This is a genomic window from Pelomonas baiyunensis (assembly GCF_043555935.1).
Lineage (GTDB): Bacteria > Pseudomonadota > Gammaproteobacteria > Burkholderiales > Burkholderiaceae_C > Pelomonas > Pelomonas baiyunensis.
In genome coordinates this window covers 279,251-331,825 of sequence record NZ_JBIGIB010000005.1, presented here as the reverse complement: position 1 = coordinate 331,825, position 52,575 = coordinate 279,251, and the positions used below count along the sequence as shown (strand labels likewise).

The window sequence follows — 52,575 nt, the reverse complement described above, 5'->3', positions numbered from 1 at the left end:
GCTTCATGACCGCCGAAGTCGACCGCTACTACGCCCAACCCGGCCAGGCGCTGAGCTACATGATGGGCAAGCTCAAGATGCTGGAGCTGCGCAGCCGCGCCGAAGCCGCTCTCGGCCCGCGCTTCGACCTGCGCCGCTTCCACAACGCGCTGCTGGACCAAGGCGCCATGCCGCTGCCCCTGCTGGACCAACGCATGCAAGCCTGGATCACCCAAGAGAAAGCCCGCCCATGAGCCTGCCCATGACGCCCACGCCCTTCTACCCTGTCGGCACGCCCGGCACCCCCTGGAACGAGGCCGACATACAGGCCTGGCGCGCCCGCCTGCCCCGGCAGCGCAGCCATGCCGACGACGTGGTGGCCGCGCTGGAGCCGCTGCGCGCCCGGTACGACATCCACCGCTACGGCGAAGTCGTGTACGACGGCCACGCCTACCCCTTGCTCGCCGTGCGCAGCCGCGACTGGCGTGACGACCAGCCGGTGCTTGTCGTCACCGGCGGCGTGCACGGCTACGAAACCAGCGGCGTGCACGGCGCGCTGGAGTTCCTGCGCGACCCCGGCGTGGCGCTGGACGGGACCAACCTGCTGGTGGTGCCCTGCGTCAGCCCCTGGGCCTACGAGCACATCCAGCGCTGGAACTTCCATGCCCTGGATCCGAACCGCAACTTCCGCGCTGACAGTGCGGCGGCCGAGTCCGCCGCGCTGGTGGCCCTGCTCGCGCCCTTGCGCGGCCACGTGCTGATGCACATCGACCTGCACGAAACCACCGACACCGACGAATCCGAGTTCCGCCCCGCGCTGGCCGCGCGTGACGGCAAGCCGTTCGAGCCGGGCGAGATCCAGGACGGTTTCTACCTCGTGGACGACATCGACCACCCGCAGCCGGCCTTCCAGCGGGCCGTCATCGACGCCGTCGCCCGCGTGACCCACATCGCGGAGCCCGACGCCCAGGGCCGCATCATCGGCGAGCCCCTGCAGTCGCCCGGCGTCATCGAGTTCCCGGTGAGCCGCTGGAACCTGTGCGCCGCCATCACCGGGGCACGCTTTGCCACCACCACCGAGGTCTACCCCGACAGCCCGCGCACCACGCCCGCGCAATGCAACGCGGCCCAGGTGGCCGCCATTCGCGCGGCCATCAACGAAGCGATGAAGCACAGGCTCACGCCTTGAGCCACACGCGAACGAGCATGACCCCTCCACTTCTCAGGAGATGCCATGTCCGATTCGCCCACGCTGCTGGTCACCGAAGCGCCCAACAACCTGCCCAGCGCCCCGACCCGCGCCGCCTGGCAGGCCCTGCCCGGCGCCGCCCCGAGGCCTTCGATGCCCCGCCGGTGCTCCATCGTCCTCCAGCCCTACTTTGACCGCCGCGCCATCCAGCAACTGCGCGATGCAGACCTGCCTCTGGCGCATGTCAACCTCGGGCCCGCCAAGCGGTGTCGCCGCGGCTTCCAACCGGGGTTGATGCAAGTGCAGCTGTTGCTGGAGCGCGGCATGTCGCAACCCGATCGGCAAGACCTGTTTCCGTACCTGGGTCCGGGCGCCGAGATCGAGGCCCGGGTCGAGGGCCTGCGCATGACGCCGGACCGGCTGCAGGCGGAGCTTGAACTCGACGTGCACGGCACGCGATTGACCGCGTTCGACGCCTACTTCACGCAGGCCCGGTCGGTGTATCGACGCGGTGAGAACTACCGGTTCGAACTCACCGCCCTGGCGCTCGAATTGGCCCCGACCGACGCCCGCGAGCAGGATCGCCTGCAACCCGCCCGCCGTGCCATCACCCGGCTGACGGCAGCAGTCCGCCAAGCCAAGCCAGGCGCCACGCAATTGCTCGGCCAGGCGCTCACCCGGCTGAAGTTGCGAACCCAGCTGGGCTCGCAAACGCTGGACCTGCCCACCTGGGCCCACCCCAGTCGGCTCGCCAGCACGGGGACGCCGCAGGCCGGTGACACCGTGGCCGGCCGCGTCTGGCTTCAAGCCCAGCTGATTGGTCCCGCCTGAGGCGGTGCGCGGCGCGCGGCTCAGGCCGGGTTCGGAATGTCGATGAACTGCCAGGTCAGGCCCAGGTCTTGCGCGACCTGGGCGCCCACGCCCTGCACGCCGTAGCGCTCGGTGGCGTGGTGGCCGGCGGCGATGAAGGCCACGCCGGTTTCGCGGGCGTAGTGGGCCTGGGGTTCGGAGATCTCGCCCGTCACGAACACATCGGCACCGGCGGCAATCGCCGCTTCGAAGTAGCCCTGCGCGCCGCCGGTGCACCAAGCCACCCGACGCACGACTCGGCCATCGCCCGGCACCACGGTCACGGTGCGCCCCAGGGTGGCCTGCAGTTGCTGGGACACCATGGAGAGATCGGTGGGGTCGACGGATGCGAGGCTGCCCAGGTTCTGCTCGCCGAACTGGCTTTCGGCGGCCCACCCCAGCTGGCGGCCGAGTTGCGCGTTGTTGCCCAATTGGGGGTGAGCATCCAGCGGCAGGTGGTAAGCCCAGAGGTTGATGTCGTGCTGCAGCAGGCGCGCCAGGCGCTGCTTCATCCAGCCGGTGACACGACCGTCTTGCCCGCGCCAAAACAGGCCGTGGTGCACGAGGATGGCGTCGGCTTTGGCCTCGATGGCCGCATCAATCAACGCCAGGCTGGCGGTGACCCCACACACCAGATGGCGCACCTCAGCGCGCCCCTCCACCTGCAAACCGTTCGGCCCATAATCTTTGAAACGCGCGGGTTCCAGCAGCCGGTTGAGGTGCAGGTCCAGCGTGTCGCGGTCGGTCATGGCGTGAAAAGGATGTGGGAGTGCTGAAGAGGCTGTGGCTGATTTTCGCGCAGGCCGTCACGGTGGTCCTGGCCGCGCTGTTCGTGGTGACAACGCTGAAGCCGCACTGGCTGGCCCGCTCTACGCCGGCGCGCGGCACCGTCGCCCAGACCGAACAGCAGATCGCCCTGCCGCCGCCCTCGCCCGCGGCGTCGGTCGTGCGCGCCGGCTTCGCCCAGGCGGCTCGCATCGCCTCCCCCGCGGTGGTCAGCATCACAGCCAGCAAGGCGCTGGAACGCGCCGACGGGCGTGACGACCCGCACTCCGGCATTCCCGGCTTCCCGTGGGCAGCCCGCAAGCCGCAGGCCGGTCTGGGCTCGGGCGTCATCATCTCGGCCGACGGCGTGCTGCTGACGAACAACCACGTGGTGGATGGCGCGTCCGACATTGAAGTCCGCCTCAGCGACGGCCGGCAGGCCCAGGCCACGCTGGTGGGCACCGACCCCGAAACGGACGTGGCCGTGCTCAAGATCTCACTGCCCCAACTGCCGGTCATTCCGCTGGGCGATGCGGCCAGCCTCGCCGTGGGCGACGCGGTGCTGGCCATCGGCAACCCGTTCAACGTGGGGCAGACGGTCACGTCCGGCATCGTGTCGGCGCTGGGGCGCAGCCAGCTGGGCATCAACACCTTCGAGAACTTCATCCAGACCGACGCGGCCATCAACCCCGGCAACTCCGGTGGCGCGCTGGTGGATGCCGACGGCCGGCTGGTGGGCCTGAACACGGCCATCTTTTCGCGCAGCGGCGGGTCGCTGGGCATCGGCTTCGCGATTCCGGTGGACGTCGCCCGTCAGGTGGCCACGGCGCTGCTCAAAGATGGTGTGGTGGCGCGCGGCTGGATCGGGGTGCAGACCCGCGAGCTCACACCGGAAATCGCCGAGGCGCTGAAGCTGGGTGACGCCAAGGGCGTGCTGGTGGGCGGCGTGGTGGCCGAGGCGCCGGCAGCCCTGGCCGGCCTGAAGCCAGGCGATGTGCTGACCCGCGTTGGCGCGCATCCGGTGGCCTCCCCCACCGAGCTGCTGGCGCGCGTGGCGGCGCTGGCGCCGCAGTCACAGGTCGAAGTGGCCGTGCAGCGCGCAGGCAAGGCGCTGACGTTTGCGGTCACGGTGGCGCAGCGCCCCCGCCCGCCGCGCCGTCAAGACGACTGACTCGGCGGCTCGGTGCCGGCGTCGTCGGGTGCGCGGGTGCTGCGCACGAAGTAGGTGGCCGCCAGCAAACCCAGCTCGTACAGCAGGCACATCGGGATCGCCAGCGCGAGCTGCGACACGATGTCCGGCGGCGTGATGACGGCAGCAATGATGAACGCCACCACGATGAAGTAGCCGCGCCATTCGCGCAGCTTCTCGACCGACACCACGCCGATGCGTGCCAGCACCACCACGATCACCGGCACCTCAAACGCCGCGCCGAAGGCGATGAACATGTTCATGACGAAGCCGAGGTAGGCCTCGATGTCGGGCGCGGCATTGATGCTCTTGGGTGCAAAGCCCTGGATGAACTTGAACACCTGGCCGAACACGAAGAAGTAGCAAAACGCCACGCCGGCGAAGAACAGCAGCGTGCTGCTCACCACCAGCGGCAGCACCAAGCGCTTCTCATGCGAGTACAGGCCCGGCGCCACAAAGGCCCAGGCCTGGTACAGCACCACGGGCAGAGCCAGCAGGAAGCCGGCCAGCATCGTGATCTTGAGCGGCACGAAGAACGGTGCGATGACGTTCGTCGCGATCATCTTGGTGCCCTCAGGCAGGCTGGCCACCAGCGGCGCGGCGAGCAGGTCGTAGAGCTGACCCGGACCGGGGTACAGGCACAGCGCACCAAAGCACACGGCCACCGCAATGATGGCGCGCAACAAGCGGTCGCGCAGTTCCATCAGGTGGGACACGAATGGCTGCTCGGTGCCGGCCAGCTCGTCAGGGTTGGGGTTCTGGAAGGAGCTCATGTCGAAATCACCTCGGGCTCCTGGCACCTCGGACGCGGCGTGGGCGGCCGCAGGCAGCACCGCACCCTTGTGCGCCCGCACCGGGCACCCGCCCCACGGGGCCTTGAACGCGGGCCATCAATATTTGGGCCGAAAGCGCGCCACGCGGGCCGCGCCGGACTGGGTGTGGCGGCGCACGCCGGCCTTTTGCTTGAACCACAGCGGCGTGGCGCCGCGCTTCAAGCGCCAGTTCTTCTTCGGATGCCGGTAGGCCGGCGGCGGCGCGATGTAGCTGGACGCCCCGCCCTCGTAGGCGCCGGCGTCGCGGGTCACATCGCTCCAGGTCTGGTTCAAGGCCTGGGTGGCCGAGTCGACCTCCTGGCGCACGCTTTGTTCCACGTCGCGTGCGGCCGTCTCGAACTGGGTCTTCATCTTCTGAAGCTCTTCCAGCTCGATGGAGCGGTTGACCTCGGCTTTCACATCCGCCACGTAGCGCTGCGCCTTGCCCAGCAAGGTGCCCACCGTGCGGGCCACGCGCGGCAGTTTCTCGGGGCCGATGACGATCAGCGCCACCGCACCGATCAGGGCGATCTTGTCGAAGCCGAAATCAAGCACTGAAGGACTTACGACTTGGTCTTGGCGTCAACGTCGACCGTGTTCGGGTCGTGGGCCTTGCTGGCCGTGACTTGCTGGGTCGGGGCGGCAGGCGCGTCGGCCGAGCCGTCTTTCATGCCGTCCTTGAAGCCCTTGACCGCAGCGCCGAGGTCGGAACCCACGTTGCGCAGCTTCTTGGTGCCAAAAATGGCGATGACGACGACCAGCACGATCAGCCAGTGCCAGATGCTGAATGAACCCATTGCTTGCTCCTTGAGGACTGGCTCAAATTCTAGGTGAGGGGCCGCGTGGCCGCTGCCATCAGGCCGTCACACGCCGGCGCTAGGTGGGGCCGCCGCTCAGCCTTTCAACCACGGGCGCGGACCGCCCATGACATGCAGATGCAAGTGATACACCTCCTGGCCGCCATCCGGGCCGGTGTTGATCACATGGCGAAACCCGTTGGTCACGCCCAGGTCCTTCATCAGCTTCGGGCCCAGCGCCACCATCTTGCCGAGCAAGGCCGCCTCGGCGTCGGTCACATCCGCCATCGAGGCAATGTGGCGCTTCGGGATGACGAGCAGGTGCACGGGCGCCCAAGGGTTGATGTCGTGGAAGGCCAGGACGTCTTCGTCCTCGAACACCTTTTTGCTCGGGATCTGCCCGGCGACGATCTTGCAGAAGATGCAGTTCGGGTCGTGTGACATGTTCGTTCTCCGTCAGACCGGCATGCGCCGGCCGTCATTCCAGTTCAGGAAACCGCGCACCAGGCGGTAGACCAGCCAGCACCAGTTCAGGCCCAGGATGACGAAGCCCACCCCGATCCAGACGGTCAGGAAGCCTAGAACGGCCCACACGAGGCTCCACCAGAAACTGCGCATCTGCCAGCGGAAGTGGCTGGCATAGAGCGTCTGCGCCGTGTCACCGTACTTCACGTGATTGACGATCACGGCAATCAGCGCCGGGAGGCCCGTGAACATGCCGACGCCATAGAGCAGGTACAGCACCAGTGTGAGCTGGCGCAGGCTCTGCAGGCGCTGGACCTCAGGCGGCATGGCATGGAATCCAGCTTCTTGCATGGCTTCCCCTCAAGCCTTGGGCCGCGCGGCGAACTCAACAAGGCCGGACAACCCTTCCCGGCGGGCCAGCTCGTTCAGCACGTCCTGCGGCGTGAGGCCGAAATGCGCCAGGGCGACCATGCTGTGGAACCACAGGTCGGCCACTTCGTAGACCACCTTTTGCGGGTCGCCATCCTTGGCGGCCATCACGGTTTCGGTGGCCTCTTCGCCCACCTTCTTCAGGATGCTGTCCAGGCCTTTGTCGAACAGTTTGGCGACGTAGCTGGTGCTCGGGTCGGCGCCCTTGCGGCTGTCGATGACCGCGCCCACGCGGCGGAGGATGTCGTCACTCATAAATCTTCTTGGGGTCTTTCAGCACCGGCTCGGCGGGGCTCCAGGCGCCGTTTTCGAGCTTCTGGAAGAAGCAGCTGTGCCGACCGGTGTGGCAGGCGATGCCAGGGTCATGGCCCAGCTGGGTGATGGTCAGCAGCACGACGTCGTTGTCGCAGTCCATGCGGATGCTGTGCACCTGCTGGAAATGGCCGCTCTCTTCGCCCTTGTGCCACAGCTTGTTCCGCGAGCGGCTGAAATACACCGCCTGGCCGCGCTCGGCCGTCAGCGCCAGGGCCTCGCGGTTCATCCACGCAAACATCAGCACGTCACCCGTGCCCTGCTCCTGGGCGATCACGGGCACCAGGCCCTTGTCGTCCCACTTCACTTCGTCCAACCAACTGCTCATGGGATTCAGTCTAGGTGAGTCGGGCCGGTGTGGCCGCGTTCGGCCGCAAACCACTGCAGCACGGGGATGGTGCCGGGCAGCACCGGCTGCACCTGAACCGGCAAATCGGACCAGGCCATCTGCTGGCCTTCCAGCATCTGGAACTCGCCGGTCCAGTCGTACACCTTGCAGAAGTTCAGCCGCACGCGGGCGTGGGGGTAGTCCATCACCAGCACCTGCCACGGGTGGGCGGCGCCGATCTCGATGCCCAACTCTTCGCGCAACTCGCGCGCGAGCGCCTGCGCCACGGTTTCACCGGGCTCCACCTTGCCGCCGGGGTATTCCCAGTAGCCGGCATACACCTTGTCAGCGGGGCGAGAGGTCAGCAGAAAACGCCCTTCCCGCCCGGCCGCGTCACACTCCACCAGCACGCCCACAGCCACTTCCACCGGCACGCGTTCGGCGTCAGACATGGTCCAGCCCCTCCGGCGCGTCATCGCCAATGCGCAGCGCGGGCGCCGACGCCTCCGGGGCAGCACGACCGGCGCGGTCGCGTGCGAACTGGAACGCCACCCGGCCCGAGCGCGAGCCGCGCTCCAGCGCCCACACCAGCGCCTCCTGGCGGTTGGCCTCGATGGCCGCCTCGCTCAGCCCGAAGTGCCGCAGCCACTGGGCCACGATGGTCAGGTATTCGTCCTGGCTGAAGGGGTAGAAGCTGATCCACAACCCGAAGCGCTCGGACAGCGAGATCTTTTCCTCGACCGCCTCCCCGGGATGGATTTCGCCGTGCTCGCCGCGCTTGCCGCTCAGGTTGTCGGCCATCTTCTCGGGCAGCAGGTGGCGGCGGTTGCTGGTGGCGTAGATCAGCACGTTCTCGCTGGCTGCAGCCACCGAGCCGTCCAGGATGCTCTTGAGCGCCTTGTAGCTGGCCTCGCCTTCGTCAAAGCTCAGGTCGTCGCAGAAAACCACGAAGCGCTCCGGGCGGCCGTGCACCTGCTCGATCAGGTCCGGCAGGTCCACCAGATCGGCCTTGTCCACTTCAATCAGCCGCAGGCCCTGGCCTGCAAACTCGTTGAGCACCGCCTTGATCAGCGAACTCTTGCCCGTGCCCTTGGCGCCCGTCAGCAGCACGTTGTTGGCCGGGCGGCCAGCCACGAACTGGGCGGTGTTGCGCAGCAGCTTGGCCTTTTGCGGCTCCACTTCCTTCAGGTCCGCCAGGGCGATGCGGCTCACCGCCCGCACTGGCTCCAGGCACAACGCACCATGACGGCGGCGCGCCCGAAACGCCACGGAGGCGGTCCAATCCGGCGCCGCCGGCGGGGCGGGCAATACCGCCTCCAGGCGGCTCAACAAGCCCTCGGCTCGGGCGATCAGGGATTCAAGCGCAGCAGACATCGCCGCAGTTTAGGCGGCGCGACCTCAGCCAATGCTGCGCAGCGACGCCTCCAACTGCTCGGTCGGCAGCCGCTTGAAGCCCGAGCGCGCGTAGCGCTGCAGCCGGCCCATGATGAAGCTGACCCACACCGAGGCCTGCACCTGGGCCTGCACGGTGGGCGTGAGCGCCCCCTGCGCCTCGGCGGCCGCGCGCAGCACCTGGCGCAGCGACGACTCGATGCGGTCGAAGAACTGGTTGATGCGGGCGGTGAGCCGCTCGTGCTCGTACACCAGCGCGTCGCCCACCATCACACGGGTCAGGCCCGGGTTCTTCTCGCCGAACTGCAGCACCACGCTGGCAATGCGGCCCGCCTTGCCCGGTGGGGGCAGCGGGTGTGGCGTGTCGACGATGCCGTTGACCAGCCCGAACACGCTGCTTTCGATGAACTCGATCAGCGCCTCGAACATCTGCGCCTTGCTGGCGAAGTGGCGGTACAGCGCCGCCTCGCTCAGGTCCAGCCGGGCGGCCAAGGCGGCGGTGGTGATGCGCTCGGCACCGGGCTCCTGCAGCATGGCGGCCAGCACCTGCAGGATCTGCGCGCGCCGCTCGCCGGGCTTCAGGCGCTTGCGGGGCGCCGGGGCTGCAGCGTCTGCGGAGGGCGTTGCCGAGTCCATGCGCCGCGCGGGTGAAGACTCAGTCGCGCAGCCAGCCGAGGCGGCGGGCCTCGTAGATGGCTTCGACCTTGGAGCGCACATGCAGCTTGCGGTACACGCGCTTCACATAGGTCATGACGGTGTGGGGCGAGACCTGCATGAACTGCGCGATCTCGTCGAAGGTGAAGCCCTTGGCCGCCAGGTGCAGCACGCGCGACTCCTGCTCGGACAAGGCCACCACTTCCTCGTCGGCCATCGCCGCGGCCATGGCTTCCGGCGACGGGCCGGTGCTGCTTTGCGCGCCCGGGGCCAGGCGCACCAGCAGGCGCCGGGCGATGACGGGGCTGATGGGGCTGCCGCCGGCGCGCAGCGAGCGCAACTGGCCGGGCAGGTCCAGCGCCAGGCTGTCTTTGAGCAGGTAGCCGGTGGCGCCGGCTTCGATGCTGGCCACCACGTGCTGCTCGTCGCCGAACACGGAAATCACCATCACCTCGCACTGCGGCCGCGTCTGGGCGGCGTGGCGGATGAGCTCGATGCCGCTGCCCCCGGGCAGGTCCAGGTCCACCAGCAGCACGTCAGGCAGGAACTGGTCGAACATGCGGCGCCCCTGGGGCAGGTCGGGCGCGATGCCCAGCAGTTCGATGTCGGGCAGGCTGCCCAGCGCGTGGGTGAATGCCTCCCGGAAACGGGCTTGGTCTTCGACGATCAGGACCGAGAACGGGGTCATGGGTGTGGCAGGCGGTTCAAGCGGCGGACTGCGTATTGTCTGCCAGCCCTGAGAACCTCAGCCCCGCCCACCTCCTTCAGAAATGGGGAGACCTCACCAGTTCAGCCAGCGACGCGACGCGGCGACTCACGTAGGCGGGGCGGCGCGCCAGCCGATCGCGGCCCGCACGGCGCAGCCATCGCTGCATCCACACGGTCTTCATCCCCAGGCCGTGTGCGGTTTTCTGGTGGATGAGCGTGTCTTCCACCAGCACACAGCGGGTGGGCGAGACCTTCAGCCGCGCCAGCACCATGCGGAACATGCGCGCATCGGGCTTGGGGCGTGACTGGCCGAAGCAGGCCATGTCTTCGATGCAGATCAGCCCCTCGAACACGCTCGACAGGCCAATCGCGGCCAGCACACGCTCGGCGTAGGCCAGCGGCGCGTTGGTCATCAGGAACTTGCGGCCCGGCAGCTGACGCAGCGCAGCCAGGTCGTGCGGGTGGCCGTGCAGGTGCGCGTCCAACCCCGGCAGCCGGTGGGTTTCGTGCAGGAAATGTGCGGGCTTGATGCCGTGGTGGCGCTGCAGGCCGGTCAGCGTGGCGCCGTAGCGCAACCAGTAGCGGTGGCGCAGCGCCACGGCGGCCTCGGTGGAGAGGCCCAGGTGCGTTTCGATGTAGGCCGTCATGCTCGCGTTCAGCGCTGCAAACGCCTGGTGCGAGGCGTTGTGCAGCGTGTCGTCGAGGTCAAACAGCCAAACCCGGTCGCGGCGATTCACTCGCATGCAGCCCCTTCGGCCGGCGCTGCCGCGCGCATCACCGGCCTCATCGAGACGAAATCATCGTTCCGTACGCCTGGTCGCTCAGCACCTCCAGCAACATGGCGTGGGGTACGCGGCCGTCGATGATGTGCACGGCGTTCACGCCGCTCTTGGCCGCGTCGATAGCGCCGGCGATCTTGGGGATCATGCCGCCGCTGATGGTTCCGTCGGCCACCAACTCGTCGATGCGGCGGGGCGTCAGCTCGGTCAGCAGTTCGCCCTGCTTGTCCAGCACGCCGCGAATGTTGGTCAGCATCAGCAGCTTCTCGGCTTGCAGCACGGTGGCCAGCTTGGCGGCCACCACGTCGGCGTTGATGTTGTAGCTCTCGTTCTTCTCGCCGAAGCCGATGGGGCTGACGACCGGAATGAACTGGTCGTCCTGCAGGGCCTTCACCACGCTGGGGTCGATGGAGACGATGTCGCCGACCTGGCCGATGTCGTGTTCCTTGGCGGGGTCGTCCTTGTCGACCATGCGCAGCTGCTTGGCGCGGATCATGCCGCCGTCACGGCCGGTCAGGCCCACGGCCTTGCCGCCAGCGGCGTTGATCAGGCCGACGATGTCTTGCTGCACCTCACCGGCCAGCACCCATTCGACGACGCTCATGGTCTCGGCGTCGGTCACGCGCATGCCCTGGATGAAGTGGCCCTTCTTGCCCAGCTTGTTCAGCGCGTCTTCGATCTGCGGGCCGCCGCCGTGCACCACCACCGGGTTCAGGCCCACCAGCTTGAGCAGCACCACGTCTTCGGCGAAGGCCTGCTGCAGCTCGGGGTCGGTCATGGCGTTGCCGCCGTACTTGATGACGATGGTCTTGCCGTGGAACTTGCGGATGTACGGCAGGGCTTGCGACAGGATCTCCGCCTTCTCGCGCGGGGCGATGTGGGCGACGTCGGTGGTGTGGGTGGTCATGCGTGGGCTCCGGAGATGGCCGGCATTCTAGGAACACCCCGCTTGGCGACAATCGCGCCATGCAAGCCAGCGCCTATCTCAAACTCTCGGTGGCCACCGCCATCGTGACCATCGTCCTCAAGACCGGTGCCTGGTGGTGGACCGGCTCCGTCAGCCTGGCGGCCGATGCCCTGGAATCGCTGGTCAACCTGGCCGGCGCGGTGTTCGCATTGGCGATGGTGACACTCGCCGCCCAGCCGCCGGACGCCGAACACCCCTACGGCCACCACAAGGCGGAGTACTTCTCCAGCGGCTTCGAGGGCATCCTGATCATTGCCGCGGCGCTCGGCATCCTGTGGGGCGCGGCGGACCGCTGGCGCCACCCCGAGCCCTTGCACGACGTGGGCCTGGGCGTGGCGCTGGCCATCGTCAGCTCGGCCATCAACGGCGGGCTGGCCTGGGCCATGCTGCGCAAAGCGCGCGAGGTGCGGTCCGTCGCCCTCGAAGGCGACGCCCGGCACCTGATCACCGACGTCTGGACGTCCGCCGGCGTGGTGCTGGGCCTGCTGGGCGTGCTGGCCACCGGCTGGGACTGGCTGGACCCGCTGCTCGCCGTGGTGGTGGCGCTGAACATCCTGCGCGAGGGTGTGCACCTGATGCGTGAATCCACCAGCGGCCTCATGGACGAAGCGCTGGACGCCGAATCGTTGGCGCAGGTGCACGCCGTGCTGGACGACTTCCGCCACCCCACCGCCGTGCGCTTTGATCACGTGACCAGCCGGGTCGCCGGCCAGCGCCGCTTCGTGGACATGCACATGCACATGCCGGCCAGCTGGACGCTGGGCCGTGCCGCCGCGCTGCGCACCTCGGTCGAACAGGCCTTGATGAGCGCCGTGCCCGGCCTGCGCGCCAGCATCCAGTTGCTGCCCATGGATGTGGAAGCCCATTTCGACGATCCGAAGGACCTGCTGTGATCGCCGTACTGCAGCGCGTGAAACAAGCCCGCGTGGAGGTGGGTGGAGCCGTCGTGGGCGACGTGGGCGCCGGCTTTCTGATGCTGGTGTGCGCGGAGCCCACCGACACCGAAGCGGTGGCCGAAAAGCTGATTGCCAAAGTGCTCAAGCTGCGCGTGTTCAGCGACGACGCCGGCAAGATGAACCGCAGCCTGCAGGACGTGGGCGGCGGGCTGCTCATCGTCAGCCAGTTCACGCTGGCGGCCGACACCTCGGGCGGCAACCGGCCCAGCTTCACCGGCGCAGCCCCGGCCGAGCTGGGGCGTCGGCTTTATGAACACACGCTGGCGGTGGCCCGCCGCCAGCACCCGGTGGTGGCCTGTGGCGAGTTCGGGGCCGACATGCAGGTGCATCTCATCAACGACGGCCCCGTCACCATTCCGATGCGGATGAACGCATGACGCCGAAGATCGTCCTCATCGATTCGACCGACGGCCTCGCGCCTGTGCATGACCAGCCCCGCGAGGACCGCCGCATCAGCGGCGCCCCGCAGCGCAAGACCTGGACGCTGCACGAGGCCGGCCCCATGAGCGCCGGCATCTGGGCCTGCGAGGTGGGCCGCTGGCGCATCGTGTTTCCGCCCGGCCGGCAGGAGTACTTCCATGTGCTGGAAGGCCGGGTGCGGCTGCACGGGCCGGCCGGCGCGGTGGACATCGGCCCGGGCCAGGGCGGGGTCATCCCGCCGGGCTTCGAGGGCGAGTTCGAGGTGCTGGCGCCGGTGCGCAAGCACTTCGTGTTCGTGGACGTGGGCTGAGCGGCTCAGGGCAACGGCGCACGCCCTCCCCGCTCGAACTCAAACCGTCAAACCGCGCGACGGTCTTCGATGACCCGACCATCGTTGGGCAGGCTGCCGCGCGGCACCAGGCTCACTTCGCCGCGCAGCTTGGTGATGTCGCGCAGCGTGGCGGCCACCGCCGCGGCGAGGCCTTCGGGGGCACCGTCCGCCTCCACCTGCAAGGTCATGCGGTCGTCGGCCATTTCGCCTTCCACCACCAGCCGCGCGCGGCCCAGCTCGGGGTGGCGCTTCAACACCTCGGCCACCTGGCCAGCATGCACGAACATGCCACGCACCTTGGCGGACTGATCCGCCCGGCCGAGCCAGCCCCGCAGGCGTTGGTTGGTGCGCCCGGTCGCACAGGCGCCGGGCAGCACGGCGGACAGGTCGCCCGTGGCAAAGCGAATCAGCGGATAGCCTGGGCTCAGCGTCGTGACGACGACCTCACCCACCTCGCCGTCGGGCACGGGGTCGCCCGTGCCCGGGCGCACGATCTCGACGATCACGCCTTCGTCCAGCACCAGGCCTTCACGGGCCGACGTTTGGTAGGCAATGAGGCCCAGGTCCGCCGTGGCGTAGCACTGGAACACCTCCACGCCCTGCTCCGCGAACCAAGCGACGAGCGCCGGCGGGCAGGCCTCGCCACTGACCAGGGCATGGCGCAGGCCCAGCGCATGCCCGCCCTCGGCCGCCTTCTCCAGCAGGATGCGCAGCAGGCTGGGCGTGCCGGCATAGGCTTCGGATTGCAGGTCCAGCAGGGCCTGCAGTTGCAGTTCGGTGTTGCCCACGCCGCCGGGAAAGCTGGCGGCCCCGAGTGCCCGCAGGCCGCCTTCCATCATGGCGCCGGCGGGGGTCAGGTGGTAGCTGAAGCCCACATGCGCCAACTCACCGGCGCGGATGCCCGCGGCATGCAGCGCGCGGGCCACGCGCCAGGGGTCGTCGCCCTGCGCAGCGGGCTCGGGCTCGTAGAGCGGGCCCGGCGACTGAAAGACGCGCCGCGGTGCGCCCGAGGCAAAGCCACCGAAGCGCAGCGCCCGTTGGGCGGCTTGCGCGGCGGCGAGGCTACTTTTGCGCGTGAGCGGCAGCGCGGCCAGCGCCGCCCGGGAGGTGACGGCTGCGGCGTCGATGCCCATCAACAACGCCGCATACGCCGGGCACGTGGCCTGCGCATGCGCCACTTGCTGCGGCAGCGCGGCCATCAGTGCGGCCTCGCGGGCAGCGGGGTCGCGGGTTTCCAGTGCGTCGTAGAAGTCATGCATACCGGTTCGCCTTCCAGACAGTCACAGGGCGCCGTGCAAGTGGCTGTGCTTCACCACGGCGAGGCCCCAGCAGCGCCGCGCGCCTTGAAGGCCCTGCCCCATCACTCGTCGTCCTTCCACCGCGTCAGGCGGCGCTTGATTTCGTCCTGCAGCTTGCGCACCTCGGTGGCGGACTTCAGCGTGAACGTGTCCCACTCAGGCGTGCGCGCCGGCCGCTTGGCGAGTTGCAGCTTCACGGTCGCGCCGTCCACCGCCAGCTTGAGCACCACATCGGCACCCAGCATCCAGCCCTCGCCCCGCTCGGTCAGCACGCGCTGATCCCGCACAAAGCGCTTCATCGTCTGCAGCGCCGCATCGGCGTTGAAGGGCGGTGGGGCGATGTCCCAGCTGTCGTCGCTCATGTCGGGTCCTCCTACCCTCTCACGCCAGCCAGCGCTTGCGGCGCTTGTAGCTCTTCACGTCCTTGAAGCTGCGCCGGCCTTCGCCGCCCACGCCGAGGTAGAACTCCTTGACGTCCTCGTTCTCGCGCAAGTCAGCCGCCTTGCCGTCCATGACGACCCGGCCGTTCTCCAGGATGTAGCCGTAGTCGGCGTAGCGCAGCGCCATGCTGGTGTTTTGCTCGGCCAGCAGGAAGGTGGTTCGCTCCTTGGTGTTGAGGTCGCGCACGATCTCGAACACCTCTTCCACGATCTGCGGCGCCAGGCCCATGGAAGGCTCGTCCAGCAGCACCATCTTGGGGTTGGCCATCAGCGCGCGGCCGATGGCGCACATCTGCTGCTCGCCGCCCGAGGTGTAGGCGGCCTGGCTGGTGCGGCGGGTCTTGAGGCGCGGGAAGTAGGCGTAGACCTTCTCAAGCGTCTGCGCCACGGCCGCGCGCCCGTCCTTGCGTGTGTAGGCGCCGGTCATCAGGTTCTCTTCGATGGTGAGGTGCGCGAAGCAGTGGCGCCCTTCCATCACCTGCACCACGCCGCGCTCCACCATGGCCGCAGTGGAGAGCTTTTCGATGCGCTCGCCGCGCAGCTCGATGCTGCCTTTGGTGACCTCACCCCGCTCGCCTTCGAGCAAGTTGGACACCGCGCGCAGCGTGGTGGTCTTGCCCGCACCGTTGCCGCCCAGCAGGGCCACAACGCTGCCTTCCTGCACCTGCAGGGACACGCCTTTGAGCACGAGGATCACGTGGTTGTAGATGACCTCGATGCCGTTGACGTTGAGGAGGGGTGTGCTCATTGGATGGCCTTTGGATCGTCGGCTTGCTGCCCATGCCCGTGCCGGGATTTGCCTTCGGCGAAACCTTCGGTTTTCGCCCCGGCGGGCGACCTACTTTTTGGGCCGCCAAAAAGTAGGCAAAAAGCTCGCCCCGACCGCACCGCCCGCAGCACAGCTGCGGGTTCCCTGCGGTACTCAGGCCTTGAAGCCCCGCGCAAAACTCCCTTCGCTACGCTCCGGTCAAACAGTTGCGCGGAGTCAGTTCTTGAAGTGCGCTGCGCGCACGGCTTCAAGCCGTTCCGTTCCTCGGCGGTGCTACAGGGGCCATACCGAACAGCCGGCGCCAGCCTGCTGGCGGGTTTGGCTGTTGGCTGTTGGGGTTGGCTGTCTCTGGGTTCCCCTTCAAAACCGCTGAGAAGCGCAGGAACCCGGGGCGTGCGCGGAGCGCACTTCAAGGACTGACTCGCGGCGCCTGTTTGAGCAGAGCGTAGCGGCGCGAGTTCGCCGCGGCCCTGGGTTCCGAGCATCGCAAGGCAGCCCGAAGGGCCGGTTTTGCAGGGGCGGCTTCTTTGCCTACTTTCTTGTCCGCACAAGAAAGTAGGTCGCCCGCCGGGGCGAACTCCCGGCATGGGCCTGGGCCACAACCCAAGACAGCGCACAGCCATCGCAATCAGCTCTGGCACTCAGCCGGCGTCCGCCGCGTCAGCTTCTTCTCGCCCGCGTACTTGTCCGCCGCCGCCTTCACCATCGGCTTCAGGATCATCTCGTCCGCCTGGTACCAGTCACTGCTGAAGTTCCACTGCTTGCCATCCCAGGTGTGCACCCGCACCGAGGTGGAGCCCTGGTGGTCGGTGCAGCTGGTGCTGATGGGGCGGATCACGCCGGTCAGGCCCAGAGCGGCGAGCTTCTTGTCGTCCAGGGCCAGGTTCTCCAGGCCCCAGCGCACCTGCTCGCCGGTCATGACCTTGCCCTTGCCATAACGCTCTTGTGCGCGGCGCACGGCCTCCACCGCCAGTGCCTGGATGACCAGCCCGCGGGTGTACAGCACCGAGCCGACTTCGTCCTTCGGGCCTGTGCCCTGGCCCTTCTCGTGCACGAGCTTCAGGATGTCCTGGATCACCTTCGGCGACTGGCCCGAGGTGTTGAGGTTCAGCGCGTTGTAGCCCTTGGCGCCCTCGCCCACGTCCTTCACATCCGGCTCAGCGCCCGACCACCACACGCCGTACATTTTCTCGCGCGGGTAGCCGGTGGCTTGGGCCTCCTTCAACGCGGTGGAGTTCATCACGCCCCAGCCCCACAGCAGCACGTAGTCGGGCCGCTGCTTGCGCACTTCCAGCCAAGCGCTCTTTTGCTCCACGCCCGGCGCGGTGACGGGGATCTTGATCAGCTCGAAGCCGTGCATCTTCTGGCGCTCGTCCAGCAGCGGGATGGGCTCTTTGCCGAAGGGGCTGTCGTGGTAGACCAGCGCGATCTTTTTGCCCTTGAGCTTGTCCAGGCCGCCCTCCTTCTTGCCCAGGTGCTGGATGAGCACATCGGCCGCCGTCCAGTAGCTGCCCATCAGCGGGAAGTTCCAGGCGAACACGCCGCCATCGGCCGAGGCCGAGAGGCCGTAGCCCAGCGTGATGAGCGGGATCTTGTCGTTGGGCACCTTGTCGGTCAGCGCAAAGGTGATGCCGGTGGCCTGCGGGTCGAAGACGCTGGCGCCCTTGCCCTTCAGGCGCTCGTAGCACTCCACGCCCTTGTCGGTGGCGTAGCCGGTCTCGCACTCCTCGAAGGTGAGCTTGACGCCGTTGACGCCGCCGTCACGGGCGTTGATGAGCTTGATGTAGTCCTGCTTGCCGTTGGCCCAGGGCGTGCCGTTGGGCGAGTAGGGGCCGGTGCGGTAGACCAGCAGCGGGAAGAACTGCTCCTTGGCCGAAGCCGGCGCCGCCGGTGCGGCGGACGCAGAACCCCACACGGTGAGGGCGGCCAGGGTGAGGGCGAGTGCCTTGATCTTCATGGGTTGTCTCCTGTCGTCGTTGTGCTCAGTGCGGGAAAGGCCAGAGGCGCAGCTTTTCTTTCAACGTCGCCCACAGCCGCGCCAGGCCGTGGGGCTCCTTGATGAGGAAGAACACGATGAGGGCGCCAAAGATCATCAACGCCAGGTGTGAGGCGGTGGCGGTGTCCATGGGCAGGCCGGTCCAGTAGGGCAGCTTGTCCAGCAGGATGGGCAGCACCACGATGAAGGCCGCGCCGAAGAACGCCCCCGAGATCGAGCCCAGGCCGCCGATGATGACCATGAAGAGCAGGTCGAACGAGCGGTTGATGCCGAAGGCCGCCGGCTCCCACGAACCCAGGTGCACGAAGCCCCACAGCGCCCCGGCCACGCCGATGATGAAGCTGCTGACGGCAAACGCGCTGAGCTTGGCCTGCATGGGCCGGATGCCGATGACGCTGGCGGCCACGTCCATGTCGCGCATCGCCATCCAGCTGCGGCCGATGTGGCCGCGCACCAGGTTCTTGGTGGCCAGCGCGAAGACGACCACGAAGCTCAAGCACAGCAGGTAGCGCGCCGCGGGCGACTCGACACTGAGGCCGAAGAGGTTGAGGTCCGCCACGCCGACCGAGCCCGAGGACGAGTCGTTGGTAACCCACTTCAGCCGCAAGCAGGCCCAGTCCACAAAGAACTGCGCCGCCAGCGTGGCCACGGCCAGGTACAGCCCCTTGATGCGCAGCGACGGCAGGCCGAAGGCCACACCCAGCACCGTGGCGCCCAGCCCGCCGGCCAGCAGCGACACGATCAGCGGCATGCCCTCGACGCGGGCCTGGCAGTTGTAGGCCACGTAGGCCCCCACGGCCATGAAGGCGCCGGAGCCCAGCGAGATCTGCCCGCAGTAGCCCACCAGCACGTTCAGGCCCAGCGCCGCCAGGCTGAGGATGAGGAAGGGAATGAAGATGGCGCGCAACAGGTACTCGCTGGACACCATCGGCACAACCACGAAAGCCGCCGCCAGCAGCAGCGCCATGCCGATGCGGTCCTGCCGGATGGGCAGGATCTGGCTGTCCGCCGGGTAGGAGGTCTTGAACTGACCGTTCTCGCGATAGAGCATGTCTCAGACCCGATCAATGATCTTCTGCCAGTCGCCGGCCCGATGGCCGCCGACTGTCGGCGATCCGCGTCTCGCGCCAGCGCGATCCGCCGACCTTCGATTCCGGTGCGCTTCGCTTGTCTTGCTTCGCAATCCAACCTCCATCGAATCTCGGATTGATCGCGTCAAACGCGATCAATGATCTTTTCGCCGAAGAGGCCCTGGGGCCTGACCAGCAACACCACCAGCACGAGCACATAGCCGAACCAGTATTCGATCCCGCCGCCCATCAAGCTGCCCAGGTAGGCCTCCGACAGCTTCTCGCCCACGCCAATCAGCAGCCCGCCCACGATGGCTCCGGGCACGCTGGTCAGCCCACCCAGGATGACCACCGGCAAGGCCTTCAGCGCCACCAGCGACAGCGAGAACTGCACGCCCAGCTTGCTGCCCCAGATCATTCCGGCCACAAGGGCCACGAAACCTGCCACGCTCCACACGATGACCCAGATGCGCGACAACGGGATGCCGATGCTCTGCGCGGCCTGGTGGTCGTCCGCCACGGCGCGCAGCGCGCGGCCGGTGGCGGTCTTCTGAAAGAAGAGGCTCAAGCCCGCCACGAGTGCGGCGGCGATGAGCGCGGCATAAAGGTCTTCCTTGCTGACGAGGATGCCGCCTTCAAACGTCTGCTCGAACAGGAACATCGGGTCCTTGGGCAGGCCGATGTCGATCTTGTAGATGTCGTTGCCGAAGATCATCTGGCCAGCGCCTTCCAGCAGGTAGGCGATGCCGAGCGTGGCCATCAGCAGCGTCACGCCCTCCTGGTTGACGAGCTTGGACAGCGCCAGCCGCTCCACCAGCCAGGCCACGACCACCATCACCGCCAGCGCGCCGACAAACGCCAGCACGTTCACGAGCAGCTTGCCGTCCAGACCCGTGAACTTCGGGATCCACTCGGCCAAGCGCGCCATGGCGAGGGCTGCGAACAGCACCATCGCACCCTGCGCGAAGTTGAAGACGCCGCTGGCTTTGAAGATCAGCACAAAGCCCAGCGCGATCAGCGAATACAGCATGCCGGACATCAGGCCGCCGATGAGGGTTTCGAGGAATGGTCCCATCACAGCTCCCTCAGTGACCGGCGCCGAGGTAGGCGCGGATCACGTCTTCATTGCTGCGCACCTCGTCCGGCGCGCCGTCACCGATCTTCTTGCCGTAGTCCAGCACCACCACGCGGTCGGAGATGTCCATCACCACGCCCATGTCGTGCTCGATGAGCACGATGGTCGTGCCGAACTCGTCGTTGACGTCGAGGATGAAGCGGCACATGTCCTGCTTCTCTTCCACGTTCATGCCGGCCATGGGTTCGTCCAGCAGCAGCAGGCTGGGCTCCATGGCCAGCGCCCGGCCCAGGTCCACGCGCTTTTGCAGGCCGTAGGGCAGGCGGCCCACGGGCGTCTTGCGGTAGGCCTGGATCTCCAGGAAATCGATGATGCGCTCCACCACCTCACGCTGCGCCGTCTCCTCGCGCCGCGCGGGGCCCAGGTGCAGGGCTTGCGCGAACAGGCCCGTCTTCATGCGCAGGTTGCGACCGGTCATGATGTTGTCCAGCACGCTCATGCCCTTGAAGAGCGCGAGGTTCTGGAAGGTGCGCGCCACGCCCATCTCGGCCACCTGGCGCGGGCTCATGCCGCGGTAGGTTTTGCCGCGCAGCGTGACGGAGCCTTGCTGCGGTTGGTAGACGCCGTTGATGCAGTTGAGCATGGAGCTCTTGCCCGCGCCGTTGGGGCCGATGATGGCCCGCACCTCGTGCTCACGCACGTCGAAGCTGATGTCGGTCAGCGCCTTCACGCCGCCGAACGACAGCGAGATGTTCTTCACCTCGAGGATGACGTCGCCGATCTTCTTGGTGCTCATGCGGCCGCTCCCTTCACTGCGGGAAAGGTGCGCGCCTCGACGATGCGCAGGTCCGCCGCCACCATGGACGTGCGGCCGTCCTCGAACTTCACCTGGGTCTCGATGTACTGCGACACCTTGCCCTCGTAGAGGGCGTCGATCAGCACGCCGTATTTCTCGGCAATCGCGCCGCGGCGCACCTTGCGCGTGCGGGTGAGTTCGCCGTCGTCGGCGTCCAGCTCCTTGTGCAGCACGAGGAAGCGGCTGATCTGGCTGCCCGCCAGCAACTCGTCTTGCGCGAGGTCGGCATTCACCTTCTCCACGCACTCCAGCATCAGCTGGTAGACCTCGGCGCGCTGGGCCAGGTCGGTGTAGCCGGCGTAGGGCAGGTTTCGGCGCTCGGCCCAGTTGCCCACGGCCTCGAAGTCGATGTTGATGAAGGCGCAGACCTTCTCGCGCTTGTCACCAAAGCACACCGCTTCCTTGATGTGCGGGAAGAACTTCAGCTTGTTCTCCACGTATTTGGGCGCAAACATCGCGCCGTCGAAGGGCCCGCCCATCAGGCGACCCACGTCCTTGGCGCGGTCGATGATCTTCAGGTGGCCGCCGGGCGTGAGGAAGCCCGCGTCGCCCGTGTGATACCAGCCCTCGGGCGTCAGCACCTCGGCCGTGGCGGCCTCGTTTTTGTAATAGCCCTTGAGCAGCCCCGGCGAGCGCACCAGCAACTCGCCCGTGTCGCTGAGCTTGATTTCCACGCCGTCGATGGGCACGCCCACCGTGTCGGCTCGCGCCTCGTGGTCGGGCTGCAGGCAGACGAACACGGCCGTTTCGGTCGAGCCGTACAGCTGCTTCAGGTTGATGCCGATGGCGCGGTAGAAGCTGAACAGGTCCGGCCCGATGGCCTCGCCCGCCGTGTAGGCCACGCGCACGCGGCTGAAGCCCAGCGTGTTGCGCAGCGGGCCGTAGATGAGCAGGTCGCCGAGCGCGTAGGCCAGCCGGTCCACAAAACCGACCGACTCGCCATCCATCAGCGTCGGCCCCACGCGGCGGGCCAGCCTCATGCAGCGGTCGAAAAGCCAGCGCTTGGGCGCCGAGGCGTCTTCCATGCGGATCATCACCGTCGTCAGCAGGCCCTCGAACACGCGCGGTGGCGCGAAGTAGTAGGTGGGGCCCACCTCCTTCAGGTCGATGCTGACGGTGGACGCCGACTCCGGGCAGTTCACCACGTAGCCGCAGGCCAGCCACTGCGCAAAGCTGAAGATGTTTTGCCCGATCCAGGCCGGCGGCAGGTAGGCCAGCACTTCTTCGGCGGCTGTGAGTTTGTCGAACCGCTGGCCGGCGCGGGCACGGTCGATCAGTGTGGCGTGGGTGTGGATCACGCCCTTGGGGTTGCCGGTGGTGCCGGAGGTGAAAAACAGCGCCGCCACGTCGCCCGCCTGCCCGGCGGCCACTTCGGCAGCAAAGTGCCCCGGGCGGTCCGCGCCATGCGCGCGGCCTTGCGCGGCCAGGTCGTCCAGCGAGGCCAGGCCCGGCTCGTCGTAGTTGCGCAGGCCGCGCGGGTCGTCAAACCAGATGCGCTTGAGCTGCGGGCATTTCTCGCGCAGCTCCAGCAGCTTGTCGACCTGCTCCTGGTCCTCCACGATGGCGAAGGCGATCTCGGCGTTGTTCAGCGGGAAGACGAACTCGGCCGCCACCGCGTCTTGGTACAGCGGCACCGGCACCGCGCCCAGGGCCTGCGCGGCCAGCATGCTGGCGTAGAGCCGGGGGCGGTTTTCACCGACGACGACGATGTGCTCGCCCCGCCGCAGGCCGGCCGCTGCCAGCCCCAAGGCCAGGTCTTGCACCAGCGCGGCCAGTTGGGCCCAGGAGAGGGTCTGCCAAACGCCGAATGCCTTCTCACGCAAGGCCGGCGCGTCGGGCCGTTTCGCGGCGTGGTCCAGCAGGAGCCGAGGGAAGGTGTCCACCAAGCTGTCTCCGTTGCGGAGGCTCAGGCCCCCGTCTGTGAGCCCATTCTGGGGATTACTTTGACGCCCATCTGTCCGTACGACGACAATTTACGGGCTTTCACGGGCCAGACTTTCCCGCACCTGCAGCCAATGGGCGACACCCCCCTCCCCTTGCGCCAACGCGCGCGCCGCCCCACGCCGGACGAGCTGGAGGCGATTCCGTGGCTGAAGCTGCTGGACGGCGACCTGCGCGAGCGCGCGCTGGCCACGCTGGAGGTGGGGGACGCCCAGCCCGGCGAGCGGCTGTGCCGCATCGGCCGGCCGGCCAACTTCTGGTTCGGCGTGGTGGACGGCCTGCTGAAGATGAACAACGACGACAGCACCGGCCAGGCCGTCACCTTCACCGGCGTGCCGCCCGGCGGCTGGTTCGGCGAGGGCACGCTGCTCAAGCGCGAGGTCTACCGCTACAACATCCAGGCCCTGCGGCCGAGCATCGTGGCCGGCCTGCCCATCGACAGCTTCCACGCGCTGCTGGACGGCAGCATCGCGTTCAACCGCTTCGTGCTGGACCAGCTCAACGAGCGCCTGGGCCAGTTCATCGCCGCGCGCGAGACCGACCGCATCCACGACCCCGACGTGCGCGTGGCGCGCAACCTGGCCGCGCTCTTCCACCCCACGCTCTACCCGGGCGTGGGCAACTGGCTGCGCATCACGCAGCAGGAGCTGGGCTACTTGGTGGGCCTGTCACGCCAGCGGGTGAACCAGGCGCTGCACCGGCTGGGCGATGCGGGCTTGATCCGCATCGAGTACGGCGGCCTGCGGGTGCTGGACCTGCAGGGCTTGCGCCGCTTCGGCGTCTGAGCGTCAGGCGGCGAAGGCCACCACTTCCGGCTCGCTGGGCGGCAAGGTGGCCCAGCGGTCGGCGCGCAGTTCGTACAGCAGGGCTGCCGCGCTGCCCGGGCCGTCGGCCAGCGTGCCCTTCAGGCGCAGCCCCAAGCCTTCCAGCGTCTTGCGTGTGGGCGCGTTGTTGGGCAGCACCGCTGCCACCACGCTGCCTTCATGGCGCTGATCGAACGCCTGCTGGATGGCGAACTGCAGCATCTCTGACGCCAGCCCCCGCCCCCAGGCCTGCGGCGTGATGCGGTAGTACAGGTACAGGCCCGCGTGGTCCGCCACGCGGCGGTTCATCAGGCCCCCGAAGCCGATCAGCGTCTCGGGCGCCTCGCGCTCGGCAATCGCCCAGTGGCCAAAGCCGTGCTGCCGCCAGTGGTCGATCCAGCCGTCCAGCTGTGCTGCCACGGCCGCCTGGCCCTGGGGCGTGGCGGCGGCGCAGAACCGGTTCACGGCCGGGTCGGCGTGCAACGCGGCCAGCGTGTCCAGGTCAGTCACCCGGGGCGGTCGCAACACGAGGCGACGGGTCACCAAGGCGGTCGGCCCGGCACTGGCGGGCTCGCGGAACTCACTGGACAGCATGAAATCGCAAGAATCCGTAAAAACCCTAGGAGGGTAGCCGCAGGCTGGCGGGGGCGAAAGCCCAGGGCAGGGGGAGTTGTAGCAAAACCGTAACAAAACCACGTAAAGCCAGCCGGGTCATCGTGGCGTCGCCTCGGCTTTTCGGGCGGCCCGGGCCAGCGCTTGCAGTTCCTCGGCCACGACGCCGGGCTGGTCTTTCTGGATGTAGTGCCCCGCGCCCGCCACCTGACGGCGGGAAATGCCGGGCACCCACGCCGCCCAGGCCAGTTCCAACTGGCGCACCAAGGCCTCGAAGTCGCCTCGCTCCGCCAGGCTGAAATCGGAGCGCACCAGCAGCCGCGCCGGCACCGCGAGCGGCGGCAGGGCCTGCAACTCGGCAATGCACGCCGGCTGGGCTTGGGCGTCGAACTCCGCCCGCATCGTGCGGCTGAACACCGTGGCGCGCAGACCGGTCGCCAAACGCGCCGCGGCCGGCGCCTCGCGCTGCATGCGCGCCCAGTGGTCGGGGTGGGTCGGGTCCACCAGCAGCAGGCCGGCCACCTCTTGCGGGTACAGGTGGGCGAACGCCAGCTGGTACAGCCCGCCGATGGAGTGCCCCACCAGCAGGAACGGCGGCTTCACGCCGGCTGCCTGCAGCGTGGCGTGCAGCTCGCGCGCCAGCGTGCAGGGGTCGCGCGGCCCGGCGGGCTCCGCGCTGCTGTCGCCATAGCCCGGGCGGTCATGCGCGAACACCGCCAGGCCGGGCGTGACCTGCTCGATCACCCCCGCCCAGACCGCCTTGCCATCGCCCAGCCCGGCCTGGAACACGGCCACCGGCGGGCTCCCGCCTGCTTGCACGAACGCCGTGCGCTGCCCGTTCACCTCCACCGAACGGGTGGGCGGCAGGCTGGCGCAGCCGCTCAGCAACCCACTCAGTGACCCACTCAGCAACGCACCCAGCAACGTGCTGAGGGGCGCGCTCATCCGCTGGGTTCGACCCAGGGCGCTGCGGGTGCGAAAGGCATGTCTCATGCAACCCAGCCTAACCCACGGTTTTTGCAGCGCCGTGATGGCGGCCAGCCTGCAACGACAAGGGGCCGCTCGCGGCGGCCCCTTCGGTGTGGCGGGCGCCGGGAACCCCAGCGCACCGGCTCGGCGGCGTCAGCCGATCAGCAGCGCATTGATGCGCTTCACGTAGGCGGCCGGGTCTTCCAGGTGCCCGCCTTCGGCCAGCACGGCCTGGTCGAACAGCACCTGGGCCAGGTCGTCGAAGTGGGCGCTGCCGTCCAGCTTCTTCACCAAAGCGTGCTCGGCGTTGATCTCCAGCGTCGGCAGCGACACCGGCGCGCTCTGGCCGGCTTGCTTCAGCAGGCGCGCCAGATGGCCGCTCACGTCGCCCTCTTCCACCACGATGCAGGCCGGCGAGTCCACCAGGCGGGTCGTCACGCGCACGTCCTTGGCGCGGTCCTTCAGCGCGTCCTTCAGCTTGTCCAGCAGGGGCTTGAAGGCTTCGGCCGTCTCTTCGGCCTTCTTCTTCTCGTCTTCGTCCTGCAGCTTGCCCAGGTCCACAGCGCCCTTGGCGACGGACTGCAGTTGCTTGCCGTCGAACTCGTACAGGTGGCTGAGCATCCACTCGTCCACGCGGTCCACCAGCAGCAGCACCTCGATGCCCTTCTTGCGGAAGATCTCCAGCTGCGGGCTGTGCTTGGCAGCGGCCAGGCTGTCGGCGGTGATGTAGTAGATGGTTTCCTGGCCGTCCTTCATGCGGCTCACGTAGTCCGCCAGGCTCACACCTTCGTCGGCGTGGGTGGAGGCGAAGCGGAACAGCTTGGCCAGGCGTTCCTGGTTGGCGTGGTCTTCGCCAATGCCTTCCTTCAGCACCTGGCCGAAGTCCTTCCAGAACGCCGCGTATTTGGCGCGTTCGGCTTCGTCCTCGCTGTTGGCCAGGCTCTCCAGCATGCCCAGGACGCGCTTGGTGGAGCCCTCGCGGATGGCGCGCACGTCGCGGCTTTCCTGCAGCAGCTCACGGCTCACGTTCAGCGGCAGGTCGGCCGAGTCGATCACGCCCTTCACGAAGCGCAGGTACACCGGCATCAGCGCCTCGGCGTCGTCCATGATGAAGACGCGCTTCACGTACAGCTTCACGCCACCGCGCTTGTCGCGGTTCCACAGGTCGAACGGCGCCTTGGCCGGGATGTACAGCAGCTGCGTGTACTCGCTGCGGCCTTCCACGCGGTTGTGCGTGTGGGCCAGCGGCGCTTCGGTGTCGTGGCTGATCTGCTTGTAGAACTCGTCGTACTGCTCTTGCGTGATCTCGCTCTTGGAGCGACTCCACAGCGCCGACGCCTTGTTCACCGGCTCCCACTCGTCCGTCACCACCTGCTTGGCGGCCTCGGCGTCCCAGGTCTCCTTCTTCATCAGGATGGGCAGGGAGATGTGGTCGCTGTACTTGGCGATGGTGCTCTTGACGCGCCAGGTCTTGAGGAACTCCTCCTCGCCCTCGCGCAGGTGCAGGATGACGTCCGTGCCACGGCCCGCCTTGGTGATGGTTTCCAGCTCGTACTCGCCCGTGCCTTCGCTGCTCCAGCGCACGCCCTGGTCGGCACCCAGGCCCGCGCGGCGGGTCTCCACCGTGATGCGGTCGGCCACGATGAAGCCGCTGTAGAAGCCCACGCCGAACTGGCCGATCAGCTGCGCGTCCTTCTTCTGGTCGCCTTCCAGCTTGGCCATGAACTCGCGCGTGCCGCTCTTGGCGATGGTGCCGAGGTGGGCGGCCGCCTCTTCGGCGCTCATGCCGATGCCGTTGTCGCTGATGGTCAGCGTCTTGGCTTCTTCGTCGAAGCTGACACGCACTTCCAGATTGGGCGTGTCCTCGAACAACGCGGCGTTGTCCAGCGCCTCGAAGCGCAGCTTGTCGCAGGCGTCGCTGGCGTTGCTCACCAGCTCGCGCAGGAAGATTTCCTTGTTCGAGTACAGGCTGTGGGTGACGAGGTGCAGGATCTGCTTGACTTCGGCCTGGAAGGCATGGGTTTGCTTGGTCATGGTGCGGGTCACGCAAAGAGATGAAAGAGAGCAGCCGACGAGCGATTCGCTCTCCCGAGGCCCCACGTTTTGCGGGCAGATATCAGTATTTCAAGTGCTTGGATCGCAAGAAACGCGGCTCCATCACGCGCACAGTTTGCCGAGAAGTCCCGTCAGGCAGCGAGGAAGTGCCCATGACTTGTCCCTATCCAACCACTCATAGAACGCTTTGGCCATCCGAAGTCCCAAAGCAAAGGCCACCCCAAATGCGACAAAGTAAAACCTCCATGACTCCCACGGGTGCAGGTCACGGTAGTTGGCGGCTCGTTCCTTTCGGTCATCATGAACCTGTGACCGGATAGACCGCATCTGGCTGGGCAGAATGAGCTCGTGGTTTTCACTCAGCGAATAGAAATCATTAAGCAGGGAGTCCCTGGTCACCTCAAGCCGACAGTGTTCCAAGCCGCAAGCTAATAGTGCGCCCCCGCGGGCCGCCATGGATTCAGCCTGACAGATCGCTGCGACCGCCCCCCCGCAGCCTGCCGCCATTGATTTAACTTGTGCCGAACGAAACCGATTGATGGACTCGGCCAACTGGCGGGCCGCCGCGCAGCCTTCTCCCCGTTGGGCCTTCTCGCTGGCCTGCGGACAGTTGATTGCCAGAACAGGGCGAGCCTCAAGGCTCAGGATCTGATGTTCGATCAGCGACTTCCGAATGTTGCTTTCCGCCACTTCCAGAGTCCACAAGCGTGCACCTGACTGAACAACCGTGCTCAGCAACGCGCAGACGGCCACTGCGTTCCACAGGAAGTCGTAACGCGCCACCAACGCCTGGCGAATTGCCGCCTGCGTGCTGTGAAACACCAACACCGTACCTACCCAGAACGAGAAGGTTAGGACACAAAGATATGCCCAGAAACTGAAGAACGAACCGTCCCTACCCCAGAAGCAAAAAGCCGCCCAGACCCCTATCCCTAACAGCACCACCACCCGACAGAAAAGGGCCCAGCTCAGGTTGAACCGCACCCCCATGTCAGTAAGACACCGCCTGGCGGGCCACGTCCACCTTGACGAGCGCCTTTGACAGCGCGCCGGACACCGCCCGGGCGTAGTCCAGCGCCCAGGCCGCGTCGGCAAAGCCGCTGGGGCCGGCGCCGGCCGCAACCTGGATCACCTTGTCGGCCAGCAGCACCTTGCCGCTGCCGCGCAGCGGTTCGCATTCCATGCGAACGAACTGCTCGTCCAGCCAGCGGCGGGCGGCCTCGAAGCTCAACACTTCGGCGCCGTCGAGCTGCAGCTCGACGGGGGCGCCGGTCTCGAAGATGACGGTGATGCGGGCTTGCATGGCCCGGATTGTGTCAGCGCCGCGCCTTCACGGCCTGGCTCAGCACGTCCAGCACGGCCAGCGAGTCGTCCCAGCCCAGGCAGGCGTCGGTGATGCTCTTGCCGTATTCCAGGCCCGCCGGGTCGTCCTTGCCTGGGGTGAACTTCTGGGCGCCGTCGTTCAGGTGGCTTTCCACCATCACGCCGAAGATGCTGTTGCTGCCCTCGCGCATCTGGCCGGCGATGTCCCGCGCCACGTCCAGCTGGCGCTGGTGCTGCTTGCTGCTGTTGGCGTGCGAGCAGTCCACCATCAGGCGCTGCGGCAGCTTGGATTTCTCCAGGTCGGCGCAGGCCTCGGCCACGCTCTTGGCGTCGTAGTTCGGCGCCTTGCCGCCGCGCAGGATGACGTGGCAGTCGGCATTGCCGCGCGTCTCGACGATGGCGACCTGGCCGTTCTTGTGCACGGACAGGAAGTGGTGGCCGCGTGCGGCGGCCTGAATCGCGTCGGTCGCAATCTTGATGTTGCCGTCTGTGCCATTCTTGAAGCCGATGGGCGCCGACAGGCCCGAGGCCAACTCGCGGTGCACCTGGCTCTCGGTCGTGCGCGCGCCGATGGCACCCCAGGCGATCAGGTCACCGATGTACTGCGGCGAGATCACGTCCAGGAACTCGGAGCCCGCCGGCATGCCCAGCCGGTTGATCTCCAGCAGCAGCTGACGGGCGATGCGCAGGCCTTCGTCGATGCGGTAGCTCTCGTCCAGGTAGGGGTCGTTGATGAGGCCCTTCCAGCCCACCGTGGTGCGCGGCTTCTCGAAGTACACGCGCATGACGATTTCCAGCGTGTCGGCGTACTTCTCGCGCTGCTCCTTCAGGCGGCGGGCGTACTCGATGGCGGCCGTCGGGTCGTGAATGGAGCACGGGCCGATGACGACGAGCAGCCGGTCGTCCTCCTGGCTCATGATCTTGCGGATGCGCTGGCGCGTCTGGCTGATCAGGCCTTCCATGGCCGTGCCGCGGATGGGGAAGAAGCGGATCAGGTGCTCCGGCGGCGGCAGCGGGGTCACGTCGACGATGCGCTCGTCGTCGGTGGCGCTGGTCTTGTCGTCCTGCGAGTACCAGCGCTGGGCTTCGGGCTGGACGGTGGAGAGTTTGGCGTTCATCGGGGCACCTCAGGGAAAGACAAACAAAGGCCGAAAAAAAACCGCCGGGCTTCGGAGGCCCGGCGGTTTCTGGGGAGTCTGGGTTCAGCGCGCGCGCTCAGAGCTCTCCACCGCCGGGGCGGGGAAAAAACCAAAAGCGAAAGTACGAAGCGGCACGGAACATGGGACTGGAATCTAGCACGACGGCTGCGCTGAGCTTTCGGCAGCGGGCAAGCCCCGCTTGACCCCGCTTCCGGCTTGCCAGCCAATCGGTGCCTGACTTCAGGAGACACGCGATGCACAGACGCCATGCCCTCGGCGCTGCAGTCACCGGCCTGGCCACGGCGGGCTGTGCCACGACGGCCCCTGCCGCAGCCAGCCCGTTCGCCGTCGCCCAGCCGGTGGTCCCGATTGCCGGCAGCGCCGAGGTCTTCCCGGTAAGGCGCATCTATTGCGTCGGCCGCAACTACGCCGCCCACGCCCGCGAGATGGGCTCAGACCCGACGCGCGAGCCGCCCTTCTTCTTCCAGAAGCCCAGCGACGCGGTGCAGTTCGTGGCCCCTGGCCGCACGACCGACCACCCCTACCCGCCGCTGACCAAGAACTACCACTACGAGCTGGAACTGGTGGCGGCCCTGCACAAGGGCGGGCGCAATGTGCAGGTGGAGAAGGCGCTGGACCTGGTCTATGGCTACGCCGTCGGCCTGGACATGACCCGCCGCGACCTGCAGCGCGGCATGGGCGACCAGAAGAAGCCCTGGGAGATTGGCAAGAGCTTTGACCGCTCCGCCCCCATCGGCCCCATCCACCGTGTGGCCCAGGTCGGGCATTTCACGGCGGGCGCCATCACGCTGAAGGTCAATGGCGCCGTGAAGCAGGACGCCAACCTCAACCAGATGATCTGGAGCGTGGCGGAGCAAATCTCCAAGCTCTCCGAGGCCTTCGAGTTGATGCCGGGCGACATCATCTTCAGCGGCACACCGGAGAACGTCGGGCCGGTGGTGCCGGGCGATCTGATGGAAGGGTCGATTGCGGGCTTGCCGCTATTGAGCGTCAGGGTGGTGGCCTGAGCAAGTCGGCGACGAGTCAAGGCCGGCGCGCGACTCAGCCTGGCTGCGCCGTGCTCCATTCACTCCCCCAGGGCCACCCAAGTGCGCCTGGATGCACCTTGACCCAGATCTTGTCGCCTGGTTTCACATCCTCCAGGGCTGGTAGCCGGACCTCGGGCCTTGCGCCGTCGAGTGGCTGATCCAGATGCCCTGCGAGGTAGTAGCCCCGGCGCGTCGCGCTCTTGCTGGCAATCGCGCTCTTGCTGGCAATGGACGCCTGCATCCACTCTCCCGGGCTGCCGTCGTGCTTGCGATTCCACCCATCCAGCACGCCTGTGACTGCGATGATCCAAAAGGGCAGCGAGAACAGCATCGCGAGCAGCCAACCCGCCAGCTGTTTGTGCCTGGAGTTGGCGAGCGGCGCGAACACAGGGAGCAGAAAGAAAAACAGCGCCACCGGCAATAACGGCAGCCAGAGCCGACCTCCGATTTGAACCGGCGGGTTGTCCACCGCGCGCGCAACCACCAAGGCAGCGACCGCGCCGCTCAGAAACAGAAGAGCGTGCAACCAACTCGCTTCAAGCCGGCTGCCGCCGGCGGGCGCCGTGCTCAAGCCGTACCGCCCACCGTCAACCCATCAATCCGCAGCGTCGGCTGCCCCACGCCCACCGGCACGCTCTGGCCTTCCTTGCCGCAGACGCCCACGCCGGTGTCCAGGGCCATGTCGTTGCCGATCATGCTGACGCGGGTCAGCGCGTCCGGGCCGTTGCCGATGATCGTGGCGCCCTTGACCGGGTACTGGATCTTGCCGTTTTCCACCCAGTAGGCCTCGCTGGCGCTGAACACGAACTTGCCGCTGGTGATGTCCACCTGGCCGCCGCCGAAGTTGGTGGCGTACAGGCCCTTCTTGATGGACGCGACGATTTCCTGCGGGTCGTCCTTGCCGCCGAGCATGTAAGTGTTGGTCATGCGCGGCATGGGCATGTGGGCGTAGCTCTCGCGGCGGCCGTTGCCGGTGGGGGCCACCTTCATCAACCGCGCGTTCATGGCGTCCTGGATGTAGCCCTTCAAGATGCCGTCTTCGATCAGCACGTTGCGCTGGCTGGCACAGCCTTCGTCGTCGATGTTGAGCGAGCCGCGGCGGTCGGGCAGCGTGCCGTCGTCCAGCACCGTCACGCCCTTGGCGGCCACGCGCTGGCCGATGCGGCCGGAGAAGGCGCTCGATCCCTTGCGGTTGAAGTCGCCTTCCAGACCGTGGCCCACGGCTTCGTGCAGCAGCACGCCGGGCCAGCCCGGGCCCACCACCACCGTCATCTCGCCCGCCGGTGCGGGGCGGCTGTCGAGGTTGGTGAGGGCCGCGTGCACGGCCTGCTCGACGTAGCTGGCAATCATCTCGTCGGTGAAATACGCTAGGCCGAAGCGGCCGCCGCCGCCGCCGTTGCCCACTTCACGGCGGCCGTTGCTCTCGGCAATGACGGTGATGGACAAGCGCACCAGCGGGCGCACGTCGGCCGCCAGCGTGCCGTCAGCGCGGGCGATCAGCACCACCTCGTGCTCGGCGGCCAGGCCAGCCATCACCTGGGCCACGCGGGGGTCTTTGGCGCGGGCCATCTTCTCGGCGCGCTCCAGCAGGGCCACCTTGGCGGCGCTGTCCAGGCTGGCGATGGGGTCGGCCATGCCGTACAGCTCGCGGCTGTCGGCCACTCGGCCCTGGCTCGGCACCTTCACCTTGCGGCTCTGGCCGGCTGCGGCGATGGTGCGCACGGTGCGAGCAGCGTCCAGCAGGGAGTCCAGCGAGATGTCGTCGGAGTAGGCAAACGCCGTCTTCTCGCCGGCCACGGCCCGCACGCCCACGCCTTGGTCGATGCTGAAAGACCCGCTCTTCACGATGCCCTCTTCCAGGCTCCAACCCTCGGCGCGGGTGGTCTGGAAGTACAGGTCCGCGTCGTCGACGCGATGCTCCGTGATGACACGCAACGCCTGGGCCAGCGAGGCCTCGGTCAGGCCGAAGGGCTCCAGCAGTTGCGAGCGGGCGGTGGCCAAGCGGGCCAGGGTGGGTTCGACAGCGATCATGGGTCGATTCTAGGAAGCCGGCCGGTCACGCATCGCAACGCAGGGACATGCTTCTTTACGATGAGGCTGTCAGCCGCGAGCCCGGGCCTGTCGTTGTGGAGGGGCCTTGCAACACTCACTCCCCAAGGAGCTCACGATGAAGACGACGCACAAAGCCCTGATCGCCCTGTTGACGCTGGCCGGCGCCAGCGCCTTTGCACAAGCCCCGGCTGCCTCGGCCCCGGGCACGAACACGCCGCGCATCGACAAGCGTGAGGCCCGCCAGCAGGCCCGCATCGCCCAAGGCGCCGCCGACGGCAGCCTGACGGCCCGCGAAACGCAGCGCCTGGAAAAGGAGCAAGCCCGCGTGGACAACGCCGAAGCCAAGGCCAAGGCCGACGGCACCGTGACGGCCAAGGAGCGCCGCCACATCACCGCGATGCAAGACGGCGCCAGCCGCGACATCCACCGCAAGCGCCACAACGCACGCGCCGCCAGCGCTCCGGGCTGATCGGCTCACCCCGACGCAAGCCGGGCGACGAGGCCAGTCAGGCCTCGTCGCCCGCGGCGTTTTTGAGGGCCAGCGCCGCGTCGTACAAGCGGTTGCGCGGCTCGCCGGTGATCTGCACCGCCAGCGCCACCGCCTGCTTCAGCGGCAATTCGGCCACCAGCGGCGCCAGCACCCGCATCACCTCGGCCGGCAACCCGTCCGCCGCCACGGCCACCGGTTCGGCCGCATGCAGCACCAGCACGAACTCGCCCTTCAGGCGCTGGGCATCCGCCGCCAACCAGGCAGGCAAGCTGCCGGCCGGCGCGGTGTGCACGGTTTCAAACTGCTTGGTGAGCTCGCGGCACACCGTCACACTCCGGCTCGGCGCCAATTCCGCCAGCAGGGCCATCAGGTCGGCGATGCGATGCGGCGCCTCGAACACGACCTGACTTTGCAAGGGCACGGCCAGCACGGCTTGCAGCGCACTGCGCCGCTCGCCCGCCTTGGTGGGCAGGAAACCGACGAACGCAAACCCTTGGGCGACGGTGTCGCCCGCCACGCTGAGCGCTGCCGCCGCGCTGCTGGGGCCCGGCAGCGGCAGCACCCGGTAGCCGGCCGCCACGGCGGCCTGCACGAGCACGGCGCCCGGGTCCGAGATGGCGGGCGTGCCGGCGTCTGATGCGTACGCCACCCGCTCGCCCGCCGCCAGCCGCGCCAACACCCCGGCGCTGGCCTCGCGCTCGTTGTGCTGGTGCAGCGTGATGAGCGGCTTGTGCAGGCCCAGGTGGCGCAACAAGGCGCCGCCCTGGCGGGTGTCTTCGCAGGCCAGCGCGTCCACCAGGCCGAGGGCGTGGATGGCACGCAGGCTCAAGTCCGCCAGGTTGCCGATGGGCGTGGCCACCAGGTACAGCGTGCCGGCCGGATACTGCTGCCCACCGGCCGCAGCCGCGGCGGCCTGGCGCAACAGGGATTGATCGGAAATGGCGATGTTCAACTGGGGCTCTCGTTCGAAACCGGGCGACCAACCGACCGACAAGCCGGCCACCCAAAAGGCGGGCGACGCCGCCGAGGACGCCGCGCTGGCCCATTTGCAGCGCGCGGGCTTGCGCCTGCTGGAGCGGAATTATCGAGTCGCCGCGGGCCCGAGCCGCCGCGGTGGCGAGGTGGACCTGATCATGGCCGACCGCGACGGCACCCTGGTGTTCGTGGAAGTGCGGGCTCGCGCCAGCGGCAGCCACGGCGGAGCCGCGGCCAGCGTCACGGCCCGCAAGCAGCAGCGGCTGATCTACGCCGCCCAGCATTACCTGATGCAGCACGCCACGCCGCCACCCTGCCGCTTCGACGTGGTGGCCATCGACGGCACGGCGCTGCAATGGCTGCCCGCTGCGTTTGATGCCGAGTGAACGGCCGGGATCAGGCCCAGGATCGGGCTCGGCTCCGCCTGAAGCAAGCCTGGCTTTTATGATCCGCGGCTCATGATCGAGCAACGAATCCAACAGCAGTTCTTCGAAAGCGCCGACCTGCTCTACCAGGCGGCTGAACAACTGGCCCGCCCACTGGGCATGGCCGCGCAGATGGTGGTGGACGCCATCACCGGCGGCAACCGCATCCTGTGTGCCGGCCAAGGCTTGGCCAGCATCGAGGCCGACTACATCGCCGCCCGCCTGGCCGGCCGTTTCGAGCAGGAGCGCCCGGGCTTGGCGGCGTGGAGCCTGGCCGCCCAGGCGCGTGACGCTGCGGGCCTGGACCTCGCCCGGCTGCTGCAGGCGCACGGCCACCCCGGCGATGTGCTGCTGATGATCGAGCCCCTGCGCGAGCAGCGCGATGCCTGGTCCAGCGCGCTGGCCGTGGCGCATTCGCAGGAAATGAGCGTGATCGCCCTGACCGGCGGCGCGTCCGACGAATGGCGCGGGCTGCTGCAAGACACCGACATCCAGATCCGTGTCAACCACGGACGTGAGCCGCGCGTGATTGAGGCGCAGCGCGTGCTGTTGCATGCACTGGCGGACGCCATTGACGTTCAGCTGCTGGGCAGCGACGAATAACCTGACAGGACCCGTGACGATGAAGAAGCTTTCCCTGACCCTGGCCGCTGCGGCGCTGGCCAGCGCCCTGACCACCGGCTGCGCGCCTCTGCTGATTGGCGGCGCCATGATGGGCGGCGTGAGCGTGGCCACCGACCGCCGCACCTCCGCCACCCAGCTGGAAGACGAGACCATCGAGCTCAAGGCCGGCTCGCGCATCCGCGAGCAACTGGGCGACCGGGTGCACGTGAACGTCAACAGCTACAACCGCGTCGCGCTGATCACCGGCGAAGCCCGCAACGAAGCCGACCAGGCCGAGCTGGAGCGCATCGTGGCCGGCGTCGAGAACGTGACGAAGGTGATGAACGAAGTGGCGGTGACCATGCACAGCTCGCTGAGCAGCCGCTCCAACGACGTCGTCATCCAGGGCAAGATCAAAGCGCAGCTGATCGACGCGCGCGACTTGATCAGCAACGCCTTTTACGTGGTGGTGGAGCGCGGCCAGGCCTACCTGATGGGCCGCGTGACCGAGCGCGAAGCCAACCGCGCAACCGACATCGCCCGCCAGGTGGGCGGCGTGAAGAAGGTGGTGCGTGCGTTCGAGATCATCAGCGAGGACGAACTCGCTCGCATCACGCCGAAGAAGCAGTAAATGCACGCCCCTCGTTCAGGCCTGACGGCCTGACCGGTCTTGCAGACCGCGCTGCGGCTCGCGGGGGATAGCCCGCTCGCACATCCGCTCAATCGCGCCTCGGGGCGGCCCGGAGGCGCGCTTGAATCAAGTGTTCAGAGGCGTTTGATCAGGCTGGACGTGTCCCAGCGCTTGCCGCCCATGGCCTGCACGTCGGCGTAGAACTGGTCCACCAGCGCCGTCAGCGGCAGGCGCGAGCCATTGCGGCGCGCCTCGTCCAGCACCAGGCCGAGGTCCTTGCGCATCCAGTCGACCGCGAAGCCGAAGTCGAACTTGTCTTCCACCATGGTCTTGCCACGGTTGTCCATCTGCCAGCTCTGGGCCGCGCCCTTGCCGATGACGTCCAGCACCTGCACCATGTCCAGGCCCGCGTTCTGGCCGAACCGCACCGCTTCCGCCAGCCCCTGCACCACGCCGGCGATGCAAATCTGGTTGACCATCTTGGCCAACTGACCGGCCCCCGGGCCGCCCAGCAGCGTCACGGCCTTGGCAAACGCCAGGGCCAGGGGCTTCATGGCCTCGAACGGGGCGGCGTCACCGCCGCACATCACCGTCAGCGCGCCATTGACGGCGCCGGCCTGCCCGCCCGACACCGGCGCATCCACGAAGGCGATGCCCCGCGCAGCAGCAGCGGCGTGGAGTTCGCGCGCGACTTCGGCCGACGCAGTGGTGTGGTCCACAAACACAGCGCCAGCGGCCATGCCGGCCAAGGCACCGCCGTCACCCAGCACGACCGAACGCAGGTCGTCGTCATTGCCGACGCAGCAGAACACGAACTCGGCGCCCTTGACCGCCTCGGCCGGCGTCACGGCAAAGCCGCCACCGTATTCCTTCGCCCAGGCCTCGGCCTTCGCGGTGGTGCGGTTGTAGACCGTGACCTGATGCCCGGCACGCGCCAGATGGCCGGCCATGGGGTGGCCCATGACGCCCAGGCCCAGAAAGGCGACGCGACGCGGAGGGATGGAGTCGTAGGTACGGGCGGTCATGGTCAGACGATGGTCAGGTGTTCGGTGCCGCTGGACAGTTCGCCGCTGCGGGCGCGTTCGCTGTTGAGCTTGATCTGCAGGCGCAGGTCGTTGACGGAGTCGGCGTTGCGCAACGCGTCTTCGTAGGTGACGCGACCGGTTTCGTACAGGTCGAACAGCGCCTGGTCGAAGGTCTGCATGCCTTGCTCGCGCGAGCGCTTCATCAGTTCCTTGATCTCGCTGATCTCGCCCTTGAAGATCAGGTCCGAAATCAGCGGCGAGTTCAGCATGATTTCCACCGCCGCCACCCGGCCCTTGCCCTCACGGCGCGGCAGCAGCCGCTGGCTGACGAGGGCGCGCAGGTTCAGTGACAGGTCCATCAGCAGCTGCTGGCGGCGGTCTTCGGGGAAGAAGTTGATGATGCGGTCCAGCGCCTGGTTGGCGCTGTTGGCGTGCAGCGTGGCCATGCACAGGTGGCCGGTCTCGGCGAAGGCGATGGCGTGGTCCATGGTCTCGCGGTCTCGCAGCTCGCCCATGAGGATGACGTCAGGCGCCTGACGCAGCGAATTCTTCAGCGCGGCTTCCCAGCTGTCGGTGTCAATGCCCAGTTCACGCTGCGTGACGATGCAGTTTTTGTGCGGGTGCACGAACTCAATCGGGTCCTCGATGGTCACGATGTGGCCATGCGTGGTTTCGTTGCGCTCGTCGATCATCGCGGCCAGCGTCGTGCTCTTGCCGGAGCCCGTGGCCCCCACCACGATGACCAGTCCGCGCTTGTTCTGCACCACATCGCGCAACACCAGCGGCAGGTCCAGCGACTCGATGGTCGGCAGGATGGACGGAATCGTCCGCAGCACCAGGCCCACCTGCCCTTGCTGGATGAAGGCGTTCACCCGGAAGCGGCCGATGCCGTGCGGCGAGATGGCGAAGTTGCACTCCTTGCAACGCTCGAACTCCGCCGCCTGCTTGTCGTTCATGATGGCCCGCGCCAACTGCAGCGTGTGCTGGCCGGTCAGCGGCTGGGGCGACACCTTGGTCACCTTGCCGTCCACCTTGATGGCGGGCGGGAATTCGGCCGTGAGGAAGAGGTCCGACCCCTTGCGCGACAGCATCAGCCGAAGCAGGTCGTTGATGAACTTGGATGCTTGATCTCTTTCCATACGTACTGCCTACCTGTTCTGCATTTCAAGGCGGCCCCAAGGGCCCGCCGTTACTCCAGCGACTCCCACGGATCCGGCGTTGCCGGACCGTCGGGAGCGTGCCCTTGAGGGGGCGCGCGGAGCGCGTAGGGGGTGGGTCATCAGCCCGGGAAGTTTTCAGGGAACTTCGCCTTGGCCCGTGCCTCCGCCGGCGAAATGATGTTGCGGCGCACGAGGTCGGTGAGGTTCTGGTCCAGCGTCTGCATGCCCAGGCTGTTGCCGGTCTGGATGGCCGAATACATCTGCGCCACCTTGTTTTCGCGGATCAGGTTGCGAATGGCCGAGGTGCCCAACATGATTTCGTGCGCTGCCACGCGGCCCGTGCCGTCTTTGAGCTTGCACAGGCTTTGCGAGATGACGGCCACGAGGGATTCGGACACCATCGCGCGCACCATTTCCTTTTCCGCCGCGGGGAACACGTCCACGATGCGGTCCACCGTCTTGGCGGCCGACGAGGTGTGCAGCGTGCCGAACACCAAGTGGCCGGTTTCCGCCGCGGTCAGGGCCAGGCGGATGGTTTCCAGGTCGCGCATTTCACCCACCAGCACCGCATCCGGGTCTTCGCGCAGCGCGGAGCGCAGCGCGTTGCTGAAGCTGTGCGTGTGCGGGCCCACCTCGCGCTGGTTGACCAGGCTCTTCTTGGACTCGTGCACGAATTCGATCGGGTCCTCGATGGTCAGGATGTGGCCGTATTCGTTCTCGTTGAGGTGGTTGATCATGGCCGCCAGCGTCGTGCTCTTGCCCGAGCCGGTCGGGCCGGTCACCAGCACCATGCCGCGCGGCTTGAGGGCCAGGTCGGCAAACACTTTGGGCGCATTGAGCTGCTCCAGGCTCAAGATCTTGCTCGGAATCGTGCGGAACACGGCGCCGGCGCCACGGTTCTGGTTGAACGCGTTCACGCGGAAACGCGCCAGACCCTGGATCTCGAAGGAGAAGTCGACTTCCAGCGTCTCCTCGTACACCTTGCGCTGCGAGTCGTTCATGATGTCGTACACCATGTCGTGCACCGCGCGGTGGTCCAGCGCCTCGACGTTGATGCGGCGCACATCGCCGTGCACGCGAATCATGGGCGGCAAGCCGGCCGAGAGGTGGAGGTCAGACGCCTTGTTCTTGACCGAGAATGCCAGCAGCTGGGTGATGTCCATGGTGTGCGTATGAAAGAGCCCGGTTGATTATGGCGATCTCCGACTCCCTCCAAGCCACCAAAACCCGCCTCGATGCGGCATGCGTCGCAGCCGGCCGCGCCCCAGGCGCCGTGGGCCTGCTGCCCGTCACCAAAACCTTCCCGGCCGACGCGGTGCGCGAGGCCTTTGCCGCTGGCGCCCGGGCGTTCGGCGAGAACTACGTGCAAGAGGGCCTGGCCAAGATCGACGCCTTGGCCGACCTGCGACCCCAGATCGCCTGGCACCTGATCGGGCCGTTGCAAAGCAACAAGACCCGCCCTGTGGCCGAACAGTTCGACTGGGTGCATTCCGTCGACCGCCTGAAGGTGGCGCAGCGGCTGTCTGAACAACGCCCGGCACACCTGCCGGACCTGCAGGTGTGTCTGCAAGTCAATATCAGCGGCGAAGCCAGCAAAAGCGGCGCGCTGCCGGAGGAGGTGCCCGCCTTGGCCCAGGCCGTGGCCGCGCTGCCGCGGCTGCACCTGCGCGGCCTGATGGCGGTGCCTGAGCCGGGCCCGGGCGCCCGGGCGCAGCATGACGCGATGGCGGCCCTGTTCCAGCAACTGCAGTCGCAGGGCCTGGCACTCGACACCCTGTCTCTGGGCATGAGCGCCGACCTGGAAGACGCCGTGGCGGCCGGCTCCACGCTGGTGCGCGTGGGCAGCGCCATCTTCGGCGCCCGGACATGACGGCGCAGCTGCGCGCTTCCACGTTGCCGCAGCGCACCGCCTGGGCGCTTGCCGCCGGGCTGTGCGTGGCCGCCGCAGCTGCCTTGGCCCAGCCGACGGCGTCCGCCCCGGGTGCGGCTTCTCAGGCTTCGGGGCCCACCGGCCCAGTGCCCAACACCCTGGCGCAGCGCGTGCTGGCCTGCACCGGCTGCCATGGCGCCTCGGGGCGCGCCGCGCCAGACGGCTACTACCCCCGGCTGGCCGGCAAACCGGCGGGCTACCTTTACAACCAGTTGCTCAATTTCCGCGATGGCCGGCGCGACTACGGCCTGATGAGCGACTTGGTGACGCCGCTGTCCGACGCCTACCTGCGCGACATTGCGGGCCATTTCGCGTCGCTGGACCTGCCCTACCCCGCGCCCCAGGCGCCCACCGTGCCGGCCGAAGCGCTGCAGCGCGGCCAGCGCCTGGTGCTGCAGGGCGACGCCCAGCGCGGCCTGCCCGCGTGCACCGCCTGCCACGGCACCCGCCTGACCGGCACACAACCCGCCGTGCCTGGGTTGCTGGGCCTGTCGCGCGACTACCTGAATGGACAACTCGGCGCTTGGCGGGGCGGCCAACGCCATGCCCAGGCCCCCGACTGCATGGCCGACATCGCCCGGCGCCTCAGCACCGACGACATCCACGTCATCACGCAATTCCTGTCCGCGCAGGTCATGCCCGCCGACACCCACCCCGCGGCTGCGCTGCCAGGGCCGGCGCCCATGCGCTGCGGAGGCCTGGCGCCATGAAGACACTGCTGCGCCTGCTGCTGGCCTGTGCCCTGGCCACGGTCCTGGGTTGTGCCGCCTTGCTGACCTGGCAGCGCCACCCGCTGGGCGCCCCGGCGGCCGGCGGCGCAGCGGCCGCACCGCCCAGTGCCGAGCAAGTGGCGCGCGGCGCCTACCTCGCGGCGGTGGGCAACTGTGCAGGCTGCCACACCGCCCGCGGCGGCAGCCGCCTGGCGGGCGGCCGGGCCATTCCCACCCCGTTTGGCACCGTCTTTTCCAGCAACCTCACGCCGGACGCCACCGGCCTGGCCGGCTGGACGCCGGACGACTTCTGGCGCGCCCTGCACTTCGGCCTGGGCGCCGACCAGCGCCTGCTGGTGCCGGCCCATCCGCTGACCAACACCACGCTCGTCACCCGGGACGATGCCGACGCCCTGTTCGCGTGGCTGAGCACCCAGCCCGCCGTGGCCGCCCCACGCCAACCGCACGAACTGCGTTGGCCGTACGGCACCGCACTGGCCCAGGCCGCCTGGCGGGCGCTGAACTTCCGCCCGGGCGTCTATGAAGCCGACCCGACCCGTGACGCCACCTGGAACCGTGGCGCCTACCTGACCCAGGGTCTGGCGCACTGCAGCGCCTGCCACGCCGCCCGCAATGCGCTGGGTGGCGACCAAGGGCCTGCCGACTTCCGCGGCGGGCTGCTCGCCGGGCTGGGCTGGACGGCGCCGTCGCTTCACGACCCCGCCGAGGGCGGCGTACAACGCTGGCCCGACGCCACGCTGCAGCGATGGCTGCGCACCGGCCACGCCGGCCCGCACAGCGCCGTCGGGCCCATGGCGGAGGTGGTGCTGGGCAGCACCTCGGCGCTGAACGAGCGCGACCTGGCCGCCATGAGCGCCTACCTGCGCCAGCTGCCCGAGCACACGGTGGCCCGCGGGCCCGCCACCCGACCTGACCCACGCCGACGCGATCGCGGCGCGGCCCTGTACCGCGAACATTGCGCCAGCTGCCACGGCGCCGAAGGCCAAGGCCGCAGCGACGAAGCGGGCGCCATGGCCTACCCCGCGCTGGCTGGCAGCCGCATGGTGGCCCTGGCCGACGCCACCAACCTGATCCGGCTCATCGAACGCGGCGGGTTCGGGCCCGCCACCGCTGGCCACCCGCAGCCCTACGGCATGCCACCGTTTGCCGGTGTGCTGGACATCGACGACCTGGCCGCCCTGGCCAGCCACGTGCGCCACAGCTTCGGGGGCGGTGCCTCCGAGCTCGATGCCGTGGACGTGGTGCGTTTGAAATCGACCGCGGCCGGCCCGCGCTGAGTGCGCGCGGCGCGCGGCAGCCGACACAGCCGCTGTGAACGAGTTCACGCCAAGCGCAGATGCACCAAAAAGAAATGGTGACAGGTCGAGACACACTGCGCGGCGGCCGCTCGGTGGGGCCGAAAAAACAGGGCTGACAGCCCTACATTCAACCTACGTTGGAATGCCGGCGCGTTTGCGACACCGCCGGGGCTCTGAGAACACCGAACAAGGATCTGATCGCATGAACTTCTTGACCCAACTGCGCATTGGCCAGCGGCTCTTTGTGAGCTTCGGACTGCTGATCTTGCTGCTGGTGGCCATTGGCGTGTACGGCGCCTCCAACGCCAGCGGTCTGGCCAAGGACCTGGACCGCACGGCGAACTCCAGCCTGGTCAAGATCGCGGCCGCCAATGCCCTGGAAAGCCAGGTCAACATCATTTCGCGCGCTGTGCGCGACCTGCTGCTGCTGGACACCGCAGGCGCCATCAAGAAGCAGAAGAAGGCGATCGCAGACGCTCTGGAAGAAACCGAGAAGCAGCTGGCCGGGCTGGAAGCCGCCGCCACCGACGAGGGCGAGAAGGCCACCGTCACGGAAGTGCGTGACCGCAAGACCAAGTTCCTGACCGCGCTGGAGAAGTTCCAGAAGGTGCAAGCCGACGGCAGCCCGGACGAAGCCCGCGAAAGCCTGATCACCGACCTGCGCCCCGCGCAAGCCGCGCTGCAGGAAGGCCTGAAGAAGCTGGTGGACACCCAGTTCGACAACGGCAAGGAACTGGCCGTCAAGGGTGGCGAGCTGGCCCGCCGCTCGGTGATGGTGACCGCCGTTCTGGTGCTCGTGGCCGTGGCGCTGGGCTTTGGTGGCTTCCTGGTCATCTCGCGCTCCATCGTCGGCCCCGCCCGCAAGGCGCAGCACGCCGCGGAAGCCATCGCCGCCGGCGACCTCACGCAAGACATCCAAGTGGAAGGCCGTGACGAACTGAGCCAGATGCTGCAGGCCATGAAGGACATGCAAACCGCCCTGTCCGGCGTGGTGCGCGACGTCTCGACGGCTGCCAGCGAAGTGGCCCAGAACTCCGGCTCCATCGCCGACAGCAACGCCAATCTGGCGGACCGCACCACGCGCTCGGCCGCCAGCTTGCAAAACACCGCCGCCTCGGTGGAAGAGATCGCCTCCACGCTCAAGGGCGCCAGCGACCTGACCCGCCGCGCCGCCGGCATCGCCGTGACGGCCCGTCAGTCCGCCAGCAACGGTGGCGCCGTGGTTTCCAAGGTCGTTGAGACCATGGAAGAAATCAGCGCCAGCTCCAAGAAGATCGGCGACATCATCGGCGTGATCGACGGCATCGCCTTCCAGACCAACATCCTGGCCCTGAACGCGGCGGTGGAAGCCGCCCGAGCCGGTGAACACGGCCGCGGCTTCGCCGTGGTGGCCGCCGAAGTGCGCGCGCTGGCCCAACGCTCGGCGGGTGCGGCCAAGGAAATCAAGGTGCTGATCCAGGAGTCCACCGTGAAGGTGGAAAACGGCACCACGCTGGTCAACAATGCAGGCGTCACCATCCGCAGCGTCGTCGACGAGGTCAACAACATGGGCCAGCTGATCGAGGAAATCTCGCACTCGGCCCAGGAGCAGGCCACAGGCGTGGGCGTTGTGAACGGTGCCATGAATGAGCTCGACAAGGCCACCCAGCAAAACACCAGCCTGGTGGGCGAACTGAGCCGCTCGGCGGATGCGCTGCGCGACAGTTCCACCCGACTGATCGAAGCTGTGGGCTTCTTCCGCGCCGCCTGAAATTCAACCCCAACACATCAAGAGGGTCACCATGTCATTCCTGCGCTCAGCCTCCGTTCTCGTCGCCACCTTGATGCTGGCTCTGGCTGCTCATGCCTCGCCCAAGATCATCAAGAAGGTGCCGCCTGAATTCCCGGCCGAAGCCACCAAGAAGGGCATCAGCACCGGCGTGGTGAAGGCCAAGCTGATGATCGATGCGGACGGCAAAGTCAGCGATGTGGAAATCGTGGAAGCCGAACCCAAGCGCGTGTTCGACCGCGCCGTGAAGGCCGCGCTGATGGAGTGGAAGTTCGAACCGGGTGAAAAGACCACCCACGAAGTGAAGCTGGTGTTCAAGAACGAAGACTGAACCCCGCACCCATGAAAAAAAGCCGGCCCCTGGGCCGGCTTTTTGCTGCGCGTGTCGCCGATCAGCGGTGCGCCATGGTGGCCACCTCGGTGGACGGGTGGTGAGACTGCCACCGCAACGCCCCCCAGCTGACCAGCATCAAGGTTGCCACCACGCCCCCCGCCAGCAGCATGCTGCGGCGACGCCGCTGGGCTTTGCGGGCCCGCACATGTGCGCTGCCGGCGCCCACGGCCTCACGCAGGGCGGCCGTGGGGCGGTTCCGCACCACGCGCTTCAAGTTCACCGCGTGCTTGCGGCCGTCACGGCCCGTCACAATTTCAAAGCTCAGCCACTCGTCCGGCCGTGGGCCTTCGCCATCGGTCGGAAATGCGGCCAAGCCCACCACGACTTTCTCGCCGCCACCGGCGGGTTGAATGGCGCCATACCCGGCGCCGGGGTCCCAAGCGGTCAGTACGCCTTCGAATCTCATAATCACCTCGACTGCTCCCCTGCATATTGCTGCCAACCACGGAGGCGGCAGAAACGGGATGTAAGCCTGACAATCGCCCGCCCGCAAGCCCCCAATTTGTCACACGCATGCCCATCAACTGGTTCCCCGGCCACATGAACTCCACCCGCCAGGCGATCAAGGATCGCGTCAAGGCGGGCTTGGATGTGGTCATCGAACTGCTCGACGCCCGGCTGCCGGGCTCCAGCAGCAACCCGTTGCTGGCGGCGCTCACCACCGGCCGGCCCTCGCTCAAGGTGCTGAACAAGCAGGATCTGGCCGACCCCGCGACCACGGAACTGTGGCTTCAGCACTACAACTCGCAGCCCCACACGCGAGCCATCGCACTGGACGCCGGCGACAAATCGCCGGCCCGCGCGCTCATCAAGGCCTGCCGCGAGCTGGCGCCGCTGCGGGGGGACATGCACAAGCCGCTGCGCGTGCTGATCTGCGGCATTCCCAACGTGGGCAAGAGCACGCTGATCAACACGCTGGTGGGCAAACGTGCCGCCAAGACGGGCGACGAGCCCGGCATCACCAAGACCGAACAGAAGATCGTGCTGGAAAACGGCTTCTACCTGTTCGACACACCCGGCATGCTGTGGCCCCGCATCGCCATCGAACAAAGCGGCTATCACCTCGCCGCCAGCGGCGCCATCGGGCGCAATGCGTTCGATGAAGAAGAAGTGGCGCTGGAGCTGATCGCGGTGCTCAAGCGCCGCTACCCGCAAGCGTTGCAGCAGCGCTACGGCCTGGCCGAACTGGGGGCGGACGACGCCGTGCTGGAGGCCATTGGCGTGAAGCGGGGCGCCAAGATCCGTGGTGGCGCGGTGCAGATGCACAAGGCCGCCGAAGCGCTGCTGATGGATTTCCGGCAGGCCCTGCTGGGGCGCATCACGCTGGAAACGCCCGAGGAATTGACGGCCTGGCACCGCGAAGCGGCCGAGGCGGAGGCCCGCAAGGCGGCGGCTGCCGAAGCGGCCCGCGCGGCCGAGAAGGAAAAGCGCAGCGGTCGACGCGCGGCGAGCAGCGGCGACGCGTGATTGCCCACCCTTGACCGGCCCGGGCGGCCGCCTATGCTGGGGCTGTCTCGACTCTGCCCCTTGCCATGAGCCGCCTGTCCCTGCTCGATCTCGCGTTCTTCATTGCCGAGAGTGAGGCCAGCCCCAAGCATGTGGCCGGCCTGCACCTGCATCAGTTGCCCCAAGGGCACAAGGGCAGCGCCACCACCTTTGCCAAGCAGCTGTTCGCGCGCTTTCTGGAACACACGGACGTGCAGCCGCCGTTCAACCAGGTCATCCAGTTCATCTCGCCCACGCTGATGCCGAGTTGGCGCACGGCCGATGCAGTGGACCTGTCGCAGCACCTGTTCTTTCACCAGCTCAAGGCCGGCGCCAATGACCGGGACGCCCTGTACGCGCTGACGTCCCGTCTGCACGAGCCGGTGCTGGACCGCAGCCGCCCGCTGTGGGAGGTGCACGTGATTGCGGGCCTGTGGGACCGCCAGTTCGCCATCTATTACAAGATGCACCACGCGGTGGCCGACGGCATCACCATGACCCGCTGGGGTGTGGAATCGCTGCGCACCGACCCGGAGGACGACACCCTCACCCCGGTCTGGACGCTGGACCACAGCCGCCGCAGCGCCCGCCAGCGCGAGAAAAAACGCCTGGATCAGGCCATGGCGGGCACGGTGTGGAAGCAGCTGACGGCCAACAGCAAGCGCGCGATTGGCATTGGCCGGCTCACGGCCATGCTGGCACTGGAGGCGGTGAACCTGACCAAGAACGCCATCGCCCTGCCCTTCAAGGCCAGCGGCGGCACGCCGTTCACGGGCAACGCCACGGCCGGCCGGCAGTTCGCCACGGCCGCGGTGCCCATGGGCCGGATCGACACAATCCGCAAAGTGGCGCGCGCCACGCTCAACCATGTGGCCCTGACCTGCCTGGACGGCGCCATGCACCGCTACCTCGCCGACGAGGGCATCACGCTGGACCGGCCCATCACCATCCAGATGCCGGTGAACCTGCGACGCGAGGGCGAAAAGGCCGCGGGCAACAAGATCGGCATCATCCTGGTGGACCTCTCGCCCCCCACCGACGACGCCTACGTGCGCCTGCGCAACGTGGGTTACTCGCTGCGCAATGTGCGCACGATGATCGACGCCGTCGCGCCGGAGGCCGTGGAAACTTACACCATCCTCACCGGCCTGCTGGGGCAGATTGCCGGCATGCTGCAACTGGCAGATGTGGTGACCCCGATGGGCAACACGCTGGTGTCCAACGTGCCCGGGCCGGCCGAGCCGCTGTACCTACAGGGTGCGCGGTGCGTGGAAATGCACCCGGTGTCCACCCTCCCGGCCACGCACCTGCTGAACATCACGCTGTTCAGCTACGCCGGCACGCTGTACTTCGGCTTGATTGCGACCGACGCCCTGCCCAACCTCGGCCGCCTGGCCGCGTACGTGGAAGAGGAAGTGGCCACGCTGGAGGCCGCCGTCGGCCTCTAGCGATGCGGCGGGCCGATCACCGGCCCGCGCGCGGCATCACAACCGCACCCAGCCGCCGATGCGCAGGTGCCAGCGGCCGCCAGCGTTCTCCCAGCGGTGGGGCTCATAACGGTAGCCCGGACGCGGGCGCTCGTAATACCCTGGCACCCACTGGTGCCGACCGCCCGCCCATCCCCAGTACCCCGGCACCCACACCGCGCCGGCGTAGGGCATCACCGGCACGGGCTCGACGTAGGCTGGCGGCGGTGGGGCATCGACGATCACGCCCGGCGGCGCGCCGTACCCGGCATGGCGATGCGCCGGCACCACGACACATCCCGACAGGCAGGCCGCCACCGCCACGCACATCGCCAGGCGCTTCATCGCCGCGGCCCCCAGCCGCCGGAGTTCCCGTAGGTGCCCCCCGGTTGCGCATGCGTGCCTTGCGCGTAGCCGTGCGCGTAGCCATCTCGATACCCACCGTGCCGGTGTGGCACGATGATGCACCCCGTCAACAGGGCCGTCGAGCCCAGCAGGGCCAAGGCCAAAGCCAGTCGTTTCATCCAGCAACTCCCGGCTGCGCCTGCGGCAGCCGCCCGCCTTTAACTCGCCGGGGCATCCACTCGATGACAGCGTCACGCAGTGTTACGTTCACCCCGCCCCTGCATGAGCTCACCACACCCCCAGGGTTTACGACGGGTGCCGGACGGCATGCGGTTGAAGCGTCAGGGCGGCGCTATCCTGCGCGCCTCCGACTCACCGGCCCACCCGGCCTACGTCCCATGAAACGACTGCTTCTGTCTCTGCTGCCCCTGACACTGGCTGCCTGCGCAGCCGCACCCGATCGTCAGGAAGTTGCTCTCGCCCCGCTGGACAAGGACACGATTTGCGAGCGCGAATCGACCACGGGCACCAGCCTGCCCAAGACCCGCTGCCGCACCGCCGAGCAACGCCGCGCCGACCAGGCGGGCGTGCAGCAGGCCGAAGAGTCGCGCCGCACCTTTCAAGGCCTGACCACGGGCAAGTGACGCCCGCGCACGGGCGGGCGCCTCAGCGACCCTCCCGCTGCACCACCACCAACACCCCGATGCCGGTGGCCAGCACCGCGGCCGTCAGCCACAGCGACACCTCGAAGCTGCCACTGGCTTCCACCATGCGCCCGGTCAACGCGGGCGCCGTCACTTGCGCCGCGCCGTAGCCCAGGGTCAGGCGTGCCATGGCCTTGCCGGGGTTGGCCGGTGACCGGCGCCCCACCAGGGCCAGCGTCAGGCTGACGATGCCGATGAACGTGGCGCCGTACAGCAGCGCGCCGGTCAGTGCCGCCGCGAGGCCCGTGGCCAGCGCCGGCATCAGCACCCCCACGATCTGCAGGCCAAACGCGAGCTGCAGCGCCCGCACGTCGCCCAACCGCCGGGCCACGCGATCCCACAAGAAAACCGCTGGCGTGGCCGCCAACCCCACCAGCAGCCAAGCCCACGGGCCGCGCCCCGCCAGCGCCGGTTGCTTCTCCACGATGGCGGCCGTGAACGTGGCATTGATGACAAAGCCCCAGCCCGCGCAAAAGTAGGCCGCCACCATGCCTGCCATCCAGCGCCGTGAAGGCAGCACGCCGGCCAATGCCGGCGCCACCGCGGGCGGCTCCGGTGGCCGCCACCGCCAGGCCGGCACCAGGAACAGCAGGCCCAGCAGCGCAAAGCCCTGCCACTGCCCCGCCCAGTCCAGGCCCGACGCCGCCATGCCCATGGCCCCCAGCGCCGACACGACGATGCCCAGCCCCAGCCCCGTGAAATACAGACCCAGCTCCGGCCGCCGGCCCGAGCGCATCAGCCACCCCTGCACCAGGCCCGACCCCAGCAACATGCCCGCAGCCCCGCACAGCCCGCCCACGTAGCGCGACACGGCCCAGGCGGCGAACGAGGTGGTCCAGCCCATCCATGCCGTGATGACCAGCGCCAGCGGCAGCCCCCAGCTGTACAGCCGGTGCCGCCAGCGCGGATGCTCCACCCAGGCGGCCAGCAGCGCGCCACTCATGTAGCCGGCGTAGTTGATGGCGGCCAGCAAGCCGCCGTCCGCCAAGCCCAAGCCGGCCTGCACATGCATGACGGGCAACAGCGGCGTGAACGCAAAGCGCGCCAGCCCGACCGTGATCACCAGCGCACACACGCCCCCGCACAACACCTGCCAGGCTTGCAGTGCGGGCGCAGAGTTCTTGGGCATGCCACGTTGTAACAGCTGCGGGTTCCCCGGACCTTGCAAACCGCGGGGGCGCACCCAGTTGCCCCGCATGCCTTTCTGGATCAGCTTTGTGGCGGTGGTGTTGATGGCGGCGGCCATTGCGTTGTGGCCGCGCTGGGTGCGCCTGCGCCGAGCACGCATCGCCGCCCGCCCCTTCCCGGCGCCGTGGCGTCGGCTGTTGCGGCGCAACGTGCCGCTGGTGGCTCGGTTGCCGGCGCGCCAGCAGCTGCGCCTCAAGGCCTTGATGCAGGTGTTTCTGGCCGAGAAACCCATCCTCGGATGCCGCGGTTTTCGGGTGACGGATGAGGTGCGCGTCACCATCGCGGCCCTGGCCTGCCTGCCGCTGCTGGGCGCCGCGCGCGGCGTGTACCCGGAGCTGCGCCAGGTGCTCGTGTACCCCAGCGCGTTCGTCGTCGACCGCCCGGTCACGGCCGCCGGGGGCGTGCAGTCCGAGCAACGCCGCGCGCTGGCGGGTGAAAGCTGGAGCCAGGGCCAGGTGCTGCTGGCGTGGGACGAAGTGCAACGCGGCGCCAGCACCCCGGGCGACGGCCACAACGTCGTGATTCACGAATTCGCGCACCAGCTGGATCAAGCCGGCGGCCCGGCCAACGGGGCGCCCGCGCTGGCCACGGCGGAAGACTACCGGCGCTGGTCCACCGTCATGCAGGCCGCCTTCGATGCCTTGCAGTGGCGGCTCGCGCAGGGTGAACCGGGCTTGATCGACCCCTACGCCGCCACCGACCCGGCGGAGTTCTTCGCCGTGGTCAGCGAGCTGTTCTTCGAGCGGCCGGCCGAATTGCAAGCGGCGCATGCCGACGTGTACGCCGAGCTGCGCCGCTACTACCGCCTGGACCCGGCGGCCTGGGTGTGAAGCTGGGGCGGCGCGGGCGCGCCGCCGGGGTCAGAACCCGAGGCTGGCCAGCAGGTCGTCCACGTCGTCCTGCTTGAGCGCCTTGTCCGGCGTCTGCACGCCGCCGAGTTCCTCGGTCTGCAGGGGCTCCACCGGCGCCGGCAGCGAATTCATCAAGTCCCGCAGCGGCGGCTCGGCGCGCTCCAGCATCTTGCTGACCTTGTTGATCACCTGGCCCGAAAGATCCTGAAAGTCCTGCGACATCATGATCTCGGTGTGCAGCGACTTCTCGCGGGCGGCAAAGCTGGCCGCATCGGCCGCGTAGGCCGCGCACAGCTTCATCAGCGCACGGGCCCGGTCCTGGCTGATGTTGGTGGACAGCGCCAGGCGGTTCAGCGCGTCCGACAGTTCGCGGCCCTTCTTGCGCACGGCCTCGGCGTCTTCCTGGGCGGCTTCCACCAGGTTCAGCACCTTGGTGGCGGCCTGTTCGGTCATGCTGCGCACATAGCCCAGACGCTCCCGCGCATCCGGCAGCTCATCCACCACGTTGTGCAGGATTTGAGCGGCGTCGGCGCGGATCATGGCCTGAATGGATGCGTCGGACATCTCGAACTCCCTCGAAGCAACCGGCACCAAACGCCGGGCCGGAGCAGTTTAGGAGCGGCGTCCTGCGCCGCATATGGCCGAAGTACGGCCGAACGCGGCCTTTATCACGCGGACTGCTGCAAACGTCGTCAGGCGTGAATCAGGCAATCCCGCAGGGCTGTGACTTGTACCGCACTCAGCCGGCCCGCCTGTTCGGCCAGCCGCAATTGCTGCAAGGCCAGCTCACGCACCAAGGCGTCGCCCGCCGGCAGGCCCGCCGCTGCGGCGGCCAGGTGCCGCTGGAGCACGCCCACATCCCCGCGCGCAACCGGGCCCGACAGCGCGCCGGGCAAGCCACGCGCAGCCGCCGTGTCCAGCGCGCCGCGGGTCAGCGGCAGCAAGGCGGGCAGGGCCGCATCGGCCGGCAACCCGGCCGAGGTCCACAGCGCCTGGGCCTGCGCCAGCACCGCCAACACGCCGCTAGCCGCCACGTTGGCCGCCGCGTGGTACGCCGCCCGTGCGGCGGCATCCATGGGCCAGGGCAGCGCCAGCGGCACCAGACCCAATTGCTGAGCCAGCGCCACCAGGGCCTCACGGTCGGCGGGTGCCGCCTCGATGCCCACGTGCGCGCCGCTCAGGTTGGCATCGCCCACCAGCAACCGCAACGGATGAAAACCGGCCACGCGCGGCGCCGGCGCCAAGGCCGCCAGCGGCGTGGCCCCGCTGCAATGCAGCGCCAACTGACCGGGCTGCCACGGCAAAGCCTGGGCCACTGCGGCGAGGTGGTCGTCCGGCACGGTCAGCCACACCCAATCGGCCCCGGCCGCGGCCTGCGTCGGGGTCAACTCGCCGGCCGCCGGCGCTCGCCGGCCCACGCGCACCACCGCACCGGTGGCCTGCAGTGCCGGCACCAGCGCGCGGGCCAGGCGCCCGAAGCCGATGACGGCGTGTTGCCGCGCTGCGCTCACACCGGGTCTCAGGGCTTCACGAACTTGAGCGTCATGCGGTCGCTCTCGCCGATGGCCTGGTACTTGGCGCGGTCCTTGTCTTTCAGCGCGTAGGTGGGCGGCAGGGTCCACACGCCGTCCGGGTGGTCGGCCGTGTCCTTGGGGTTGGCGTTGATCTCGCTGCGCGCAGCCAGCTTGAAGCCCGCGTTCTCGGCGAACTTGATGACCACGGCTTCTTGCACGTAGCCGCTGCCGGCCTTGGGGTCTTGCGTGCGCGATGCGGGCAGGCGGTGCTCTTCCACGCCCAGCACGCCGCCCGGCTTCAGCGCCTTGAAGGCGGCGTCGAACACCGCTTGCGCCTTGTCGGTGCCCATGCCCATCCAGTTGTGCACGTTGCGGAAGGTCAGCACCGCGTCAGCCGTGCCGGCGGGGGCGATGTCGTACAGGCCCTTGGCGGCGTCGAACACGCTGAGCTTGACCTTGCTGTACACGCCCATGGAGTCCATCTTGGCCTTGAAGCGCACGCTGCCGCCTTCGGCCGCAATCAGCTGCCCGGCATCACGCAGGTAGGGCGCCAGGATCTCGGTGTACCAGCCGCCGCCCGGCGCCAGCTCCACCACCGTGTCGGTGGGTTTGATGCCGAAAAAGCTGAGCGTCTCGTACGGGTGGCGCCAGGTGTCGCGGGCCACGTTGCCCACCAGGCGGTGGTCGGCGGCCACGGCGGCCTTCAGCGGGTCGGCGGATTGGGCTTGCACCGCAGCGGCGGTGGTCAGCGTCAGGGCGGCGATGAGCCAAGTCTTCATGGGCGATGTCTCCGGTTGAGCGGGGCAGTATCCCGTCCAGGCGGA

The 52,575-nt window shown here is 68.1% G+C and carries 63 protein-coding genes (1 of these 63 running past the window's edge); 22 read left to right on the top strand and 41 right to left on the bottom strand.

What is annotated here, in order from left to right; genetic code table 11:
- The 3 genes in view from ACG01O_RS18435 to ACG01O_RS18425 are tightly spaced (at most 45 nt apart) and all read left to right on the top strand, a layout consistent with a single transcriptional unit that may run on beyond the window.
- A protein-coding gene (locus ACG01O_RS18435) for a DUF885 domain-containing protein (RefSeq protein ID WP_419964630.1) crosses the window boundary here: on the top strand, positions 1-233 show its final stretch. 1,615 nt of this gene lie to the left of the window's left edge; 233 of the gene's 1,848 nt are visible here — the last part of the coding sequence; the start codon falls outside the window, past its left edge; its stop codon occupies positions 231-233.
- Positions 230-1,168, top strand: a complete 939-nt coding sequence (locus ACG01O_RS18430; protein WP_394386865.1) for a DUF2817 domain-containing protein — start codon at positions 230-232, stop codon at positions 1,166-1,168. The genes ACG01O_RS18435 and ACG01O_RS18430 overlap by 4 nt, the downstream gene beginning before the upstream one ends.
- Positions 1,169-1,213: 45 nt before the next feature.
- Positions 1,214-1,999, top strand: a complete 786-nt coding sequence (locus ACG01O_RS18425) for a hypothetical protein (protein ID WP_394386864.1) — start codon at positions 1,214-1,216, stop codon at positions 1,997-1,999.
- Positions 2,000-2,019: 20 nt separating this feature from the next.
- Here ACG01O_RS18425 and ACG01O_RS18420 read toward each other — a convergent pair whose 3' ends face one another.
- Positions 2,020-2,766, bottom strand: coding sequence for a Nif3-like dinuclear metal center hexameric protein (locus ACG01O_RS18420; RefSeq protein ID WP_394386863.1), 747 nt, complete (start codon positions 2,764-2,766; stop codon positions 2,020-2,022).
- Positions 2,767-2,786: 20 nt separating this feature from the next.
- Between ACG01O_RS18420 and ACG01O_RS18415 the strand changes: the two genes are divergently transcribed.
- Positions 2,787-3,953, top strand: coding sequence for a S1C family serine protease (locus ACG01O_RS18415; protein WP_394386862.1), 1,167 nt, complete (start codon positions 2,787-2,789; stop codon positions 3,951-3,953).
- On the opposite strand, the gene tatC is transcribed toward ACG01O_RS18415, so the two are convergent.
- The 13 genes from tatC to argB all read right to left on the bottom strand — a co-directional run bounded on the left by tatC (position 3,941) and on the right by argB (position 11,554).
- Complete coding sequence (tatC, locus tag ACG01O_RS18410; protein ID WP_394386861.1) at positions 3,941-4,744, bottom strand: twin-arginine translocase subunit TatC; 804 nt, start codon at positions 4,742-4,744, stop codon at positions 3,941-3,943. The genes ACG01O_RS18415 and tatC overlap by 13 nt on opposite strands.
- Before the next feature lie 117 nt (positions 4,745-4,861).
- Complete coding sequence (gene tatB, locus ACG01O_RS18405) at positions 4,862-5,338, bottom strand: Sec-independent protein translocase protein TatB (protein WP_394386860.1); 477 nt, start codon at positions 5,336-5,338, stop codon at positions 4,862-4,864.
- Between the two features lie 8 nt (positions 5,339-5,346).
- On the bottom strand, positions 5,347-5,580 hold the full coding sequence (gene tatA / locus ACG01O_RS18400; RefSeq protein ID WP_394386859.1) for a Sec-independent protein translocase subunit TatA: 234 nt from the start codon (positions 5,578-5,580) through the stop codon (positions 5,347-5,349).
- Between the two features lie 96 nt (positions 5,581-5,676).
- Positions 5,677-6,024: a histidine triad nucleotide-binding protein gene (locus ACG01O_RS18395; protein ID WP_394386858.1), complete on the bottom strand. Its 348-nt coding sequence runs from the start codon at positions 6,022-6,024 to the stop codon at positions 5,677-5,679.
- Between the two features lie 12 nt (positions 6,025-6,036).
- On the bottom strand, positions 6,037-6,396 hold the full coding sequence (locus tag ACG01O_RS18390) for a DUF4870 family protein (protein WP_394386857.1): 360 nt from the start codon (positions 6,394-6,396) through the stop codon (positions 6,037-6,039).
- A gap of 9 nt (positions 6,397-6,405) precedes the next feature.
- Positions 6,406-6,729 carry a phosphoribosyl-ATP diphosphatase gene (locus ACG01O_RS18385; protein ID WP_394386856.1) on the bottom strand — a complete coding sequence of 108 codons (324 nt, stop codon included), beginning with the start codon at positions 6,727-6,729 and terminating at the stop codon, positions 6,406-6,408.
- Positions 6,722-7,114: a phosphoribosyl-AMP cyclohydrolase gene (gene hisI, locus ACG01O_RS18380; RefSeq protein WP_394386855.1), complete on the bottom strand. Its 393-nt coding sequence runs from the start codon at positions 7,112-7,114 to the stop codon at positions 6,722-6,724. The genes ACG01O_RS18385 and hisI overlap by 8 nt, the downstream gene beginning before the upstream one ends.
- A 5-nt stretch (positions 7,115-7,119) precedes the next feature.
- Positions 7,120-7,566: an NUDIX domain-containing protein gene (locus tag ACG01O_RS18375; protein WP_394386854.1), complete on the bottom strand. Its 447-nt coding sequence runs from the start codon at positions 7,564-7,566 to the stop codon at positions 7,120-7,122.
- The gene (locus tag ACG01O_RS18370; protein ID WP_394386853.1) at positions 7,559-8,488 is read right to left on the bottom strand and encodes an ATP-binding protein; all 930 of its coding nucleotides are present in this window, start codon (positions 8,486-8,488) and stop codon (positions 7,559-7,561) included. The genes ACG01O_RS18375 and ACG01O_RS18370 overlap by 8 nt, the downstream gene beginning before the upstream one ends.
- 24 nt (positions 8,489-8,512) lie before the next feature.
- Entirely contained in the window at positions 8,513-9,142 is a 630-nt protein-coding gene (slmA, locus tag ACG01O_RS18365) for a nucleoid occlusion factor SlmA (RefSeq protein ID WP_394386852.1), read from the bottom strand.
- 19 nt (positions 9,143-9,161) lie between these two features.
- Entirely contained in the window at positions 9,162-9,848 is a 687-nt protein-coding gene (locus tag ACG01O_RS18360) for a response regulator (protein ID WP_394386851.1), read from the bottom strand.
- A gap of 76 nt (positions 9,849-9,924) precedes the next feature.
- Complete coding sequence (locus tag ACG01O_RS18355) at positions 9,925-10,611, bottom strand: pyrimidine 5'-nucleotidase (protein WP_394386850.1); 687 nt, start codon at positions 10,609-10,611, stop codon at positions 9,925-9,927.
- Positions 10,612-10,651: 40 nt separating this feature from the next.
- Complete coding sequence (gene argB / locus ACG01O_RS18350) at positions 10,652-11,554, bottom strand: acetylglutamate kinase (protein WP_394386849.1); 903 nt, start codon at positions 11,552-11,554, stop codon at positions 10,652-10,654.
- Positions 11,555-11,613: 59 nt separating this feature from the next.
- On the opposite strand from argB, the gene ACG01O_RS18345 reads away from it, so the two are divergent.
- From ACG01O_RS18345 to ACG01O_RS18335, 3 genes are read left to right on the top strand one after another with little or no spacing between them, the layout of a single operon-like run.
- On the top strand, positions 11,614-12,507 hold the full coding sequence (locus tag ACG01O_RS18345; protein ID WP_394386848.1) for a cation diffusion facilitator family transporter: 894 nt from the start codon (positions 11,614-11,616) through the stop codon (positions 12,505-12,507).
- Complete coding sequence (dtd, locus tag ACG01O_RS18340; protein ID WP_394386847.1) at positions 12,504-12,947, top strand: D-aminoacyl-tRNA deacylase; 444 nt, start codon at positions 12,504-12,506, stop codon at positions 12,945-12,947. Before ACG01O_RS18345 ends, dtd begins: the two co-directional genes overlap by 4 nt.
- The gene (locus tag ACG01O_RS18335; protein ID WP_394386846.1) at positions 12,944-13,300 is read left to right on the top strand and encodes a cupin domain-containing protein; all 357 of its coding nucleotides are present in this window, start codon (positions 12,944-12,946) and stop codon (positions 13,298-13,300) included. The genes dtd and ACG01O_RS18335 overlap by 4 nt, the downstream gene beginning before the upstream one ends.
- Before the next feature lie 47 nt (positions 13,301-13,347).
- On the opposite strand, the gene ACG01O_RS18330 is transcribed toward ACG01O_RS18335, so the two are convergent.
- From ACG01O_RS18330 to ACG01O_RS18295, 8 genes are all read right to left on the bottom strand, one after another.
- On the bottom strand, positions 13,348-14,580 hold the full coding sequence (locus ACG01O_RS18330; protein WP_394386845.1) for a phenylacetate--CoA ligase family protein: 1,233 nt from the start codon (positions 14,578-14,580) through the stop codon (positions 13,348-13,350).
- Between the two features lie 101 nt (positions 14,581-14,681).
- Positions 14,682-14,981, bottom strand: a complete 300-nt coding sequence (locus ACG01O_RS18325) for a hypothetical protein (RefSeq protein WP_394386844.1) — start codon at positions 14,979-14,981, stop codon at positions 14,682-14,684.
- Positions 14,982-15,000: 19 nt separating this feature from the next.
- Positions 15,001-15,807 (bottom strand): ABC transporter ATP-binding protein, encoded by an 807-nt coding sequence (locus ACG01O_RS18320; protein ID WP_394386843.1) that lies wholly within the window; start codon positions 15,805-15,807, stop codon positions 15,001-15,003.
- Positions 15,808-16,456: 649 nt separating this feature from the next.
- Positions 16,457-17,785: an ABC transporter substrate-binding protein gene (locus tag ACG01O_RS18315; RefSeq protein ID WP_394386842.1), complete on the bottom strand. Its 1,329-nt coding sequence runs from the start codon at positions 17,783-17,785 to the stop codon at positions 16,457-16,459.
- A gap of 25 nt (positions 17,786-17,810) precedes the next feature.
- Positions 17,811-18,875 (bottom strand): branched-chain amino acid ABC transporter permease, encoded by a 1,065-nt coding sequence (locus tag ACG01O_RS18310; protein ID WP_394386841.1) that lies wholly within the window; start codon positions 18,873-18,875, stop codon positions 17,811-17,813.
- Positions 18,876-19,039: 164 nt separating this feature from the next.
- Positions 19,040-19,969, bottom strand: a complete 930-nt coding sequence (locus ACG01O_RS18305) for a branched-chain amino acid ABC transporter permease (protein WP_394386840.1) — start codon at positions 19,967-19,969, stop codon at positions 19,040-19,042.
- Between the two features lie 10 nt (positions 19,970-19,979).
- Positions 19,980-20,765, bottom strand: coding sequence for an ABC transporter ATP-binding protein (locus tag ACG01O_RS18300; RefSeq protein WP_394386839.1), 786 nt, complete (start codon positions 20,763-20,765; stop codon positions 19,980-19,982).
- The gene (locus ACG01O_RS18295; RefSeq protein ID WP_394386838.1) at positions 20,762-22,711 is read right to left on the bottom strand and encodes an AMP-dependent synthetase/ligase; all 1,950 of its coding nucleotides are present in this window, start codon (positions 22,709-22,711) and stop codon (positions 20,762-20,764) included. Before ACG01O_RS18295 ends, ACG01O_RS18300 begins: the two co-directional genes overlap by 4 nt.
- A 129-nt stretch (positions 22,712-22,840) precedes the next feature.
- Here ACG01O_RS18295 and ACG01O_RS18290 point away from each other — a divergent pair, with 129 nt between their 5' ends.
- Entirely contained in the window at positions 22,841-23,551 is a 711-nt protein-coding gene (locus tag ACG01O_RS18290; protein WP_394386837.1) for a Crp/Fnr family transcriptional regulator, read from the top strand.
- Positions 23,552-23,554: 3 nt separating this feature from the next.
- On the opposite strand, the gene ACG01O_RS18285 is transcribed toward ACG01O_RS18290, so the two are convergent.
- The 6 genes from ACG01O_RS18285 to ACG01O_RS18260 all read right to left on the bottom strand — a co-directional run bounded on the left by ACG01O_RS18285 (position 23,555) and on the right by ACG01O_RS18260 (position 29,646).
- The gene (locus tag ACG01O_RS18285; RefSeq protein WP_394386836.1) at positions 23,555-24,163 is read right to left on the bottom strand and encodes a GNAT family N-acetyltransferase; all 609 of its coding nucleotides are present in this window, start codon (positions 24,161-24,163) and stop codon (positions 23,555-23,557) included.
- Positions 24,164-24,280: 117 nt separating this feature from the next.
- Positions 24,281-25,126 (bottom strand): alpha/beta fold hydrolase, encoded by an 846-nt coding sequence (locus ACG01O_RS18280; protein ID WP_394386835.1) that lies wholly within the window; start codon positions 25,124-25,126, stop codon positions 24,281-24,283.
- A gap of 177 nt (positions 25,127-25,303) precedes the next feature.
- Positions 25,304-27,184: a molecular chaperone HtpG gene (gene htpG / locus ACG01O_RS18275; RefSeq protein WP_394386834.1), complete on the bottom strand. Its 1,881-nt coding sequence runs from the start codon at positions 27,182-27,184 to the stop codon at positions 25,304-25,306.
- A 123-nt stretch (positions 27,185-27,307) separates the two neighbouring features.
- On the bottom strand, positions 27,308-28,189 hold the full coding sequence (locus tag ACG01O_RS18270; RefSeq protein WP_394386833.1) for a hypothetical protein: 882 nt from the start codon (positions 28,187-28,189) through the stop codon (positions 27,308-27,310).
- Between the two features lie 7 nt (positions 28,190-28,196).
- The gene (locus ACG01O_RS18265; RefSeq protein WP_394386832.1) at positions 28,197-28,508 is read right to left on the bottom strand and encodes a hypothetical protein; all 312 of its coding nucleotides are present in this window, start codon (positions 28,506-28,508) and stop codon (positions 28,197-28,199) included.
- Between the two features lie 13 nt (positions 28,509-28,521).
- Positions 28,522-29,646, bottom strand: coding sequence for a 3-deoxy-7-phosphoheptulonate synthase (locus ACG01O_RS18260; RefSeq protein ID WP_394386831.1), 1,125 nt, complete (start codon positions 29,644-29,646; stop codon positions 28,522-28,524).
- A 275-nt stretch (positions 29,647-29,921) separates the two neighbouring features.
- On the opposite strand from ACG01O_RS18260, the gene ACG01O_RS18255 reads away from it, so the two are divergent.
- Positions 29,922-30,695, top strand: coding sequence for a fumarylacetoacetate hydrolase family protein (locus tag ACG01O_RS18255; RefSeq protein ID WP_394386830.1), 774 nt, complete (start codon positions 29,922-29,924; stop codon positions 30,693-30,695).
- A gap of 34 nt (positions 30,696-30,729) precedes the next feature.
- Here the strand turns inward: ACG01O_RS18255 and ACG01O_RS18250 are convergent, their stop codons facing one another.
- Together ACG01O_RS18250 and tldD are read right to left on the bottom strand one after the other, a co-directional pair.
- Positions 30,730-31,287, bottom strand: a complete 558-nt coding sequence (locus ACG01O_RS18250; RefSeq protein WP_394386829.1) for a hypothetical protein — start codon at positions 31,285-31,287, stop codon at positions 30,730-30,732.
- Positions 31,284-32,747 carry a metalloprotease TldD gene (gene tldD, locus ACG01O_RS18245; protein ID WP_394386828.1) on the bottom strand — a complete coding sequence of 488 codons (1,464 nt, stop codon included), beginning with the start codon at positions 32,745-32,747 and terminating at the stop codon, positions 31,284-31,286. Before tldD ends, ACG01O_RS18250 begins: the two co-directional genes overlap by 4 nt.
- A gap of 136 nt (positions 32,748-32,883) precedes the next feature.
- Between tldD and ACG01O_RS18240 the strand changes: the two genes are divergently transcribed.
- Entirely contained in the window at positions 32,884-33,237 is a 354-nt protein-coding gene (locus ACG01O_RS18240; RefSeq protein ID WP_394386827.1) for a hypothetical protein, read from the top strand.
- Positions 33,238-33,274: 37 nt separating this feature from the next.
- Here the strand turns inward: ACG01O_RS18240 and rsmI are convergent, their stop codons facing one another.
- Positions 33,275-34,210: a 16S rRNA (cytidine(1402)-2'-O)-methyltransferase gene (gene rsmI / locus ACG01O_RS18235; protein ID WP_394386826.1), complete on the bottom strand. Its 936-nt coding sequence runs from the start codon at positions 34,208-34,210 to the stop codon at positions 33,275-33,277.
- On the opposite strand from rsmI, the gene ACG01O_RS18230 reads away from it, so the two are divergent.
- From ACG01O_RS18230 to ACG01O_RS18220, 3 genes are all read left to right on the top strand, one after another.
- Positions 34,203-34,619: a YraN family protein gene (locus ACG01O_RS18230; protein ID WP_394386917.1), complete on the top strand. Its 417-nt coding sequence runs from the start codon at positions 34,203-34,205 to the stop codon at positions 34,617-34,619. The genes rsmI and ACG01O_RS18230 overlap by 8 nt on opposite strands.
- A gap of 72 nt (positions 34,620-34,691) precedes the next feature.
- Positions 34,692-35,261: an SIS domain-containing protein gene (locus tag ACG01O_RS18225; RefSeq protein WP_394386825.1), complete on the top strand. Its 570-nt coding sequence runs from the start codon at positions 34,692-34,694 to the stop codon at positions 35,259-35,261.
- A gap of 19 nt (positions 35,262-35,280) precedes the next feature.
- Positions 35,281-35,892, top strand: coding sequence for a BON domain-containing protein (locus ACG01O_RS18220; protein ID WP_394386824.1), 612 nt, complete (start codon positions 35,281-35,283; stop codon positions 35,890-35,892).
- A gap of 134 nt (positions 35,893-36,026) precedes the next feature.
- Here ACG01O_RS18220 and ACG01O_RS18215 read toward each other — a convergent pair whose 3' ends face one another.
- The 3 genes from ACG01O_RS18215 to ACG01O_RS18205 all read right to left on the bottom strand — a co-directional run bounded on the left by ACG01O_RS18215 (position 36,027) and on the right by ACG01O_RS18205 (position 39,240).
- Positions 36,027-36,917, bottom strand: coding sequence for an NAD(P)-dependent oxidoreductase (locus ACG01O_RS18215; RefSeq protein ID WP_394386823.1), 891 nt, complete (start codon positions 36,915-36,917; stop codon positions 36,027-36,029).
- Between the two features lie 2 nt (positions 36,918-36,919).
- On the bottom strand, positions 36,920-38,056 hold the full coding sequence (locus tag ACG01O_RS18210; RefSeq protein ID WP_394386822.1) for a PilT/PilU family type 4a pilus ATPase: 1,137 nt from the start codon (positions 38,054-38,056) through the stop codon (positions 36,920-36,922).
- Positions 38,057-38,196: 140 nt separating this feature from the next.
- Positions 38,197-39,240 carry a type IV pilus twitching motility protein PilT gene (locus tag ACG01O_RS18205; RefSeq protein ID WP_394386821.1) on the bottom strand — a complete coding sequence of 348 codons (1,044 nt, stop codon included), beginning with the start codon at positions 39,238-39,240 and terminating at the stop codon, positions 38,197-38,199.
- Positions 39,241-39,269: 29 nt separating this feature from the next.
- Between ACG01O_RS18205 and ACG01O_RS18200 the strand changes: the two genes are divergently transcribed.
- The 5 genes from ACG01O_RS18200 (at position 39,270) to ACG01O_RS18180 (ending at position 44,135) form a co-directional block, all read left to right on the top strand.
- Positions 39,270-39,947, top strand: coding sequence for a YggS family pyridoxal phosphate-dependent enzyme (locus tag ACG01O_RS18200; RefSeq protein WP_394386820.1), 678 nt, complete (start codon positions 39,270-39,272; stop codon positions 39,945-39,947).
- A complete protein-coding gene (locus ACG01O_RS18195) occupies positions 39,944-40,717 on the top strand; it encodes a c-type cytochrome (protein ID WP_394386819.1) in 774 nt (257 codons plus the stop codon). Before ACG01O_RS18200 ends, ACG01O_RS18195 begins: the two co-directional genes overlap by 4 nt.
- Positions 40,714-42,015 (top strand): c-type cytochrome, encoded by a 1,302-nt coding sequence (locus ACG01O_RS18190; protein ID WP_394386818.1) that lies wholly within the window; start codon positions 40,714-40,716, stop codon positions 42,013-42,015. Before ACG01O_RS18195 ends, ACG01O_RS18190 begins: the two co-directional genes overlap by 4 nt.
- Before the next feature lie 223 nt (positions 42,016-42,238).
- Complete coding sequence (locus ACG01O_RS18185) at positions 42,239-43,786, top strand: methyl-accepting chemotaxis protein (RefSeq protein ID WP_394386817.1); 1,548 nt, start codon at positions 42,239-42,241, stop codon at positions 43,784-43,786.
- A gap of 31 nt (positions 43,787-43,817) precedes the next feature.
- Entirely contained in the window at positions 43,818-44,135 is a 318-nt protein-coding gene (locus tag ACG01O_RS18180; RefSeq protein WP_394386815.1) for an energy transducer TonB, read from the top strand.
- Between the two features lie 61 nt (positions 44,136-44,196).
- Here ACG01O_RS18180 and ACG01O_RS18175 read toward each other — a convergent pair whose 3' ends face one another.
- A complete protein-coding gene (locus ACG01O_RS18175; protein WP_394386813.1) occupies positions 44,197-44,604 on the bottom strand; it encodes a cold-shock protein in 408 nt (135 codons plus the stop codon).
- Between the two features lie 107 nt (positions 44,605-44,711).
- Here ACG01O_RS18175 and ylqF point away from each other — a divergent pair, with 107 nt between their 5' ends.
- Together ylqF and ACG01O_RS18165 are read left to right on the top strand one after the other, a co-directional pair.
- Positions 44,712-45,665: a ribosome biogenesis GTPase YlqF gene (ylqF, locus tag ACG01O_RS18170; RefSeq protein ID WP_394386811.1), complete on the top strand. Its 954-nt coding sequence runs from the start codon at positions 44,712-44,714 to the stop codon at positions 45,663-45,665.
- A 65-nt stretch (positions 45,666-45,730) separates the two neighbouring features.
- A complete protein-coding gene (locus ACG01O_RS18165; RefSeq protein WP_394386809.1) occupies positions 45,731-47,131 on the top strand; it encodes a wax ester/triacylglycerol synthase domain-containing protein in 1,401 nt (466 codons plus the stop codon).
- Positions 47,132-47,167: 36 nt separating this feature from the next.
- On the opposite strand, the gene ACG01O_RS18160 is transcribed toward ACG01O_RS18165, so the two are convergent.
- Positions 47,168-47,494, bottom strand: coding sequence for a hypothetical protein (locus tag ACG01O_RS18160; RefSeq protein ID WP_394386807.1), 327 nt, complete (start codon positions 47,492-47,494; stop codon positions 47,168-47,170).
- A complete protein-coding gene (locus ACG01O_RS18155; protein WP_394386805.1) occupies positions 47,491-47,673 on the bottom strand; it encodes a hypothetical protein in 183 nt (60 codons plus the stop codon). Before ACG01O_RS18155 ends, ACG01O_RS18160 begins: the two co-directional genes overlap by 4 nt.
- A gap of 219 nt (positions 47,674-47,892) precedes the next feature.
- Between ACG01O_RS18155 and ACG01O_RS18150 the strand changes: the two genes are divergently transcribed.
- Entirely contained in the window at positions 47,893-48,138 is a 246-nt protein-coding gene (locus ACG01O_RS18150) for a hypothetical protein (RefSeq protein WP_394386803.1), read from the top strand.
- A 22-nt stretch (positions 48,139-48,160) separates the two neighbouring features.
- On the opposite strand, the gene ACG01O_RS18145 is transcribed toward ACG01O_RS18150, so the two are convergent.
- Positions 48,161-49,327 (bottom strand): YbfB/YjiJ family MFS transporter, encoded by a 1,167-nt coding sequence (locus tag ACG01O_RS18145; RefSeq protein ID WP_394386801.1) that lies wholly within the window; start codon positions 49,325-49,327, stop codon positions 48,161-48,163.
- 67 nt (positions 49,328-49,394) lie between these two features.
- Between ACG01O_RS18145 and ACG01O_RS18140 the strand changes: the two genes are divergently transcribed.
- On the top strand, positions 49,395-50,216 hold the full coding sequence (locus ACG01O_RS18140) for a M90 family metallopeptidase (RefSeq protein WP_394386799.1): 822 nt from the start codon (positions 49,395-49,397) through the stop codon (positions 50,214-50,216).
- 30 nt (positions 50,217-50,246) lie between these two features.
- On the opposite strand, the gene ACG01O_RS18135 is transcribed toward ACG01O_RS18140, so the two are convergent.
- The 3 genes from ACG01O_RS18135 to ACG01O_RS18125 all read right to left on the bottom strand — a co-directional run bounded on the left by ACG01O_RS18135 (position 50,247) and on the right by ACG01O_RS18125 (position 52,530).
- Positions 50,247-50,801: a protein phosphatase CheZ gene (locus ACG01O_RS18135; RefSeq protein ID WP_394386797.1), complete on the bottom strand. Its 555-nt coding sequence runs from the start codon at positions 50,799-50,801 to the stop codon at positions 50,247-50,249.
- Between the two features lie 128 nt (positions 50,802-50,929).
- Positions 50,930-51,748: a DUF2520 domain-containing protein gene (locus ACG01O_RS18130; RefSeq protein WP_394386796.1), complete on the bottom strand. Its 819-nt coding sequence runs from the start codon at positions 51,746-51,748 to the stop codon at positions 50,930-50,932.
- A gap of 8 nt (positions 51,749-51,756) precedes the next feature.
- The gene (locus ACG01O_RS18125; RefSeq protein ID WP_394386794.1) at positions 51,757-52,530 is read right to left on the bottom strand and encodes a class I SAM-dependent methyltransferase; all 774 of its coding nucleotides are present in this window, start codon (positions 52,528-52,530) and stop codon (positions 51,757-51,759) included.
- Positions 52,531-52,575: the final 45 nt, after the last annotated feature.

What these genes read in the sequence shown, in the direction of transcription:
- ACG01O_RS18255 (WP_394386830.1), top strand. Translation starts at nt 29,922, where the DNA reads ATGCACAGACGCCATGCCCTCGGCGCTGCAGTCACCGGCCTGGCCACG.
- ACG01O_RS18360 (WP_394386851.1), bottom strand. Translation starts at nt 9,848, where the DNA reads ATGACCCCGTTCTCGGTCCTGATCGTCGAAGACCAAGCCCGTTTCCGG.
- hisI (WP_394386855.1), bottom strand. Translation starts at nt 7,114, where the DNA reads ATGAGCAGTTGGTTGGACGAAGTGAAGTGGGACGACAAGGGCCTGGTG.
- ACG01O_RS18190 (WP_394386818.1), top strand. Translation starts at nt 40,714, where the DNA reads ATGAAGACACTGCTGCGCCTGCTGCTGGCCTGTGCCCTGGCCACGGTC.
- ACG01O_RS18165 (WP_394386809.1), top strand. Translation starts at nt 45,731, where the DNA reads ATGAGCCGCCTGTCCCTGCTCGATCTCGCGTTCTTCATTGCCGAGAGT.
- ACG01O_RS18155 (WP_394386805.1), bottom strand. Translation starts at nt 47,673, where the DNA reads ATGAAACGACTGGCTTTGGCCTTGGCCCTGCTGGGCTCGACGGCCCTG.
- ACG01O_RS18210 (WP_394386822.1), bottom strand. Translation starts at nt 38,056, where the DNA reads ATGGAAAGAGATCAAGCATCCAAGTTCATCAACGACCTGCTTCGGCTG.
- ACG01O_RS18385 (WP_394386856.1), bottom strand. Translation starts at nt 6,729, where the DNA reads ATGAGTGACGACATCCTCCGCCGCGTGGGCGCGGTCATCGACAGCCGC.
- ACG01O_RS18180 (WP_394386815.1), top strand. Translation starts at nt 43,818, where the DNA reads ATGTCATTCCTGCGCTCAGCCTCCGTTCTCGTCGCCACCTTGATGCTG.
- ACG01O_RS18370 (WP_394386853.1), bottom strand. Translation starts at nt 8,488, where the DNA reads ATGTCTGCTGCGCTTGAATCCCTGATCGCCCGAGCCGAGGGCTTGTTG.
- ACG01O_RS18195 (WP_394386819.1), top strand. Translation starts at nt 39,944, where the DNA reads ATGACGGCGCAGCTGCGCGCTTCCACGTTGCCGCAGCGCACCGCCTGG.
- ACG01O_RS18425 (WP_394386864.1), top strand. Translation starts at nt 1,214, where the DNA reads ATGTCCGATTCGCCCACGCTGCTGGTCACCGAAGCGCCCAACAACCTG.
- ACG01O_RS18325 (WP_394386844.1), bottom strand. Translation starts at nt 14,981, where the DNA reads ATGAGCGACGACAGCTGGGACATCGCCCCACCGCCCTTCAACGCCGAT.
- ACG01O_RS18175 (WP_394386813.1), bottom strand. Translation starts at nt 44,604, where the DNA reads ATGAGATTCGAAGGCGTACTGACCGCTTGGGACCCCGGCGCCGGGTAT.
- ACG01O_RS18185 (WP_394386817.1), top strand. Translation starts at nt 42,239, where the DNA reads ATGAACTTCTTGACCCAACTGCGCATTGGCCAGCGGCTCTTTGTGAGC.
- ACG01O_RS18240 (WP_394386827.1), top strand. Translation starts at nt 32,884, where the DNA reads ATGAAGACGACGCACAAAGCCCTGATCGCCCTGTTGACGCTGGCCGGC.
- ACG01O_RS18335 (WP_394386846.1), top strand. Translation starts at nt 12,944, where the DNA reads ATGACGCCGAAGATCGTCCTCATCGATTCGACCGACGGCCTCGCGCCT.
- ACG01O_RS18310 (WP_394386841.1), bottom strand. Translation starts at nt 18,875, where the DNA reads ATGCTCTATCGCGAGAACGGTCAGTTCAAGACCTCCTACCCGGCGGAC.
- ACG01O_RS18300 (WP_394386839.1), bottom strand. Translation starts at nt 20,765, where the DNA reads ATGAGCACCAAGAAGATCGGCGACGTCATCCTCGAGGTGAAGAACATC.
- ACG01O_RS18205 (WP_394386821.1), bottom strand. Translation starts at nt 39,240, where the DNA reads ATGGACATCACCCAGCTGCTGGCATTCTCGGTCAAGAACAAGGCGTCT.
- ACG01O_RS18280 (WP_394386835.1), bottom strand. Translation starts at nt 25,126, where the DNA reads ATGAGCGCGCCCCTCAGCACGTTGCTGGGTGCGTTGCTGAGTGGGTCA.
- ACG01O_RS18285 (WP_394386836.1), bottom strand. Translation starts at nt 24,163, where the DNA reads ATGCTGTCCAGTGAGTTCCGCGAGCCCGCCAGTGCCGGGCCGACCGCC.
- ACG01O_RS18225 (WP_394386825.1), top strand. Translation starts at nt 34,692, where the DNA reads ATGATCGAGCAACGAATCCAACAGCAGTTCTTCGAAAGCGCCGACCTG.
- ACG01O_RS18330 (WP_394386845.1), bottom strand. Translation starts at nt 14,580, where the DNA reads ATGCATGACTTCTACGACGCACTGGAAACCCGCGACCCCGCTGCCCGC.
- ACG01O_RS18160 (WP_394386807.1), bottom strand. Translation starts at nt 47,494, where the DNA reads ATGAAGCGCCTGGCGATGTGCGTGGCGGTGGCGGCCTGCCTGTCGGGA.
- ACG01O_RS18220 (WP_394386824.1), top strand. Translation starts at nt 35,281, where the DNA reads ATGAAGAAGCTTTCCCTGACCCTGGCCGCTGCGGCGCTGGCCAGCGCC.
- ACG01O_RS18375 (WP_394386854.1), bottom strand. Translation starts at nt 7,566, where the DNA reads ATGTCTGACGCCGAACGCGTGCCGGTGGAAGTGGCTGTGGGCGTGCTG.
- ACG01O_RS18305 (WP_394386840.1), bottom strand. Translation starts at nt 19,969, where the DNA reads ATGGGACCATTCCTCGAAACCCTCATCGGCGGCCTGATGTCCGGCATG.
- ACG01O_RS18260 (WP_394386831.1), bottom strand. Translation starts at nt 29,646, where the DNA reads ATGAACGCCAAACTCTCCACCGTCCAGCCCGAAGCCCAGCGCTGGTAC.
- ACG01O_RS18430 (WP_394386865.1), top strand. Translation starts at nt 230, where the DNA reads ATGAGCCTGCCCATGACGCCCACGCCCTTCTACCCTGTCGGCACGCCC.
- argB (WP_394386849.1), bottom strand. Translation starts at nt 11,554, where the DNA reads ATGACCACCCACACCACCGACGTCGCCCACATCGCCCCGCGCGAGAAG.
- ACG01O_RS18315 (WP_394386842.1), bottom strand. Translation starts at nt 17,785, where the DNA reads ATGAAGATCAAGGCACTCGCCCTCACCCTGGCCGCCCTCACCGTGTGG.
- ACG01O_RS18230 (WP_394386917.1), top strand. Translation starts at nt 34,203, where the DNA reads ATGTTCAACTGGGGCTCTCGTTCGAAACCGGGCGACCAACCGACCGAC.
- ACG01O_RS18320 (WP_394386843.1), bottom strand. Translation starts at nt 15,807, where the DNA reads ATGAGCACACCCCTCCTCAACGTCAACGGCATCGAGGTCATCTACAAC.
- htpG (WP_394386834.1), bottom strand. Translation starts at nt 27,184, where the DNA reads ATGACCAAGCAAACCCATGCCTTCCAGGCCGAAGTCAAGCAGATCCTG.
- slmA (WP_394386852.1), bottom strand. Translation starts at nt 9,142, where the DNA reads ATGGACTCGGCAACGCCCTCCGCAGACGCTGCAGCCCCGGCGCCCCGC.
- tatA (WP_394386859.1), bottom strand. Translation starts at nt 5,580, where the DNA reads ATGGGTTCATTCAGCATCTGGCACTGGCTGATCGTGCTGGTCGTCGTC.
- ACG01O_RS18150 (WP_394386803.1), top strand. Translation starts at nt 47,893, where the DNA reads ATGAAACGACTGCTTCTGTCTCTGCTGCCCCTGACACTGGCTGCCTGC.
- ACG01O_RS18145 (WP_394386801.1), bottom strand. Translation starts at nt 49,327, where the DNA reads ATGCCCAAGAACTCTGCGCCCGCACTGCAAGCCTGGCAGGTGTTGTGC.
- ACG01O_RS18355 (WP_394386850.1), bottom strand. Translation starts at nt 10,611, where the DNA reads ATGCGAGTGAATCGCCGCGACCGGGTTTGGCTGTTTGACCTCGACGAC.
- tldD (WP_394386828.1), bottom strand. Translation starts at nt 32,747, where the DNA reads ATGATCGCTGTCGAACCCACCCTGGCCCGCTTGGCCACCGCCCGCTCG.
- ylqF (WP_394386811.1), top strand. Translation starts at nt 44,712, where the DNA reads ATGCCCATCAACTGGTTCCCCGGCCACATGAACTCCACCCGCCAGGCG.
- tatC (WP_394386861.1), bottom strand. Translation starts at nt 4,744, where the DNA reads ATGAGCTCCTTCCAGAACCCCAACCCTGACGAGCTGGCCGGCACCGAG.
- ACG01O_RS18345 (WP_394386848.1), top strand. Translation starts at nt 11,614, where the DNA reads ATGCAAGCCAGCGCCTATCTCAAACTCTCGGTGGCCACCGCCATCGTG.
- ACG01O_RS18390 (WP_394386857.1), bottom strand. Translation starts at nt 6,396, where the DNA reads ATGCAAGAAGCTGGATTCCATGCCATGCCGCCTGAGGTCCAGCGCCTG.
- ACG01O_RS18200 (WP_394386820.1), top strand. Translation starts at nt 39,270, where the DNA reads ATGGCGATCTCCGACTCCCTCCAAGCCACCAAAACCCGCCTCGATGCG.
- ACG01O_RS18215 (WP_394386823.1), bottom strand. Translation starts at nt 36,917, where the DNA reads ATGACCGCCCGTACCTACGACTCCATCCCTCCGCGTCGCGTCGCCTTT.
- ACG01O_RS18420 (WP_394386863.1), bottom strand. Translation starts at nt 2,766, where the DNA reads ATGACCGACCGCGACACGCTGGACCTGCACCTCAACCGGCTGCTGGAA.
- ACG01O_RS18290 (WP_394386837.1), top strand. Translation starts at nt 22,841, where the DNA reads ATGGGCGACACCCCCCTCCCCTTGCGCCAACGCGCGCGCCGCCCCACG.
- ACG01O_RS18135 (WP_394386797.1), bottom strand. Translation starts at nt 50,801, where the DNA reads ATGTCCGACGCATCCATTCAGGCCATGATCCGCGCCGACGCCGCTCAA.
- ACG01O_RS18265 (WP_394386832.1), bottom strand. Translation starts at nt 28,508, where the DNA reads ATGCAAGCCCGCATCACCGTCATCTTCGAGACCGGCGCCCCCGTCGAG.
- ACG01O_RS18125 (WP_394386794.1), bottom strand. Translation starts at nt 52,530, where the DNA reads ATGAAGACTTGGCTCATCGCCGCCCTGACGCTGACCACCGCCGCTGCG.
- ACG01O_RS18140 (WP_394386799.1), top strand. Translation starts at nt 49,395, where the DNA reads ATGCCTTTCTGGATCAGCTTTGTGGCGGTGGTGTTGATGGCGGCGGCC.
- ACG01O_RS18395 (WP_394386858.1), bottom strand. Translation starts at nt 6,024, where the DNA reads ATGTCACACGACCCGAACTGCATCTTCTGCAAGATCGTCGCCGGGCAG.